This is a genomic window from Neobacillus sp. 204, from assembly GCF_046562815.1.
In the GTDB taxonomy this organism is placed as follows: domain Bacteria; phylum Bacillota; class Bacilli; order Bacillales; family Cytobacillaceae; genus Neobacillus.
Window position 1 is genome coordinate 1 of the sequence record NZ_JBJORY010000022.1, and the last position, 54,633, is coordinate 54,633.

A 54,633-nucleotide genomic window follows, 5' to 3' on the forward strand; every position below is an offset into this window, starting at 1 on the left:
TTTGGATTAGTTGGAACGCCGTATGCGGTGAAAGTCGCACGTACTGGTGTGGACGAGGGGAAAAGGGAGCGATAACTTCAACCCCTTACCTATTCGTATGAAGAATAAAACGTATAAAAGAACGCATATCCTTTTTTATATCAAATTAGAAAATTGAAGAAAATCAGCGAAAGAAAAAGAGGTGTGTAGTGTTACAAATATGTAAGCGCTTTATTGTACTGAAAAAGACTTACACACCTTTTTTTGAGCTATTTTGACCCTTTACAATTTATTTCCTTCGGCGTAATATCATGGACATAGGAATCAATTTCATATTGCCTAGTCCCGTAAGGGAACGGAGGACCCAATTCTTTGGGGTTAATTCTACAGATTTGTAGAAGGGATGTTAACTCTTTCGCCATCCTAACCCGTCAGCTAACTTCGTCGGCTAAAGCGAAGGAGGTCAAAAGACCACCTTATGAAAGGTGCTTTTTTTGTGCTCTTTTTTACAAGAAAAGTTTACTTTCAATTTTGGGGGTCTTTTTTGTTTGGTTAAAAAGGGGAGAGAAAATTAAAATGTTTGGTGGTGTTTGGTATTCACCATTTTAAAGATAGATAATTTGGTATTTGTTGGTCGAAAATAAAAAAACATTTAAAACAGAATTTAATTGTAAAGAACAAACAAATTACCTGTAACTTATTCTGGAGGAAATACTAATGACATTTAAAAGGATATTATTTGGGCGTCCATTAAAATCAAGCGAAGCAGAAGCTGAAAAAATGCCAATGTGGAAAGCATTACCCATATTATCTTCGGATGCTCTTTCTTCTGTAGCATATGGGACTGAAATGATTTTACTGGAACTTGCAACTGTTGGAGCATTTGCATTTGCATTTTCTTTACCCGTTGCTATTGCAATTATTTTATTAATTGCGGTCCTTATTATTAGTTACAGACAAGTTATTGATGCGTATCCTCAAGGCGGAGGAGCCTATATGGTCGCAAAGGAAAACTTGGGAATGGTGTGGGGACGTTTAGCAGGAGTTTCATTACTTATTGATTATACGTTAACTGTTGCAGTATCTATATCGGCAGGTGTACTTGCAATTACATCTGCTTATCATTCTGCTTTGCCATATATCGTTCCAATCGGAATTTTTTTTATCTGGTTTATGGTATGGATGAATCTTAGAGGATTATCAGAATCGGGTAACGTATTTGCATTTCCAACTTACATATTTATATTTTGCATGTTAACCCTGGTAGGAAAAGGTTTATTTGACTGGTTAACTGGTGCAAATGAGGCAACTCACCATGTAACAATTCCTACAGAATTACCAACAAGTCTTACATGGTTTGTTTTGCTAAAAGCGTTCTCTTCAGGATGTTCAGCTGTTACGGGAGTTGAAGCTATTTCCAATGCAGTACCCCACTTTAGGAATCCTGCCCAAAAGAATGCGAAAGGAACCATGGTTACATTAGGAGTGTTATTAGCTGTTATTTTTGGTGGAGTAACCATCATTTCAAGAGCCTACGATATTCATCCAGACCCAACAGGAACCAAAACGGTATTATCTTTGGTGGCAGAGGATGCCTTTGGACGGGGAATATTTTATTATATTATTCAGTTTGCTACCATGGCAATATTAATACTAGCTGCTAATACAGCCTTTAATGGTTTTCCAATTCTAGGATCTCTAATGGCACAGGATAAAAATTTACCCAGAATGTTTGCCAATCGAGGAGACCGTTTAGCTTATAACTATGGAATAATTACACTGGGAATCTTAGCAAGTATTTTACTCATTGTATTTCGAGGAAGAACTGAGTCATTAATTCCTCTTTATGCCATTGGTGTTTTCTTATCATTTACTATGGCACAAATAGGTCTTGTCCTAAAGTGGCGTAAGGATAAATCACAAGGATGGCAACGAAAAGCAATTATAAATGGTATAGGTGCAGTAGTAACGTTCTTTGTTGTAATAATATTCAGTATTACCAAATTTGAAGAAGGGGCTTGGATCGTAGTTGTTATAACGCCTATATTGTTATGGGTAATTACAAAAATTAGTAAACATTACGACAATGTAGGTAAGCAATTAAAATTTGATTTAACTGAGCCCATTCCAAGAACCGACACAATCATAATTATACCTGTTGCGGGTATTCATAAGGTGGTGGTATCAACAATTTCATATGCAAAATCACTTACTCCAAATGTGGTAGCTTTTTATGTTGCTTTTTCTCCTGAAGATGCTAAAAAGATGGAAGCAAGATGGGATGAGTGGAACCCAGGTGTTCGATTAGTCGTTGTTACGTCACGTTACCGTACATTAATTAAGCCATTAATTGAATTTATTGAGCGTATTGACCACCACTATAAACATGAGAAGAAAATAACTGTGCTATTACCGGAATTTATTACACATAAGTGGTGGCACCGCTTATTACACAATCAATCAGGATTACGTATCCGTTCCATATTATTAAATAGAAAAGACGTTGTGGTTTCTACTGTTCCATTTCATTTGAATGATTGATACGTAACTTAATGTAAGTCACAAGTCCAATGATATTTTCATTGGGCTTTTTTATTTTTAAAGATGTAACAATTAAGTAGGGTGAAAAAAGGTGAAGAAGGGAAAAATTATGAATATAAATATATAAAGGAGTGCTGCTAAATGGAACAAGTATGTAACATATGTGGGAATAGCGAAGATGATAGTGTAAATAAGCCAGACATGACAGTATTGCTGATTTGTGAAAATTGTTTAAAAAGTGATATGCTTCCACCTTTATTGGATAAAATGTTCCTTGATTAATATCTTAAACAAATTGATTCAAAAAATATTTAGATTCTTTCTTCTTCAACAACGGGTGCTTTACTTCAATAGGGGTAAAGCCTTTTTTCTTATTCAAGTAACGGGCAGGTTTGTTCATTAAGGAACATAAAAATGTTCAATCTTTTTTATAAAAGAATAATCCAATTAAATAGTATAAGGGCATGTTTTGATTAATCTTTTTCAAAACATGCCCTTATACTATTTATTCATTTATCAAGGTTGCTTGTATTAAAAAAATACCCTCGTGTCGTTTTGAAATAAAGTTGCGACGTTTTAAAAAAATAAAGAAAAGACACCCTAAGGTGCTTTTTTCCCGCTCTAGAAGCCTCAACTTGAAAATAACGAACCGACAACCAAAGACAACGTTTGCTTGTAAACGGCATGGGCGGACTGCACATCACCAAAATGTCCGCACATGTAAAGATGGATAACACCGTGGAGCGACGCCCAGAAGATACGAACGACGGTTTCCGTGTCATACGGACCGGTAATCAGTCCCTGCTCTTGCGCATTACCAATTACCGTCAACAATTGCCGCATAGCTGTTACGGTTCCGTGTATGCTCTCCTCGTCTGGTTTGAAATCCGCGAAGGCTCCTCCGAACATCAGCTTGTAATAACCGGAGTAACGCTGTCCGAATTGCCAGAAGGTTTCGCCTAAATTAAACAGCTGCTGCATCGGATCGTCAGCGCGCTGCGTTCCCTTGAATTCGTTGGCGAGAAGCTTGCAGCCGTCGAGATAAAGCTGCTGAGCCAGTCCATCTTTATTGACAAACAGGTTGTATATGATTTTGGTAGAGCAATTCATCTTCTGCGCAACTTTACGCACCGTCACAGCTTCAGGACCCTCATCGTACAAAATCGTTGCCGCAGCATCGACGACGAGCTTTCGAAGATTTTCAATATTTTTCAAGCGAGCCTCCTGATACGTTTCCAACTTTTGCGTATTTGCATCGAAGGAATTATTTTGGTCTGTCATCGCTATCACCCTCAATTAATACATTTTTGATAAGAAACAATGTTTCCAGCTCTTAACAGGAATTTTAATATAATTGTCGGATCGTTGTCAATGTTGCGAGGGATGCCAAAAACCAACGATTCAAAAAACGATGTTGACTTTCTTAAAAAGCTTAGTTACAATGATTCCAATTAGAAACATTGTTACCGAAACACATCACAATTCTTGACTCTTATGAGAGTCAGGAATTATTTTTAAGGACAAAGTAACACTGTTTCCTAATTATAAAAAAGTAGATAGGAGAGTTGCACAATGAACATAAAAGGAAATTGGGCGCTTGTCACAGGAGCTTCATCCGGCATCGGAGAGCAATTCGCCCGACAATTGGCCAAAGAGGGTGGCGACCTTGTACTCGTAGCCCGATCGAAAAACAAGCTGGAGAACCTGGCATCGGAGCTTAGAAAGAAGCACGGTGTCAAGGTCGAGGTAATTCCTACCGATCTTGGCAAAGAGGGCGCGCCAGGCGAGTTATATCGGCAATGTCAACTTCTGAATTTAGAGATCGAACTGCTGGTCAACAACGCAGGCTTTGCCACGCACGGTTTGTTTGAACAAGTGTCAGGCGTGCGCCAGCATGAGGAAGTCATGCTCAATGTTGCCGCTGTTGTGGATATGACGCACTTGTTCTTGCCGGATATGTTGTGTAGAAACTCCGGGGCCGTTATCAATGTCGCATCGACCGCCGGATTTCAGCCACTTCCCTATATGGCCGTATACGGAGCAACGAAAGCCTTCGTCTTGTCGTTTACCCAAGCCTTGTGGTGGGAAAACCGCAACAGTGGCGTCCAATTTCTCACGCTTTGTCCCGGAGCAACGGACACCGGCTTCTTCAACGTCGTAGGCACGGAAGAAGCCGCCGTCGGTAAGAAAGACACACCGGAGCGAGTCGTGGAAGTTGCGCTTCGGGCATTGAAGGACGGGAAGCTGTATGTCGTTCCGGGTACACAGAATTATATAGGTACGCAGATCGGACGATTCATGACGAGGAAACAGGGACTTCGTCTCGTTGGCGGCATGATTCGTCCACGCGACGGCTCCACCAACAATAAGAAGCCGTCCGGTCCGTCCGATCTTGCAGGATGGATGATCCAGGAGGCGCACTGATGGCTAATTCGGCAAATATTTCAGCTAATGCTTCTGTCCATCAACCCATCCGGTACCGAACAGGTGCTGACCGATCATATGGACGGCCAGCACGCCGGTGAAGCACAGGCTTGTTTCAGAGATCAGCCCGGCCGGGAAAGTCATGGAAAGCTGGCACATTCCATTCGAAAAGGCAGAATAAACTTTAGATACACTGAAATTGATTAAAATTTTTTATAAAAATCAAACTGAAATATTCTGGATAGGAATCTATTTTGATTAATCTTTTTTCAAAATAGATTCTTTTTATTTATCGTAAAATGTGGGTTTGCGAGATATTTTTGATTAAACTTTATTTAAAAGCTACACCTCGAAAGAGGGTGGAGTTTGATTGAATTACTAGTAGGATAAAGAGGCGGAAGTACATGGAGTAACCAATTGTACTACCATGAAAATAAACTTCTGTAACTCAGTAAAAAAGGCAATACTAAAGAAGACGCAGCTCATTAATTTTTTAAAAGGGGAGAGCGCTAATTCATTGATCCATGGAATTCAGTTGAATAGATTAAGATGCTTCGGGTTCTTGTAGAGTAACACTGTATCCTAAACCTTCAAGTCTTTGAAGTGAATGCCGAACAATGGATTGCTGTCTTTGCTTATCAAAGTAGTCTTCGCCTAAGTCTACATACATTTCTTTTCGTGTTAAGAGATAATAAGAGATACGTAACATGGGCATGTGCGACCACTATTTTTTGGTTTTAGCTGATTACCTTTTCCCGGCACTTTCGTTTTGTCCAGGAACCAAACCTGCCCAGGAACACATATGGGCTGCACTTGGGAATTGTTTCTTAATATCAGTTCGATTTGAGCTAAAATTTGCTCAGCCATCCTGGTGGCTATACCAGGAATAGAATCTAATCGTTCAACATCTTCTTGGTAGGTACGTACTCTTTTCGTTACTTCTTGATCGAGCATCTCAATCTCTTCAGTCAAAAAGTCAATATGTCTTAAAATCGTTTTTAACATTAGACGTTGATGGGATTGAATATAACCTTTAAGTGCGAGTTCCAGTTCATCGACCTTCCTCTCCAGCCGTAGAATCAGTATTGACGGTTTGAAAACATTTTCATTCTCTGTGGTGAAGAGCTGGTTTTTAGCGATTCATGGATGGCTAACTGGCAGATTAGTTTAATAAGCAAGTGGATTTTTATGGAAATATTTAAAGAGGAGACTGTTATTTTACGGAGGTGTTTAAATGGAAGATAATAAAGGAACACCTGAACGAACATCGAACTTATATAAATTTTCTAAAATCCTATTGGTAATATTGCTATCCTTCTAATAACTGATTTTCCTTGGATATGGGGAGTGTCAATCACTGCCGTATGTTATTTAGTTTTCTATTGTATCTATGAAAGGATTTTAAAAATTGCAGGTTTAATATTTGCATTATTAACATTTTGTCAGTTATTTTGTACTATGTTGCCACCAACAGACCTTTATTTTAAAAAGGGGGAGCGAACTTAATCGCTCCAATTGTAATAATCAGGATAAAAAAATAGTATATGAGTGCCCAGTCATAATTCGTAAAAATCTAAGACTAATTTCTCTTTAATACGAAATGTTGGGTGTGACTTATTTTATAATGATTTTACTATGTATTTCTTTATACTCAAAATGATAACTAAGATTAATGGAATGATAAGTTGTAATGGTATGTGCAAATAAAGTGGAACGACTTTCAATCCAATAAACAAGTGTTGAATGATGTTTTTAGATAATGTAAATGAAAATAAAAAAGTTAGGATTGTTGTGGCGATAATTTGTCGATTCATCTTTGCCTTTGGAAACAAGTTAGCAAGAATCATTAGCCCACCGTACATAAATATAGAAATTTTAACGAATCCACCTATAAGATTGAGTATTACCGCAAAAGCCTCTAAGTGCGGCAGGAAATCTAAGACGGTGGTTAGCTCCACAGCCTTCACAAAAGGAAATACATACAAGCTGACTGTTTCAGAGCTTAACAAGCCCAGTATCATTTCTCCGGCTACAAGTAGTAACACTCCTGTTGTACATACAGAAATCCAACCGTATTTTCGTAAGGCTTTTCTATCGTTTACATACGGAAATAGCATGGTAAATACGATGAGCTCTCCATACGGGAAGGTTAATCCGGTTGGGAAAACGGAAGAGATTATCTGCTTCCAGCTCGTCCGAAATACGGGAGTTAAATGGCTGAGTTCAAAATAAGGAGATAGGTATCCAAATACCATGAGTACCAAAATAATGACACATGTAAAACCACATAAAATCAGTGAGCTTCTTGCCGTGGCTTCGATGCCAAGAAAACAACTATATGACACCACCAGAAGAAACGTGAAAGATATAATCCAAAAAGGGATATTGTTAAATAGCACTTGACCGATGAAAAAAGAAAAATCTTTCAACACTCTTCCTGCAATGTATAAAAAGTATAGACAATAAATAAATCCAAGTAGTTTGGATATCCACTTTCCAAATCCTAGTTCTAAGAGTTGGATTAAATTTCCCCATTTTCCTAATGAGTGAAGCAGGATATAGAAATAAAAAATCCCCACTCCCAAACCTAACGATAACAAGATCGTGATCCAAACATCTTGTTTCGTTTCGAAGTTCCAACCTACGACAATAGCGCTTCCAAGCAAAAAGTTGATCATTAAGGAGAATAATTCCATTGGAGCTAGTCTGACCATCATCCTATCGAGTCCTTTCCATGCATAGAGTCTATTTTAATGACGATGAAATATCTCCTACATCTAAAAGATCAAACCTCACCTTTGTTCGAATTGGTACGGTTGAATATACTGAATCCCAATTGTTTTTTACCTTGTTCCACCTATCTGGTTGTTTTCGAAACAAAACTTCTCCAAATCCATCTATATCGGTTTTTTTATTTTGCGTTTTCGCTATCAGCTGATTAATCTGCTTTTGAAGTTCATGTTCTGCATCATGTTCCAATGAGGTAACGGCTTGGACAGTAGAAGTGTCCATATTACATGATACATCAGACAACTTTCCTTTTATTTGAAGCTGAAGAAGAAAGGATGGAACTCCCTTTTTATCTTGTAAATGAATAACGGGTTTGCTTTGAACGTCTTTCCATGTCACAAATCCAGACTGTTTTCGGCACTTCGTTACCAATGTGATATCGTGTATTTTGGTTTGAGTTAACGCAAATAGGTTACTTTCCAATGAAGAAAGCCAATACGAAAATCTTTGATGTTTAAAAACGGCAAATCCCTCTATTCCTATTACAGCATCCGGGGTAGCTTTTTCAATATTGTTTTTCGAAATTCCTTTCGAGGAATCACCCTTTATGGTGATATAAGGGATGGTTAATTCCGTTCTATTCTTATTTAACATTTCCTTTATTTTGTTGGAAGTAACATCTGGAAGATTCCCCCAAGACTCTCGTTTGCTATTAAGCATTGCTTCCAATCTGCTTCCTGAAATTTTTTGAACAGGTACAAAGATTTGAAGCAGTTTATCCGGTTTTACTCCCTTACTTATGACAAACCTTATATTTGCAGGTAAATTGGATTCCCGCATAAAGTAATCAGTAAGGGAAGAAATTCCTTCGGATTTTACTAATGATTCCCCTATAACTGCCACTTCCGTACTATCTAAGAAGATAGTTCGCGCTAATTTATTGTGAATAAGGTCGATTGCTTCTGGGATGGTTCTCCCTTTTGCACTGTACGTATACGAACCTAATTCAGCTGCTCCTTCTTTGCTATTGGCGGCTGGATTATATAGTTGTAGGCTAACGATGTATCCGCTCTTGCTTTTATCGATCCCAATCGCGGAAACAACGTTGATTTTATTTAACATACTGTCCTGTACCTGTTTGCTTACCATTAAGGAGATGATTAATCCTATCGCTAGATAGAGGGTTATAGTTGATTTCCTTAGCATACGATTCTCCTTGTCGTTACACTTTATCTGTCTCTTTAATCATTTCTTCTTTCGTGAAATGAGATTCATCGTTTGTCATTTCCTCCAGTGATAGTTGAATTGCACTGTCTTTTAAATCATGAGCAACGAGTGGAGCGAAAGGAGATAAATAAGGTACGCCAAAGCTACGTAAAGAACATAGATGAAGCAATAATACAAGTGACAATAAGGCGATTCCGTAAAAGCCAAGAGCTGCGCCCCCTGCAGTAAAACAAAGAGAGATATTTGCTGCCGATATTCGCAGTGTGAGAATAGGGATAACACTTAGGAAAATATACGTTACACTAACAACAACTAAGCTGGCAGCTTCTACTAATTGCGATTCAATTGCAGACTGCCCCAATATGATTCCTCCAAAAATGGACACCGTAATCGCAATATTTTGAGGTAACCGAGAAGTACTTTCGTTTATTGCAATAAGCACAATTAACAAAATTGTTACTTCTAACGAGGTTGGAAATGGTACCAATTCTCGTTGTGACACAAAGCCCACTAGCAATTTTACAGGTAACAAGTTTGCATGGTAGGTCACAAACGCTACATACATCCCCGGAATATACAAAGCTAAAATAAATAGAGAAAAACGAATCAAGCGAGGATTAACAAAACCTGTCTTATTTTGATAATAGTCCTCCGGTGTTTGGAAAAATTGAATGAGAACCGCAGGAGCAATAAGAACATAAGGCGAACCATCTACAAAGATTGCGACTTTTCCCTCCAGCATTTCGCCTGCTGCTACATCAGGTCTATCCGTATTGAGCATGAGTGGAAAAAAAGACTTGCTCTCCTTCGTCAGAACCATCTCAATGTAATTTGCTTCCAACACTGCATCCAACTGGAGGTTTTCTAGGCGTGCAAAAATTGTGTCTAGCACTTGTTTATCCACTATGTTTTCAATGTACATGACCGATACGTCTGTTTGGGTGTTAGTTCCATACTGTTTGGTGGTTACTCTGACATTCGGATTTTTAATAATCTGACGAACGAGAGAGATGTTTGTACTTCTATTTTCCGAGAAACCCACATCAGGTCCTTTAGCAACTCGTTGTCCTTTCGGGCTTTCTATGCTGCGTCCGTTCCATTTGGTTGTATTGGTTGAGAGAAACGAATTTATTCCTTCCACCATGACAAGGGTTTTGCCTGCTAGCAACTCATTTGAAGCAAGCGTCACATCTTCCACGCGTGTAATATTTATCGATTGAATGACAGCTGCTTCTATAAAAGCTAGCAGTTCCTCATCCGTCTTAGAATGGGGTATGTAGTACGATACTAGGGGTTCTATTACGTGCCGTTGAACAACGTCCGAATCGGCGATCTCATCGATGAATAGAACGGCCGCTTTCTTATCTATACTTGTCAAATAAATTTCTCTTATTTGAAAATCAGAACTCTTACCTAAAATAGTATTTAAAATTTGTATATTGTTTTGCAGAACATTTGAACCCTTGCTATTAACTTTCATTTTTTTCCACCGCATTTTAGTTGAAGTATATAACTTATTCTTTCTTGGGAGGTAATAAGTATGCATGTGGTTGTTGATTAATGACCTAATAAATTAACCTATTAAATAGCTTTCCAGCTTCCATTGAGGTGACTTTTTCTTATTGTCCTAACGAAGCAGGTTAATTTAAGAAAATAGATGCCCAAGGGATTTATTGGCTCTGTGGGTTATAAAGGTTCACAATTTCTAAATCTCATAAAAATTCTATGCCCATCTTGGCTTACTGTATAACTTGAAGTACCCTATGGTGATTCACCCCAATAAAAAAAGCATCCGATTATTCGGATGCATACTTAATTATTCCATGTAAGTAAACTGAGTATTCTCTCTGTACATATTCTCTTAATTTAATTCTTTTTTCTGTTTCTAATACTCTAACCAATTCTTGAATCTTTTTTTCATTTTCTTTTGTAGTAGGAATCTCTAATGAAAACAAATTACCTCGACTACTAGTTAGTAATTTTTTTAATAACTCAACTTTATTCATTGGATAATCCCCTTTATCTACTATATTCAACATAAAGGCAACTTTTTCCTTTGAACATCTTATATTGTTTCATGTTTTACCTACTTTCCACTAAAAAAATCTGATTACAAGTACTATGACAGGAATGGGGTAGCTTTTTTTTATTAGCTTTTTTTATAACTACCTTCTACCAATCTAATCATATCACGCCCTGATATCTTTTCTGTTTCATGATAAACTTCTTCATCACGCAAACTCAAGTACCAGCTGCTATCGTTATCTTCATTTAACCTATATAACTTATTGGTAAAAATATTTGTATAAAAATCTCCATTTCTTAGCCTCATACTATCCCTCCTCTCAAATGTATATAAACTGTATTATGCCCAAGATACTGACCTGGAGCCATTAGACATTAACAGTCCAAAAATCATGGATATACAGGGGAAAGAAGTGAAAATCAGGCGGAAGGGAATCCTGATTAATTGTCCTTATTGGTTATATGTACAATCATAAAAAATTTTTAAACATAAAACTGTATTATTAGTATTAAAGGGTGATTTTCGTGACCGTTATATCAGGGAAAGAATATTTAAATAGGATTAATCGAATGAATACTGAAGTTTGGATAGAAGGAAAACAGGTTGAAGGCAACATATCAGATCATCCATCTTTCACCGGAGTAATGAAAAGTCAATCGAAATTATATGACCTTCAGCTTGAAAAGATGGATGTAATGACCTACGCATCTTCCAAAACAGGGGAGGTAATTGGATTATCCTTTCTTGAACCAAAAACAAAAGAAGATCTTGAAAGACGACGGCTCATGATCCAAGAATGGGCCAAAACCAGTGCGGGAATGTTGGGACGTTCACCGGATTATATGAATACAGCCGTCATGGCGTTTGCGGCGGCAGCCGACATTTTTGCTGGAGAAAATAAGACATTTGCAAATAATCTGTTAAACCTATACGAAAAAGCAAAAGACAATGATTTGTCTTTTACTCATACATTCATAAATCCACAAGTAAATCGTTCATCATTATACCTCGAGAAATCTTCCGAAATCATCTCAGCCCAAACCATACAAAAAAATAATGATGGAATCGTGGTAAAGGGTGCACGTTTGTTAGCAACCCAAGGTGGAATGACGGATGAAATTCTTGTTTTTCCAACATTTTCATCGTCCTTTGATAAAGATTTCGCATATGCGTTTTCTATTCCGAGCAATACGCCAGGATTAAAGTTTATTTGCCGTGAGTCATTCCGATATAAGGAATCTGCCTTTGACCACCCACTTGGTTCACAGTTTGATGAAATCGATACAATCGTTGTCTTTGATAATGTAACTGTTCCATGGGACCGTGTTTTTTGTTATCAAAATCCAGATGCCTCTTATAAAATATTTGTTGAAAGCAGCTTTTATCCCCTAATTGCACACCAAATTACATCTAGGAGAATTGTTAAAACTGAATTTATTCTCGGTGTTGCACAAATGCTTGTTAATACGATCAACGTTGGGGAATTTCAACATATTCATGAAAAGATAACAGAAGTGATTTTGGGACTTGAAACTCTTAAAGCACTATTGTCTACCTCAGAAGTGAATGCTAAATTGGATAAATGGGGGACAATGGTTCCTGATTTTAACCCATTAAGCACGGCCATTTTAATATATACCCGCTTATACCCTCGGTTTTGCGAAATTTTGCAACAAATTGGAGCCAGCGGACTCGTATCGATTCCAAGTGAAGTTGACTTTTCGTCTGAAATAAAAAATGACCTCGAAATCTACTTACAAGGTACTAATGTAAATGCGAAAGAACGAGTAAGACTTATTCGTTTGGCTTGGGACATAAGCATGAGTGCATTTGGCAGCAGGCAATCGTTATACGAACGTTTCTTTTTTGGCGATCCGATTAAAATGGCCAGTAATATCTATCATAGTTATGATAAGAACCAAGGTATCTCACTGGTAAATACGTTCTTAAAAAATTCTAATGGAAACTCGTCGATTGACAAAACGTAAGGTGAACCAAATGATGTTGTTGTTCTAATGGACATGGGACAGTCTCCTAAGGCTGTCCCTGAATTTTTTCTCCGAATCTTTTAAAAACTCTAGTCCATTTTGCTTGAATGATTGATTCAAACTAACAAAGTTTATTTTTGCAATAATTCCTTGTTTTAATAAATTAAAGTGTATTGGCCAAAGGAGTCATTAATATATATAGAATGAGTAAGTTCACTGGTATCCCAATAATCCTAGTTGGAGGAGACTTATGGGAAAAGAAATAAATTTGAATTCTGGAATAGAAATAGGTATCTATACTTTTGGGGAACTACTTTGCGATCCTTATACCGGTCAATTAATAAGCACAAAACAACGTATAAATGAAATTATAGAGGCAGCAAAACTGGCGGATGATGCAGGACTTGACGTGTTTGGGATTGGTGAGCACCATCGTTTGGATTTTGCTGTTTCATCTCCCCACATTATATTAGCGGCTATTGCCCAAAATACTAGCCAAATTAAGCTGATAAGTACAACAACCGTTCTGAGTACAGTGGATCCTGTCCGTTTATTCGAGGACTTCGCAACATTAGATATTGTTTCAAATGGTCGTGCTGAAATAGTAGCAGGGCGAGGGGCGTTTTTGGAATCATTCCCACTGTTCGGATATAATCTGAATGACTATGATCTTTTATTCTCCGAGAATGTTGAACTTTTATTAAAATTAAACGAGAATGAGCGTATTACCTGGAAAGGCCATTTCCGCTCAGAGCTTAAGGGTGTAGATATTGCCCCCCGTCCAATTCAACAGAGAATCCCTATTTGGATAGGTGTTGGAGGTTCACAAGAAAGTGCAGAACGTGCTGGTAGGCTGGGGGAAGGGTTGATGTTAGCGGTGCTTGGAGGCGACCCTATCCAATTTAAGCCACTAGTCGAGGCCTATCGGTATGCAGGGTTAAAGGCTGGCCACAATTCAAAAAAACTTAAGGTGGCGATTGGTGCACATGGTTATATTAGTAAAACATCTCAAAAGGCTAAGGAAGAATTCTACGCTTATTATACAAACTATTTCAAATCTTTTATGAAAAACGGAGCGCTATTGAAGATCTCTCAAACAGATTTTGAGCAAATGGCTGGTCCGAATAACAGCTTATTTGTCGGGAGCCCGCAGGAAATTATTGAAAAAATTCTACGCCAACATGAATTGTTTGGGCATCAACGTTTCCTTGCTCAAATTGACATAGGTGGTTTACCTTTTAATAAAGTTGCTAAAAACATAGAGCTATTAGCAACTAAGGTAGCTCCGGTGGTCCGCAGGGAAACTAAAAAAGGTTGCTAAAAAAAAACATTAAAGAAGTGAATGAGAAAGAACCTCTATTTGAATAGTTTAAGATAAATCGATCATAATATGATTATAGGTTCCTAAACCTTTGTTACGTCATAAAAATCCACCCTGGAGTCATAATCAGGGTGGATTTTTTTGTCCATCTTATAGAATGGCGATAAAATATTTTGATTTGTTACGACTTTAGATTACTAAAATCATTGAGGCTATAAGATGGGTAACACTCGATCCATTTCATACCAACTGCATTTTTCGATGCCACATAGGCAGGCATCGCATGATAAAAGACTTCTTGATAAGGATGTACGCCAATTTTAGCAGGCATTTCGTATTCTTTTTTACCATGAGCAACTAAAGCATCTTTTGTCAGATTAAGAATTTCTTCCTCATTAATTCCAATTCCAATAACCTCTTTTTGGGTTAAATATAACATTTCTTTTCCAATCTCCAGTGTTTCTGAAACCCAGTTGCGGTCTGAAATTACATCCATATTGTCTCCTCTTAACTTGTTTTTGCTCTTTGTGTTTTCCAATTTTATGTCCCCTCTCAACTTGTATTTCTCCTTTACATTTACTAGGCAATCAAATGTAAAGAGCTTCAATTTATATAATGCAATTTACGTGCCAACTTATGAACACATGGATAGGAGGAATGTTATCTTCAATTGTTAAGAGGGTTGTAAATCTTGTATTTACAGGGGGTATAAGAGATTTCATAAAAACAGAAATAATACTTTTTTAAATTTAAGAGGGGTATCAATTATGTGTTTTTCCCTTACTCATAGATTTGACATTTTATACATTTTGTACTTTTTATACATTTTAGACGATCGTACAAGGTTTACCGGAACCCATGGCGATAGCACATGCCCATCAAATGAAATATAACTCTGAAAAGCGTAACCTAATTATGGGTTCGCTTTTTTCTATTAAGGGAAAGATTATTTTAGTTTCGCACTTTGCCTTTCTAAAATTGTCCTGCCTATTTTTGTAAAATACACTTGACTTTATGTATGGTTTACTTTACATTAAGTATAACATAGTTTACTTATTGTAAAATTAATCATACAAGGAGGTGTGAAAGTGACTTATCAAGAAAAGAAAAGTATCGTATCGATAATTAGTGCTATTCTCATTTTCGTCTCTTATTGTTTGTACATGTACCCGCGGTATCCAGGCGGGGGTGTGGAGTCAAGTGAAGCTTTTCGTTATTGGGGTTCCTTCATCCTTTTCCTGACTTTGTTTTCAATAGTCGCGCATATTATTATCAGCATTATTTTCAACATTGTATTTAGAATTACGACCAATGAAAAAGAACCAACATTTGCAGATGAATTAGATAAGTTAATTGACTTGAAAGCAAACCGAATTTCATTTTTTGTGTTTATTGTCGGCTTTCTTTTTGCAATGGGATCGCTGGTCATCGATCAACCGTCACAGGTTATGTTCATTATTTTGATCGCTTCAGGTTTCATTTCAGATGTGACCGGCTCAGTTACAAAACTTTATCACTATCGGAGAGGAGTGTAAAAATGGGTAAAAATCTTGTCGGCAATCACATCCGTAAATTACGATTCAACCATGATGAAATGACGCAGCAGCAGTTGGCTGACAAGGTAGGAGTCACAAGGCAAACCATCGTGGCTCTCGAAAAGGGAAACTACTCCCCATCTCTAGAACTAGCTTTTCGCATTGCTCATGCCTTTAACTTACCGTTGGAAGAGGTATTCTTTTATGGGGATAACACAAAGCAGTAAGAACGATAATTTGCTTTACCGTTTTTGAATTTATAAAGTGGGGGGATAAAAGATGAATTCAAACAAAAAAGCTGCAAAAATTGTGGGGGTACTGTTTATACTTGCTGCTGTTACAGCGGTGATAGGTCTAAATTTATACGATCCTATCTTAAAAGGTGCCGATTACCTAATTAAAGGTTCCGAACACGCCAACCAAGTGATATTAGGAGCGCTGATGGAATTAATTCTTGTCGTTTCAGCGATTGGAACTGCCACTACCATGTTTCCATTGTTAAGACAGTATAATGAAACGATCGCCCTTTGGCATGTTTGTTTCAGATTTCTTGAAGCGATTATTATTACTGTTGGTATAATCAGTGTGTTGTCCCTCTTAACCTTAAGCCAGGAATTTGTAGCAGCCGGAGCCCCGGATTCCGCATCTTTTCACTCTTCAGGTATCGTCTTAAAAGCAATCCATGACTGGACATTTATGCTTGGTCCCCTTTTCATGCTGGGTATAAATACGATGATGTATAGTTATATATTTTATAAAACCAAGCTTGTACCCAGATTTATATCGATCCTGGGTATGACAGGAGCAACTCTTGTTTTCGTTTGTTCCTTGTTCGTAATGTTTGGTGTATTTCCTCAAATTTCTTTTTGGGGTGGTATTTTGGCTGTGCCGGTAGCAGCTAATGAAATGATATTAGCAGTATGGCTCATCGTTAAAGGATTTAATGAAAATGCGATTGCTTCCATCTCTGCAAAAAGGAAAGTTACAAAACATGATTGTACTTCTATGTAAGGCAAGTACTATGTAATATATTAAATTCGGGAAAAAGTGGCTAAAGAGTATGTAGCTATTGAGGGAGCTAACCAGACCCTTAATCACCTTGAAGAACAGCTGAATAAAGATCATTTTGGTAAGTTGGAATATATAAGAGTTGCAGATCTTTAATGGGTCGGCAGCTCTTTTTTCTTTTGCGTGCCAATGGGAAGGTTTAATAAGGTTTTAATTTGTCGAACGATTCCACGTCCCATAAAAAGGTAATTGTTAGGATTTATAGAATTCATTATCTTGGTTTTATTTTTCAAAAAGGGGATGAGAGAATGGGATTAAAGGTTGAAAAGTTCGATTTAAATAAGGTTGATATTTCTGAATCGAAATGGCAAGAAGTCAATGCTACGGGGCTCGATATTGATAATGTATGTTTAGCTAAAACAAAAATTAATAACGTAAATATGAGTAAAATGGTTTTAAATGATATTAATATGGCAGAAACTAAAATATCAAATGCCAATTTATCTAGTGTGGGAATTCAGCATGCTAATTTTAGTCATGCCGTTATTGACCATGTTCATTTATTTGGAACTGAATTTCACAATGTAGTTTTTCCGGTGGAAGGTGACGGGAATTTTAATTCAGAAGGACAATATAAACCAATCAGTTTTCAAAATTGTGACCTTACAAAAGCACAATTAACAAATTGTAATTTATCAAATATGGAGATTATTGATTGTGATATTTCAGGATTAAAGATCAATGGTATATTGATTGAGGATTTAATGAGGGACAAAGAAAATAATTAATTAATTATTAAACTATGTTATTACAGAAGTGATTTTTAACGGATTTAAAATGAGAACAGAAAGTTTAGTTTTTTTATGTATCAGACTGTAGCTCATGCAAAATTGGAGATAATTCATTCTGGAAATTACTTGTAATTTTAAGTGCTACTTAACAACAAATTAAGAAATTTGAAATTCATTAAATATGTCCCAACGTGTTAAGATACTTTCTGGAAATAGAATTGTGAAAAAATTTACAGATATGAGGGACAAAAGTTTAATGAATAAGTCTTTTAAGTTTGGTTGGCTTGGTTTTATTGCACTATTGGTTCTTATCATTATAGCAGCAGTTGCTCGTAGTGGAGGTAACAGTAGTGAAACACCTAAAGAAGTATTATCAAGGAATTCAACATCAAGTTTAACTAAAACAAAAGCACCAAAGGAGTTTCAAGTTGGTGAAACATTTCAATTAGATGAATACAAAGTATCTGTGAATAAAGTTGAAAAATCAACTGGGAACAAATTCGACAAACCTAAAAGTGGAAATGAGTTTGTTATTGTTACTGTTACCATTGAAAATGGTGGTACAGCCACTATAGACTATAATCAGTTTGATTTTAATATAAAAAATAGTCAAGGAAATATGATCGAAGCAACTATCACAACTATTGACGATGATACACGTTTTAACGCTGGACTATTACCAAGTGGTGGTAAAGTATCTGGTACAGTAGTTTTTGAAGCACCAAAAGATGATACAAAACTTCAATTGATATTTACCCCGTCTTTCTGGTCAGACAAAACCATTACAATTAATTTATAGTAATATTTTAATGCCGTCCTATTTGGAGCAGCTTTTTGATTATAAAAAATTGATGTAAAAAATGACAGCTATGATCTAACGAAATAGATCACACCTGTCATTTTTTTATTACAAAAAGTTATTTTAAGAATAACCCTAAATCACATATGATTCATATGATTTAAGCAGATAACGATCTATAAACTCAGCTAATCCATCATTTTCGTGGTGTCCTGTAACAAAATCAGCAGCTGCTTTAACCTCTTCGCTTGCGTTCCCCATTGCCACACCAGTACCGACATGACGAAGCATCTCCATATCATTGGGTCCGTCCCCAATGGCTACGACTTCATTGGGACTGATTCGATATGCGCGAAGTAAGCTTTTTATAGCAGACCATTTGGAAACATTAGGTGCAACCAGTTCAAACCCGTCATTCCAATTGATGATATCTGCTTCCTGTTTAAACAAAGCGGATAATTCATAACTTGGTGTACCGGTTCGAACACTATATTTAAGAACATCTTGATAATTTGCTTGTCTTAAATCTCCAATATACCGGGGAGGAATTTGCCCAACTTTTGTCCAATAATCTATTTCTTCATTTGTTTCCCTACAATAAAGCCCATTTGCTGTATGGATAATAATATTACAAGGATTTTCAGCGGTCAGATGGTGGAATCGTTCATCGTTCAGTTGGACTGTTTTCATTTGTATAGCTCTTCCTGTCTCTGCATCGTGAATAGCGGCACCATTCAAACAGATCATAGGAGTTCGTAATCCAATTTCTTTATGGTAAGGAGCGGTTACTTCATAGTGTCGACCAGTAGCTAGAAAAACCTTGACTCCCTGATTAATGAGACTATAAATGGCTTCCATATTTCGGCTTGAAATGTTGTTTGAGGCTTTTAATAGTGTACCATCCATATCAATAAACATTGCACGCACATTCATCTATATTGCCTCCTCATTCGTTGATAAACCAATCATATCATCCGAATATTAAGGCCTTGTAAACTCAGTGTACAGATTTAATAAAGTTTATTATGTAGAAATGTTCTCAAAATTAGGGAACCTTTTTGGGCGGAAATTAATTACTTAAATGAAACATATAAAGGGCTTTCTTGACAAACGGAGAGGTCTCCGTTTAATTTTAATCTTAAAAGGAGGAGTTTAGAGCGTATGCAAAATCAAAATAAGAACACCGCATTGTTAGTAATGGATCTACAAAATGGTATTGTATCCCGTTTCGCAGGAAATGCAGAAGTTCTGCATCCATTTCAAAAGGCTGTTGAAGCTGCTCGTCAAAATAATATTCCAGTAATTTTTGTTCGAGTAGGATTTAGCGAAGGGTATCTGGAGGTAAGCCCACAAAATAAGGCATTCTTAGCCATTTCTAAAAATGGTGGGATGACACTTTCTGATTCATCAACACAAATCCACGAATCTGTTCAGCCCAAAGCCAATGAACCAGTTATAACGAAGTATCGATTTAGCGCATTTGCTGGCAGTAATCTTGAAGTCATCCTTCGTTCCCAACAAATTAACACACTTGTTCTCAGCGGTATTGCTACAAGTGGAGTCGTATTATCAACATTGAGGGAAGCGGCGGATAAAGACTTTTCCATTACAGTGCTTTCGGATGCATGTCTCGATGCTGATTCTGAGGTTCACCGCGTTCTAATGGAAAAGGTATTTCCACGCCAAGCAGATGTGCAGACGGTTGACACTTGGATTGGAACTTTACATTGATATCGATTGTCTTAATCGATGCAAAGAAAAAATATCGTGTTAAAACCAACAAGCGCCTCTTAACCCCAAGAGGTGCTTGTTGGTTTTAATTACGAAGTCAGTCTGAACAACAAAAGGAAGGGAGAACTTAATCGTAAAGAAAATACAGCATACCAAACATTAAAATTAAAAAAAATCTACTTTATATTAGTTGACTAAATCAACTAAATTCCTTATGATGTTATTAGTTTTAAATTTTCTAAATATTAAGGAGATAATAGATGGAAACGATTCAATATGTAGAAAAGATTAGGAAGTTCAATCGATATTATGCAAATGTTCTTGGTAAGATCGATCAAGAAATCTATAATCGACCTTTTCCTTTAACAGAAGCACGGGTTATAACCGAAATTAGTATTAGAAATGGTTGTACTGCAACGGACGTTAGAGAAAATCTCGGAATCGACCGTGGACATATGAGCAGAATCGTGCAAAGATTTGAGGAAGAAAAAATCATTTTTAAAGAGCAATCATCAGACGATAAACGTCAATACTTACTCTATCTTACTGACTATGGTATAGAAATTTTAAATCAATTGGTTGAAAACGCCAATATTGAAGTAGATAAAATGATACATTCAATGTCTAAAAGTGATTTGACTAAATTAACAAGTTCCATGGAGGCCATTGAATCCATATTCGCGAAAGAATATTCTTCTAGGTCAGAAGTATCCATTCGAACGTTTCAGCCAGGTGATGTTGGTTTCGTTGCACACCTTCATGGAAGGATGTACGACAAAACATACAATTTTGGGAGGATGTTCGAATACTACGTCATGAAGGGATTAACGGAATTTTTGATTCATAATGATGGAGGAGAATTATGGATTGCTGAAGTAGATGGTAAAATGGTTGGTTCAATTGCGATTACTAAATTCAACAATAACGTTGCCCAACTAAGATGGTTTGTATTGGATGAAAATTATCATGGTATGGGTATAGGCAAGAAACTTATGGAGACTGCTATCGAATTCTGTAAAGAACAAGGCTACAAACATGTTTTTCTATGGACAGTAAGTATTTTAGTCACGGCTCGTTATCTTTATCAAAAGTATAATTTTAGATTAACAGAAGAACAACCAAACCATGAATGGTCAGGATCGGAATTAATTGAAGAACGATGGGACTTAGATCTTTCAGATGAAAAGTAAACTCTATAAATTAAAGTTCCTAAGAATTATAAGGGTGCTGCAGAAGGTAATAGAAGAAAAGCTGTACAATTAACAGCTTTTTTTTGTGCTAGTATAGGATATTATACATTAAGTTTTTGCACTACCTTGTATACTACTACTACAGAAATCATTCCTACGTCCGAATATGCCACTTTAATATCAACATAATTCAACATATCCAGCGACTTTAAAAAATTGTTAACCTGTTCCTCTACTACACTTAGCGGACCTGTAAACATCTTTGTGCTTAGCTTACGGATTGTGTAGTCCATAGTAGCTCCTCCTCTGTACTATTAAAATCATTCGCTACATAAGAAACAACGTTCCACTACTGCAACAACCTATTCAAGTATCCTTCTTAGACCTTTCCTTACAGACAACAGCAGGGGAAAACCATTAGGAATTGCCCCTGCACCGTCCAGTTAAAAATCGACTAGGATTTATTGCTGCTATCTTTGTTCGCGCCTGCCCAAATTGCAAGGATTAAGGTGATGATTCCAAAAATAATACTATTCCAGAGTGCACCTGCATTATTGGAGAAATCGTACACCCATGGCGAAATGATGAGCCAGATGCCAATCAAACCAGTGAGCCAAAGTTGCCACATAATTAACACTCCCTTCAAAATTTGACGTTAACGTCAATATTAACGTCTAATAAAATATATGACTTTCTATTCCTGGATATGAACATGATTCATATTAAGTCAAATCCTTCATTCAAAATTTTATCCAATAGAATAGCGTGTTTAATGAAGAAAATAGTCCGTGCTTACAAAATATATTCGACTACACTCGGTTGTGGGTTTCGTTCGCATGGCTGGAGCAATTATCAATGCATTCAGTACTACATTTAAACGTTCGGCAGAGTTATGAAAAACCATTTATAAATTTAACGTTGACGTTAAATTTGAATGTACATATAATTTGAGAAGGAGGTCGGTTTTGATGGATGAGTTATTGAAAATTGATGATGTAGCACAACAAAGCGGCTTGAGTAAACGGACAATTAGATACTACGAAGAGATTGGTATTTTACCTTCCCCTGATCGCAGTGAAGGAGGGACTAGACTATACAGACAGGAACATGTTGAATTTTTAAACAGAATTATAACCGCCAAAGAAATATTAGGGTTTACGTTGCAAGAACTACGGCAGTTCATTTCACTCACGGACATGTTAGAAATTCAGAAAGTGGAATATAAAAAGGTATCTAATCCAAAAGAACGAAGGGGGAAAATAACTGAAAGCTTAGTAATCCTCGATAGCCAAATTGAGATAATTGATCAAAAGATAAGAAAAATACTTAAGGTCCAAACAGAGCTAGTGACTCTTAGAGAACGAGCACGAGCAGAGATCGGAAGAATCGACGAGGAGATATCGAGAACCCAAAAATCTTTGGATTAAATAGAAACAACGGTTTAATCCTTTATATCCTTAGAATAATTTTTTAAATGAACTAAAGACGACTGTTGAATACAGTGTCGGAGCGGAATCGGGGGAAGGCCCCTTTATGAAGACTAATTTATGGAGACAAATCCCTGCGGTCCAAAAAAATAACGTTATTCAATTTGAATCCGAGTCCTTCTGGTTTAATGATGCCATATCCCTTGAAAATCAGCTGGAATTCATAGTTGATGCATTTACGAAGGGAAAATAATTGATTCACCAGGCACATTCCTATCCAAAGAAATGTGTTTTTTTGGGGTTTGGTTTTTTCGTAAACAATGTTTCTTTTTTTAGGCTCTTTTCTAAAGGATCGTTGCTTTTTGGATTCGCTGATAAAATGCTATTTTCCGCTGATAAATGTATAAAATTCGCTGATAAAATGCTATTTTCCGCTGATAAATGTATAAAATTCGCTGATAAAATGCTATTTTCCGCTGATAAAACTATAAAATCCGCTGATAAATCATTCTAATTCCCTGATAGGGTGTAATTTTACACCAAATTGAGCCGTTTTGGAGTTTAAACTTTATAGAAAACAACAATGTTTGCGAAAAAGCCTTTTTTTAAGTTTATAAATGGAGTTTAATTCATAAAGGGTTAACGCTTTTTTTACCATTGCCAGGAAAGTTACAAGAAAGCACCGTGTATACGGTGCTTCATTACCTTTTGAAGGGTTAGGAATGATACCGCTGCCCTGGATAAAATGCCTCGTTGATTTCCCAAGACTCAACCATCATGCGGGCTACGACAGGTTCATATCCCATACCCATAAGGTACGTAATCGCTGCAACCTCTCGTAAGGCATGAACCAAAGAAGTGTGTTTTGCTTCTTGTAATCCATATTGAACAAGAGGTTCAACGTTTCTTAATACAGTGTGTTTATAATGGTCTGGCCTATAATGCTGATTTTGATTATGATGATAAGGATTGTATTGGTAAGGGTTATACAAAATACAGTCATCTCCCTAGATAAATAATTAGTAAAGTCATCATTAGTTTATGTGTGTTTTGTCATGGGTGAAACGGATACTGAAAAATTATCCTGCCAGTGACGGCATCATTTTTTAGAGTAAGGGCAGCCTTGATTAGACCTACAATGATTAATGGAGTAAAAATTAAATTAAACAGATGGGACTATATTCCTGTAAATACTTTTAAGAAAAATACTGATTTAGACTAGTTATGTATTAAAATAGCTATAAATCATATTATTTTTCAAGTTGGGTGGCACTTAAAAATGAAAGTAGTTTGTACAGGATATGGGATTATAGCCCCAAATACGAAAAACATTGAACAATTTTTATATAACTTAAAAAATGGAATTTGTTGTTTAGAAGTTAGTGAAAATTCAGGACCTAATCTTGAGACAAATATTATTGGATTAGTTAAAGATGAAATGGAAGAATTAGAATTAAATAAAGAACTAAAAAGACTGCCAAAAGTTTCTAAGCTTGGTATACTTGCTGCCCAAAATGCAATTAAATGTGCTAATTTAGATATAGATCAAAATAAAAAAATCGGCCTTTTTTTTGGAATATCCTTAGGAGCTGGTGGAGAGTCATCTTTTCAAGAGTCCATTATGTACGCAAATGAAAACAATTACAGAAAGATTCCTATTACATTTGCACATTATGCTAATTATCATAGTATCACTGCTTCAATCGGTCATTTTATTGGTACAAAGGGAATAACAAAAACGATTACAACTGGGTGTACTTCAAGTCTAGAGGCAATCCAGGAAGCGATGATTTATTTAAAAAGTGGTTTAATTGATGTGGCCATTGTTGGAGGGACGGATAGCCCAATAAGTAAAGCAACTACCTATGCATTTGCAAAAACAAAAGTTCTCCCATTAAACCAAAGTCTTGAAGCAGGTGCTGTACCTTTTCAAGAGGGCAGTAATGGATTTGCTATGTCTGAGGCTGCTGGAGTAATTGTGTTGGAGCGAGAATGTGATGCACAAGAAAGAGGAGCGGATATTAAAGGGGAAATTGTAAACATTATTTCTAATAATGATGGGGTATCTATTTTTTCATTAGATTCAAATGGCGATCAGATGATACAAGCACTTAAAGAATTAACGAGCGATAGTCAACCAAATTATATTAATAGTAATGCGCTTGGAATTCAATTAACTGATCGAATTGAGGAGAGATGTTCTGAGGAACTATTTAACCATACAGTTCCATACTCTTCGATAAAAAGTATGATTGGTAATCCTTTTGGAGCAATTGGTATAATACAAGTTATTTCATCTATTTTAAGTATACAATATTCTTTTATACCTCCTACCATTCGAACCTCTAAAACAGGTTACGAGAAAATGAATATTGTTACTTCTACTCTATATCAAAAAATAGATGAAGTGGTTGTAACGAATCATGGATATGGGGGTAATAACGCTTGTGCATTGATTAGGAAATCGAAATAAAGAGGTTCATCTTTTTGAACATAATAATTGGGGCACTGAATATCACGTTAGGAGAAACATCTTATGATTATAGGATTACTAGTTTTGACCATTGGGATTATTCCTATTGTTTTAGCACTCTCTGTTAGGAGACTCTTTAAGGGTTCCGAATTATCTTTCGGGTTATTGATTTATATGATTTTAATAAGTATTTGGCAGGCAGACATTGGCATACTTTATTTTAATAATCTATTCAGCGAAAGAGTTATTCTTTTGTTGTTCCGATTGTTCCGTATTGCTCCAACTTTCGCCATTCCTGTTACTTTTTATGTTGCATATACGATTATTAAAAAATATACCCCGACTTTTAAAGATGGACACTTTAATAAGCTTATAGGAATTGTTTTTACAAGAAAAACTCTAGTTGTTCTCTTGATTTGGAGTACAATCATATTTATTGTTAATTGGACGTCTTTGGGGATAAAAGGGTTAAAAGTAGAACACTTTTACCATTCTTCCACAACATTTTATTTTCCAGAATACGGACCGTTATTCTTTTTATATATTTTTCATATGAGTAGCTTTTTATTGTTCCTCTTTTTGATTTTTCTTTTATCTAAAAAAATCCTTAATAAAAACATGAAAGATTTTTTAAGGACGTTTTCTCTTTGCTCCCTTTTATTATTTATTACAGGTTTTATTAATTTTTCTCCAGGAACAGGAGCGATTGCAAGTAGTATAGGAGTTATTATATTTTCGGTGCTTATCTTGCTGGCATTTATTAAACTAAATACGATCATGACCATTCAATATAATAATTTAATTGAAAGACAAAAAAAGATGGATTATACGGGAAACTTAGTAGGAAGTTTAATACACGAAATGAAAAATACCGTAGTAGTGATTAAGGGGTTTTCGAAATTGCTGAACCAAGGCAACTTCCCTAGAAATGATTTTGAAAAGAGCTCATTAGAAATGATAGAGAATGCAGCGCAGCAATTAGAAAATCTAGCGAATGAATATCGGGAATATATAAAACACTCAAAAATGGATTTTAAAATGGAAGATATCAACAAGATTATAGAATTATCTATTCAATTCTCAAATGAAATCATAAAGGAACGGCAGATTGAAATTGAATTCGTAAAAAATTATCGGAATTTAATGGCCTATGTTAATGGAACATACCTTAAACAAGTATTTATCAATTTAATAAAAAATAGTTCAGAAGCTATGGCAGAACAATGCACTAACAGGAAAATTAGAATTGAAACTGACTTTATTGAAGAAAACATTATTATTAATTTATATGACACCGGAACAGGAATACCTCCACAAAACTGGGAAAGTATTTTCGATCCGTTTATTTCCTCTAAAAATGAAGGAATGGGATTCGGCCTTCCCTTTGTTAAAAAAATAATTTTTGAACACAGGGGAGATATTCAAATTATGGATAGTACTCCTGCAGGAACACATTTTCAGGTAAGGATCCCTCAATTTGAATTTAGTAATATGAGCTGAAATGTAAATTAATGTAATTTAAGGGAAGCGTTGATCCAAGAAGGATTCACGCTTCTTTTTTCCATTTGTAAAAAATATCTTCTGTTATAACTTTCTTTGGTAAACACAAAAAAGCACTCTAAGAGAAATGACAGGTTTGCTAGGATTCTTCCTAATAAACTCATGTGCATCTCAAATAGAGTGCTTAACTTCACATTCAGGCTCATAAGAGCAAATAAAAAAACTATGTATTTATCATAGTATAAAAAAACAATTCTACCATATATACTTTGTAAATAAAATACTTCAATTTCGAGGACAATCGTAACTAAAACGACTGTCCTTAACATTTATTCAAATTTGCCATACCACTCTATTATAAATAGTATCTAACATGATAAAATTCAAGATCTATAACTATGGTTTTATCCTTCTAGCACTACAACTATTACAATTGACAGAAATAGACTTAAAAGGAACGATATTATCCAATTAGTTTTGCTGGTCATTTTAAGGATAATATTTAAAACAGCACTAATTAAAAAGCATACAAAAAAAACAAATATAATCATATATATACCCATAAAATTGCGGCACCTCTTTCATTAGTGATTAAACTATAGTTTCAGTTTAGGAAAACTCTTATTTATTTATACTTATTAAATTAAGACCGATTGCTTTGGATAGAGCTTCTAAACGAGAATTTACGTTCAATTTTTTAAATGTCTTAGTTAAATGGTATTCAACAGAACGCAAACTCATAAATAATTCTTCAGAGATTTTTCTGTTGTTTTTACCTGCTGCAATACATTGTAGTATTTCCATTTCTCTTTTTGATAAGATGCTATCCAGGTTGTGATCATCATGGCAAGGATTATTTTGAGAAGCAATTAGTTGTTTCAGTATGGGTAAGGGATATAAAGCATGGCCATGTTTTACAAGTTGTAAAGTTAGTATAAGTTCAGTAATAGATGTTGATTTTTTTATAAATCCACTTATACCCAAGCCAGCAAACTGCTTAAGGTGATATGTATATATATCATAAAACATGACTATTTTAGCCTTATCATTTGTTCTCAAAATTCGATTTACAAACTCTAAGGAAGTAGTCTCTAATAAGTAAATATCATAATTGGAAAGGACCTTCGTATTTTGACAGTCTAAGGAAAACAATTGCAAAAAAGTAACTTTAAAATCTGATTCGTTTTCCAGAATCTGTTTTATTCCTTTTCCAAAGAGTTCGTTTTCATTAATAATTAACACCCTCGTCATATTCCACATCCCCCTGAAAGAATATGTTAACTCCTCCTTCACTAATTAATATATTAATAGAATATTTGAATTTAGTGAAATCCGTAAAATGGTCAGTTCAGCGATATATTTACAAATATAGACAGAATATATCTGTTTTTCTCCCGATGTTTTAGTTAGATATAAATATATTTATATTTGTAGTACCCTACAAAATTGTATAAATCCACAAGGAAATCTTGCGGAGTTCCTTGAAGAGATTGCGGTGACAATTAATAGAATAACCCAGATAATGGTAATGAGCTCATAACCTAATAAAGGTATACCTTTTCCATTCCTAGCTAGGATCAAATTAAGGAGGAAATATTAGTGAAGAAGATTGTGTGTCTATTAACTTTTGGATTGATGTTACTTTTGTCTGTAAATGGAGCAAGCGCTGCTAAAAACGACAATTATCCTACAGCCAAGGAGATTGAAGTATTAAATCAAGAACTCCAAGGACTAGTAGATAAAGCTAATAAAAAACTAGCTGATGGTGAAAAAAACTTCGAAGTAAAAGGAAAAAACCTAACAGTAGGATTTAAGGAAAAGGAGATAATCGATTCAGCTAGTTTGAAAGAAAGTCAATTACAATCTTCTTTAATATCAATAGCCGCAATTGGTTCCAAAGAGTATCAGGCATATGTAGCAAATACCAGCGGGTTTAATTTTTCTCATGCAGTCAGTGGAGTCTTCTCTTGGAATGGTGATTATTTAACTGGTCTGACAGCTAAAGCAGATTTAACTGGTGTTATGTATGAAAAATCTCACTCTACAACAAAAGAAGGATTAGATGGAATTATCAATGGAAGTTCAGCCAAAGTGGGCAGAGTGACTAGCGAGGGTAGATTTAAAGCGCTTAAATACTTTGCTAACTATTACACAACGTTAATAGTTGATGTTTATGCCCCCACTCAAAGCTATAGGATTGTAACAGCAAAAATCACTTATTAATTCACAAAAAGGGGTTGGAAAAGTTGGCAAAAAATATGTCTTTTAAACTGTCTTCACTATTTCTAGCATTATTAATAATGTTTGGGTTTAGTGTAAGTCCTGCATCCGCTGAGGTGCTTATTACGAATTTTAGTGGTACTACCACACCAAGTACTACTTCTGTACCTTCCAATTATCATCACTTTTACTCCACTAAGGACTCAGTCAGTGTGAAATTTAAGGTTGATGAATTTATTCAAACTGCGGGCAAGCCGGGAGTAGAAGTAAAATTACAAAGAAGTAATGGATTTTGGTGGTCTACTGTAACGAGTAAGATTGTAACTTCCACCTCAGCGGTGACATTAACTGGTAGTACAGGAAGTGGAGATTGGAGAATTGTTGTAACGGAAGTTCCAGTGCCGACAGGGTACGATAAACCACCTCTATACAAAGCTAAATCAACAAGATACTCAGGTTCGGTGACTGGTTATTAAAAATTTGTGATACTGTAATCCAAGGGACAGCAAGTCATTTGCTGTCGTTTTCTTTTTAAAGGATAAATAATCAAAATAACAGCATCGGGTTATTTGTCATTTTTCATAATATTTTTTATTTGGAATATTTTTTCTTTTGTAACTTCAAAGAAACTTTCTTTTTTGGACAAATAAAATAATTCTTTAGCGCGCGAATAATGATCTAAGGATTTAAAGTAATTATTTAAAGCCTGATAATTCTGACCAGATTCATAATGAAGTTCGCCTAATAAATAAAGCAACTCTTCCTTCAAGCAGAGCTTAATCCCTTTGTCACAATAAGAAATGGATTCTTCGAAGATTTTTAATTTAAATAGGGATTTAGCAATTCCATAATAAAGACGAATGACGACTCTCTTATCTGGTATTTCCGGCATGTTTTTTAAATGATTTAACGCAGTCTTATATATTTTAAAAGACTGATTGTAATCCGAAATTTCATTAAAAATGATAGCTTGGCTGTTTAAGATTTCAATGTCCTGTATGGAAGTAGGAAGAGTATTATTCTTTCCTTTTCCAATCATAAAAGCTGTTTCTAGGAGGGTGAATGATTTATTAACATCTTTTCTTAAATAATACTCTATTATTCCCTTATGCCAGAGGATAAATTGATGATTAGACGGCATCTTAAACGCTAGGTGTCCTTCCTCTGTTTGAATCAGGTGCTCAACTTCTTTATAATTTCGTTCTCGAATCGCTTTCCTAATTTGATATTTTATTTCAGTTACATAATCATATCTTGGATAATATGCTTGATTATAGAAATAGTTAACGTCTACTCCCAATTTATAAGCAATCTCATATAGTGTGGTGCATAAAGGTATTACATCACCGCTCTCTATCCTGCTTATCTGAGCTTGCGTACCGATGCCATCTGCTAACTCACTTTGAGTAATCTGTGCTTGATTACGAAGGTACTTTATTTGCTTTCCAATTATATCTGCCTTGTTCAATAACTATCCCTCCATGTTTTATAACTATGATTATATAATATCAAAAAATTTACAAATTTCGGTACTTCACCAATAATATTCCATTTAAATCCAGTAAAATGGAAAATTAGTGATACTATTAGATGATATATTATAGTGTTATAAATTATCAGGGAGAGATGACTTTGAAAAAGATGGTAAGTATTATTCTAGCAATTGGTCTATTGGCCGCTATAACAACTAACGGGAATGTAATTATAAAAAATCATATTACGGACACTCTATACGATCTTCCAAACCAGCATTGATATAAAATATAGGAAAACACCCAATTTACGTTACGCCATACATATGCTGCACATATAGCCATGAAGGGTATGCCGTTGGAATGCATTCAGGTTCTATTAGGACATAGGAAAGGGATTTATACATCTATTACAAGAAAACTTCATTTGAAGTAGTCATTAAGATTTAGTAATCTGTTATAAGGATTGACTAAATTGGAGATGACTCATTTGGAACAAGGAAAAAATAAATATACAAAGTGGTCAAATAAAGTAATTTTTATCCTAATTGGTTTACTGTTAATAAAAGTATCTGAGTTTAATATTTTATATAGATTTATCCATTGGTTTTGGAAAATACCTTTGGTTGGGAAGGAAGAGTTCATCGGCACCATTATTACTACAGTAATTTTTACGCCATTTCTCTTTATTGTAATGAAACAAAGGATTAGATTAGAGGCGGCAGAAGAAAAGTTCAAAACCTTATCCTATTATGACCCGTTGACTGGACTGTCAAATCGGAGATATTTTGAAGAAAAATTAACTGATTCACTGAAAGGATTAGGAAATGAAAGAAAACCAGGTGTAGTCATTTTTCTAGACTTTGATGAATTTAAACAGGTCAATGACAATTATGGTCATGGAGTTGGTGATCTCTTATTACAGGAAATGGGAAATCGACTTTTAGATTGCTTAGGTAAAGAGGATACCATTTCACGTTATGCTGGAGATGAATTTGTGATTTTTTTACCCAACACTGATAAATCATCGGTTTTAAAAATTGTTAAGAGAATCATAGAAGAGATAAATAAACCCTTTACCATTAATAATATTCGAATTAATACTTCCACAAGTATTGGGTTAGCTTTTTATCCGGAACATGGAACAGAGGCAATTACATTAATTAGAAATGCTGATATAGCTATGTATAAAGCTAAATTGCAAGGAAAAAACACTTATGGCGTGTTTGATTGGGGCGATATTGAAGAAAAAGTTTAAAATAAATTAAGCTTAGGTTCCTTTTAAAAGAGGCATAGTTGGAAGACAGTGTCGACATTCTTTTCAGGCTTTTGAAGGGAAAATTCAGGATCGGTGCTTGCTGAGGAGACTTTTAATCAAACGTTTGATTGGAAGGGAAAATTGATGAAATTTAGGGAAGTTTGTCATTCATGGATGATTTCAGTGCCTATCACCACCAGATGAAAGCGATAAAACAAAACCTTTTAATTTTGGCTCTTTTCTAAAGGTCGTTGTTTTTTGGATTCGCTGATAAATCTCTTAAATCCGCTGATAAAAGTATAAAATTCGCTGATAAAATGCTATTTTCCGCTGATAAAACTATAAAATCCGCTGATAAAACTATAAAATCCGCTGATAGATCATTCTAATCCACTGAAAGTGTGTAATTTTACACCAAATTGAACCGTTTTGGAGTTTAAACTTAATAGAAAACAACAATGTTTGCCAAAAAAGCCTTAATTTTTAAAGGTTTTTTTTTGTATTTGTTGAATCTATAAAAAATACTAACGGTAAAGGTGGAAAGAAGTTTATGAATTCAGCAGTTTCTCCAATTTCCTGTAAAGTGAACAATGTTTTTATCCATGTAAGTAACTTAGAAAAATCGGTAAAATGGTACAGTCATCTACTTGGAGTACCATTCAATAAAGATAATATAGTCTCTCCTGTTTATAACATACCTGTTACAACCGAGACTGGCCTTACATTAGATGATCATACATTCGAGGAAGGGTTTAAATTAAAACCCTCGGATCACGTTTTATTTAATTTCTTCGTTACAGATATTGATGAGGCTTACAATTTCATTAAAAGTAACGAAATAACAATTGTTAAAGAAATAGAGCGTATTGGTGATTTTGCCTATTTTAATTTTAAAGATTTAGATGGTAACGTTTTAATGGTTTGTAACTGCTAAGAGGGGTGATCTGATGGCTTGAGTGCCTAATATCTATGTGGTCATCTATAAATCTAAGTCCATTTTGTCCGTGTGATACGATAGGTTCATTTGCCACACGCAGATCTACTCCGCCATATCACCTTCGGAAACTGGTTTTGATGTGTTCATATGAGCAAATGAATAGTTTGCCATGGTTTGTATATCGCGGTATTTTGACCTTTTATTGCTCATCATGACTACAGAGATGACTTCTTTATTGTCCTTTATTAAATATTCCACTAGCGTATGCCCGGCAGCATTAGTAAACCCTGGTTTTCCAGCAATGACATTTGGTTGGCTATGAATATTAATTAGATTTCTAATATTTTTTTCTTGCCGACTTGTTTTAATTTTAATCGTTTGGGTAGACATGGCCTCTAAAACGGCGGGATGTTTAATGGCTTCTTTTGTAATAAGAGCCATCTCGTAAGGAGTTGTATAATGGTTTGGATTATGAAGACCATTGGGTGTAACGAAATGAGTGTTTTTGAGGCCCCATTGTTTGACCCTCTGATTCATCAGTTCGGCGAATCCTTCTTCGCTGCCAGCCACGTTTTCCGCAATTGTTACGGCAATATCATTCGCACTTAATAGTATTAAAGCTTTCATCGCATCTTGTTTAGAAATCTTCTCTCCTGCTTTAAGACCGAAACAGATACATTCTTGATTGGCCGCATGGGGGCTGACCGTTAACATTTCGCCGGCTGACATCCGTTCATCTAAAATAGTGGCCGTTAACACTTTCGTCATACTCGCAGGATAAGCTTTTGAATGGCTATTTTTATTGTAAAGAATCTCGCCAGTAACGGCATTAATGGCGACTCCAAACTCACCCACAATTTGCGGTGCTTGTATCTCCGCCGTACTGACCTCTTTTGTTGACATGCCACTCCATATTAAAAGGACTACCAATGTAGTTGCAACGATTTTCCCGATGTTTGACATGATGTACCCCCAGTTGAACGATCCTTAATTTTCTCTTTTATTGTGTTCAATTTTTGCAGGAATTACTTCAAAAGATGGTTGCTGTTTGGATTCGCTGATAAAATGCTATTTTTCGCTGATAAATGCTATTTACCGCTGATAAAATGGCATTTCTCGCTGATAAAACTATAATCTCCGCTGATAAATGATACGAATCTGTGGTTCTAACGGGGCTTTTAGTTGAACAACACATAAATTAAAGGGAATTGTAAAAAATATCAAATAAAATAGTCTTTTTGGAGGAATCTTGGACATGTTCGAAAAGATAAGCAAAGAAACTCCACATCACGCAAGGTTGACTGCTCCTGAAATCGCAAATCTTTGGTCACAGTATCAGAATGACTCGATGGCGATATGTGTTTTTAAATACATGATCAAATATGTCGAAGATGTATCTATTCGCCCCATATTGGAATCTGCTTTGAAATTAGCTGGGGCACACATTACAAAAATTAAGGATTTTTTTTACAAAGAAAAATTTCCTATTCCTCACGGATTTACTGATGATGATGTAGATTTATCGGCTCCGCGCTTGTATTCAGACGAATTCTTTTTAAGTTATACCTACATAATGAGTGTCAACGGTTTGACTGGATATGCTGCTGCATTATCAACCAATATGCGAAGGGACGTACGGAATTATTTTGCCCAATGCCAGATTGAAACAATGGAGCTTTTCAACAATTCCTTAGACATACTATTGGAAAAAGGAATTGTATCTAGACCACCATTCATTAATCCTGCCGATCAAGTTGAGTTTATTGAAAAGTATAATTTTATTGAAGGGATATTTGGAGGAAAAAGACCATTAGATTGTATTGAGATAAGTAATTTGTATTGGGATTTAAAAAAGATCCAATTAAGTAAATCACTTACCATGGGATTCTCTCAAGTGGCTAAAACTCAAGAAGCGAAACTTCATCTTTGGCGTGGTGTCGAAATTTATAATAAACACATTGAAATATTAGAATCAATCTTGGCCCAGGACCATCTTCCAAAACCAAAATCGGAGGAAGCGGAAGTAACCCAATCAACAACAGCACCTTTTTCTGACTGTCTTATGATGTATCATAAATCCGTCTTAGGTTCAACAACGATAGGTTCGTACGGTACAGGTATTGGTACATGCCAACGTATAGACTTGGGAATCCATTTTTCAAGGCTCTTGACTGAAATGGCACAGTACATGGAAGATGGCATGAATATTATGATTAAATACAAATGGGCTGAACAGCCGCCATTGACAGATGATAGAAAAAAACTTTCAACGGAGAGACAGTAATGAATGCCATCCTTGATGTACTACCGATTCTTTATTTTAGGTGCATCAGTGATTAAAAGGGGAAGGCTTATTTCACTTCCCTTAAGCCCTTCCCTTCAATAATCTCTTGAATTCCTTCCTCACAAACTCCATATGACCTCCAGGAACACGATTTACACACAATTTGAATATCGGAGGGGATGACAGACTTTCGGATGCTCGACTCAATGTCTTCCCAATTCAGAATTTGTCCGATTTTAAGCCCTAATTTCTCTAAAATAACGGCATCTCGTTCATAAATATTGATGTCTTGGCAGTGGTACACACCTGAGTTTGGGTACTTTTCACACAACTGGTCAGGACCCTTAACAAGTTGAATCCTCATCTTTGGGTTATCTCTCAAGGTTTGGTGCAGTCTTGTCATATTTTCCACGTATTCTTGGGAATACCCCATTCCCCGATAGCCCAAAAGGCAAAAAAGATGATGACCTCGCAGCTTATACATAATTTCTCCCCCTTCGATAGGTTCGATTAAATACAAATGTTAACCGAAATGATTAACTGGTTAACGAATCGTAATTATCATATCATACAGAGATATATTTAAGGGGGGATCGAATTATGAGTAAGTATGCAGGGCTGAAGGAATTGGCACTTATAGAAACCTGTTTACTCCGTGTCTTTTACTACCTTTAATAAATAATTCTTTAGGATTAAACACAAATGAAACTCCTAATACTAACCTTATGCTTATATGGGCGATGATTAAAATGTAATAAATTTTAGGAGAGATGAAAATTTGGAAACCGTTTATCGCGCATTTATCGTTTTTATTGCAGGGTATTTGTTTTTAAGGGTGACAGGAAAAAAAGCGGTATCCCAAATGCATACTTTTGATTTATTGTATATTTTTGTCCTTACTAATATTATTAGTACGCCCGTTGAAGACAGTAATCTAGGAAAGGCTATAATCTATGCTGGAATCACAGTAATTTTATATAAAATTTTTATACGCGTGTCCTTACATAATAAATTACGATGGATTTTATATGAAAGTCCTACGGTATTAATTCAAAACGGTGATATTGATAGAAAAGGACTGAAAAAGGTGCGTATGACTGTTAATGAATTATTGTCACATTTAAGAGTTAAAGGGTTCACAGATGTCCAAAGTATTGCCATTGCAGTGATGGAGCAAACAGGAAGTATTAGTGTGATCCCTAAGTCGGAATACCGACCAGTCCAACCCAATGATTTAAATTTACAAGTGAAGAAAGAATATCTTCCTATTCCACTGATAATGGACGGTCAGATTGTTTACCATAATTTAAAATATTTGCATTTGGACCAAGATTGGCTAATGGAAGAGCTTGAAAAAATGGGTGAAAAAATAGGGAATATTATATTAGCAACTTTTTTGGAAGATGGAAAGTTATTTATAGATAATAATGATATTAAGGATCATAAAGGCGATCCATATTACTACAAGCCTGGGAGAGATAATTGACTTACATTTGTTTATCAAGTATAAAGATTGAAAAAGGTCAATCAAGAACATCAAGCAAACTTATTAGTAATAGCGGTGGTTTTGGGGAAAAGAGGGAATTATTGATAATAAAAAGAAGGAGCTAATCCAAGCGTCGGACTAGCTCCTTCTCTTTAATTGATATGATTTGCGTTCATTCGTTAATGAAATAATTCAATTAAGATTTCCATTTATTAAATGTTTTGCAATTGTATAGCCAATTAGGAATGCAGCGGCTGATGTGTTGCCATCAACAGTAAAGGGAATAATCTGTGCATCCGCAACAATTAGATTATTGACCCCATGTACTCTTCCAAAACGATCAACGACTCCACCCATATTAAATGGTGCCATTCGCAGTGAACTTTGTTGATGGTGATTATGGCCGAAGTTTTCTTTAATGAAGCTTTCAAGTTGTTCATCATTATCAATGGTTTCAAGTGTTGGATTCACCAGCTGGTATGTTGGATCAATTTTAGAAAGTTTTTCTGCAATATTTTTAATAAAAGTCCTATAAATCGCTTTAATAGATTTTAGGTCATCATCGTCTTCAAGAAATCCTTCATCAGCAAGGACGATTTTCAAAGGATCATTATTTTGAACTTTAATAGTTCCTCGACTTTTTGGTTGTAAAAAAAGAATCGCAATAGTTAAATTTCCCTCTGCTACAATTCCGATGAGTTGTACAGCTCTGCGGCGATTGCCTTTTCCGGAAAGAGGGTGAGGCAAAAAGGCTCCACCTGTGTAAAGGGCAAACGGGTCCTTTTGAAGCTCAGGAATATCCTTTTGATTCATCGTAAAAGTAGCGGTGTTTAAGGTATGATTCGTTAAAAATTCTCCTACATTTGGATTATCAAAAACGACCGGTATGTCAGCCTGCTGTAATTCTTTTGAAGGCCCAATTCCAGATAACATTAGAAGCTGGGCACTGTTTATCCCTGCTGAAATAATGACTTTTTTGCTGGCTAATGCTTGTACCTTTTGACCTTCTTTGAGAAATTCAATTCCAATTGCCTTTTTTCCCTCGAATAGAATACGGAGAGCGGTAGATTTATAAAAAACCCTTAATTTTCGACCATTTACTCCAATTCCATCGGGAGTCATAATATCTGAAGATAAAAATGCAGTTGAAGAACTTTCACGCTCTCCATCTGGTTTTTGATATAATTGCCAGCGCTTAAAAGGACCAAGCGGAGTTCTAGGATCATTATAATCGAGAATTTTAACAAAGCCTGTTGCTTGTTCTATTGCTGAAACCAATTTTTTCGTCACACTTGGTGGGTTAGCAGGAGCTTGTCTGATATTTAGACGACCATTAAAGCCATGAATTTCTGGATTATTCGTTTTGCCATGATAATTTTCTAACTGTTTAAAGTTTTGAATTGCTTGTTCAGGTGACCACAATGAACCTAAAAGTCTTTCCCATTCTCTTAAAACAGAAGGTGTTGGTCTGACATACTGTTCCCCATTGATGGAAGATCCCCCGCCAGAAAGACGACCTGTTGTCCATTCAAATGTTCTTTCATCCACCTCTTCTTGCGGTACGCCTTCTCCTTGCCAAAAATACTGTGGAAAAAATCTCTCTTCTAGTTCAAGAGCAAACCTAGAATCTCTAATTGGTTTATCCCGATCATTATTTTCTCCAGCTTCTAAAACTAAAACTGAAGTTTTTTTATCATCCGTAAGTGTCTTAGCTATAACTGCACCAGCAGGTCCAGTCCCTACAACAATATAATCAAAAAATATCTTTGACTGGTCTAAATCCATTTTTCATTCCCCTTTTTTCCATTTATTTATCATATGAATAATCAATGGGGAAGGAGTAGGTAAAGATGGCCACATTTGACAAAATATTTGAAATTTGGAATTGCCACAACTAGTGGAATGATTTTTAAAGAAGAGGATAACTTTATTGAAATCTTTTTTGATTAGTCTAGACAAGCCTTTCCTCTCCTGCATAAATTATAGAGATAAAATATGAAAGGAGGGATGAAAATGTCAACCTGTCAAAGACTTGCAGATATTATTGGAGGCGAAGTTATTGTTGCAGCTCCTGTTTGTGTCGTTCAGCGTCTTCGTAATATCAGAGCTACTATCTTAGGTCGTCGTACTCGTTCCCCATTAGCCCTTCCATTCGCTCTTTCCTTTGAAAATAACCAAAATGGTAGAACCCTTAATTTAGGTGAATCTGTTGTTCTTCAAGAAGAAATTAACCCGTTCATGTCTGCCTTAAGAGCACGAGGAATTATCGTTACAGCGGTTCATAACCATTGGCTATTTGATGATCCTCGTTTAATGTATATGCACTGGGAAAATGTAGGGAATCCGTTTGAGTTTGCTAGAAATAGTATCGAAGCAGCCAGAGAAGCTGGTCTTTTCTAATGGCAAGCTATTTGTTCTAATTTGGCCTTCATTTGAAGGTCCTTTTTTTTTAAATTGTGCATATCTTTATTCAAACCTTTTTAACGAAGCGGGTTGAAGAAAGAAATGAAAAGTAATGTAATTAGGACAATAATTTCTTTTTGTTACATTTTTTTACAATTAATGTGGAATGATATTATTTAGGAGGTGTAAAAATGCCTAATCCTTTTGAAGCGATTTTTAATATGCTTAAAATATCGATTGATTCAACAAACGAACCCAAATCTCCATTACATATCATTGAAGCAGGAGACTGTTGGACTTATTTAACTTTGATGGAAGAATTCATACGTTATGAGGAATCAGGATTAAACACAACGACTGATGATGAAGTAACAGAAATGTTAAAGGACGTAGTTCAATTATGTGAATCACAAGTAAAAAAAATAAGTGAATTTATGAAAAAAGAAGGAATTCCTTTACCGGATGTAACATCCCCAAAACCAAACTCTGATCCAAATGATATTCCTTTAGGGGTAAAGTTAACGGACAATGAAATAGCCAATGGTGTGGCATTCAAGGTAGTTACATGTTTGCAGGCTTGTTCTAAAGGGCAAGCAGATGCTGTAAGAAATGATGTCGGGATCATGTGGTTACAATTCTATCTTGCATGGGCAACATACGGAACAACATTAAAAACCCTTATGCGTAAACGTGGGTGGCTGAAGGTTCCGCCATATTATTATCCACCTGGTTCCCCAAAACAATAGGCGTAAATAAGTGCCTGGCACTGCTCGGATTATGTCGAAGATTGAAAGAGAATTATATAAAGTGATACTCCCAGAAGCTTTATATTAAAAAAAGGGACAACACATCCGCGTTGTCCCTGTAAGGTTACACTGTTTTTCTTTGTTCTTAATCAACAGGTAATTTATCAGGATTCATGGTTATATACATTTCGATTATTTTTTCATGATGGATATAAAAACTAAGGATACTTTGAATCTTACCATTCATGTATACCACAATGGCTGGTTGATAGTTGACATTTTTCACTTCAAAATAAGAGTCTTTCGAGGCCTTTTTGATGACTCCGTATAACAAGGCTAAAACATTGGATACGGATACTACAGGACGTACCGCCGCCTTAACTTTTCCGCCGCCATCAGAATATAGTGTGACATTTTCTGAGATAAGTTCTAATAAAGCATCCCTATTTTGCGTTTGAAACGCTTCTATAAAGCGATTAACTAGTGACTTATTCTTCTCGTAGTGTAAGCTTTCATCTTCCACAAGTGTGAGCTTTTGCTTAGCCCTGCTAAAAATCTTTCTACAGTTTTCTTCTTTCTTTTCAATGATGTTAGCAATCTCTGAGTATGGGAAATCAAATACTTCTCTTAATAGGAGGACGGCTCGTTCGTCTGGTACCAGATGCTCCATCATTCGCAAATAGGCCATACTCAAGCCTTCTTTTTGAATCACAATTTCAGATGGGTCAAAGGCGTGTAATTTCTCTACTAATAATGGCTCAGGATTCCATGGCCCCACATATTTTTCTCGTCTATACCGTGCAGACTTTAACACATCAAGACAATGGTTTGTCATTATTTTGCAGAGATAGGCTTTCTTATTATTTATGTTTTCACCATCCATTTGATAAGCTTTTAGAAACGTTTCTTGGACCAAGTCTTCTGCTTCCGCTACTGAGCCTAACAGCCGATAACCTAAGGAAAACAATAATGGTTTAAAGAGTTGGTAATCTTCTTTCGTAATTTGCACTATTTTTCCTCGCTTCGTTTAAAATGATTTCTTCCGCTGCTTGTTTCGCACTGCTGAAGGCTCCATCTGCCAAAATAGCGTCGGGGGAAGCCCAGTCTCCTGCTATATATAATCCTGGAATTTCTGTTTTAGAACGCTGCAGCTTCTGCTCATCTCCAATTTGGGGTAAGCGCTGATTCACTGTAATGTTAGGGATAAAACGTTTTGTAATCACATATTGCTGCCAACCTGGCTGGAGCTTATCTAAGAATTGTTCAAGCTCGTTTTTAACACTTGTTCCATCTATTTGATCATCTGGATGGTGATATTTAAATACATGAAGAACCGCACTATTTGTGTCATCAGAGAGGCGGGCATAGGTTGAATGCACGGAATAATAGAGTGGATCCGTGATGCTCAGGGCGAACAATCGCTTTGGATTGGGTAGCTTGGTTAACGCAACATCTAACGTTGCCCCTCGTATAGGTGTTATTTGGGCAAAAAAGTTGTTTTTAGAATTAACTTTTTCCGTTAACATTTCATTCAGTTCATGAGGGCCGGTTGTACAAATTACATACTTTGCGAGAATTTCTTCTTCATTGGACAGAACTAACTTAAAGTGATCCAGTTGGGCCGGGTCAATTTGTTTAACAAGGGTATGGGGTTGAACCTGAACGCCTGACAGGATTGCTCGATTGTGAAGCTGATCGATAATCGTTTGCCAGCCGCCATCTAGATAAAGTGCACCGCCCATCGCATTTTTCATATTCGATACCATTACTTTTGCGCTCACCCTTTCAGGGGCATGACAATAGGTGGAAAGTCGGCCAAGTACATATAGCAATGACTCCACTATTTTCGAGTGAGTTACTTGCTTCACCCATTGTTGGAAGGTTTGCGCTGCTAACTTATCAGGATCTGTATTCATCAGTTTCAACAAAGCTGCCATCCATTCAATCCGCTCTTTTCCATTCAATAGTCTTGTTGTAAAAAGTTCAAAAGGAGAAAGCGGTGCAGCATATTCGATATTGTTCTCAATTAAGATACCGTTTAGTTTGGGTGATTTTCCAGGAAGATGAATACCTAATTCTTCGAGAATAGATACCGCTTTTCCTTTTTTATATAGGGCATGCGGGCCAAGATTTAAATACTGCTGTTTCAGCTTGTTTGTTCTAGCCCTTCCACCTACATGCTTTCCTTTTTCTACTATTAATATGGATAAGTTGGTTTTAGATAAATAATTAGCTGCCACATAACCCGCTAATCCACCACCAACAATAACAACATCCCATTTTTGAGTCATAAGATAACCTCCTAAAAGTTATTTCATCACTCAAGACGAGATAGGGGGGATGGATGTGACAGCAGTTTAAATAGATATTTTGGAAACTTGTTGATAAGAGAAAACTTTATGAAAGCAAAGCAACTTTCCGTCACATGACCATCTTATATTTAGGATGTTTTTTTTATGAGGAGACTTCTCTAGTTTTTTCCTAATACCATAAGAGCAAGAATGAGGACGAAATGAAGGTCAAAAACTTGTTAAAATGGGTCCAACACACATTAGGAGGAAACAAAATGAAGGTAAGTGCGCCTTTAAACGTATTATCTTTACCTGGACTAACGAATTGTAATAAGCTTAAAGAGGTAGGAGTGAAACGTTTTAGCTTTGGAAATGCTCTATCGGATAAAGTGATTGCCTTTTTAGAGAACAACGCGGCTCAATTAGTAGCGTTAAACGATACAGCGCATTTATATGAGGACTAGTTTAGCAATGACAGGAGGTTCAGTGATGGATACGATTGATCTTACTTTTGAAGAAATGTGGGAGAAAATCATTTCTTGTGATCGTAAATATGATGGGTTATTTTTTACGGCGGTGAGAACCACTAAAATATACTGCCGTCCTTCTTGCCGATCTAGAAAACCGAAAAAAATAAATGTGGATTTCTATCAGGATATCAATGAAGTGGAGAAAGCTGGTTATCGTGCGTGCAAAAGATGTCAACCAGAGGTAGAGCATTCCCCGCATATCGGACTTGTCCGAAATGTCATTGCTTTCTTAGTCAATCACTATAAACAAAACCTCGTATTACAGGATATTGCCAATCATGTCGGAGTAAGTTCGTATTATCTTGAACGACTTTTCAAAAAGGAAACCGAAGAGACTCCACGACAATATCTGGAAAAAATAAGAGTCGATAAAGCAGCGCATCTTCTAATCAGCACAGATCTAAGGGGCCTTGAGATTTGCTATGAGGTTGGATTCCGTAGTCCATCCAATTTCTATAAGGTGTTTCGAAGTTTAAAACAATGTTCCCCTAGTGAATATAGAAGTATGAATTCACAGGCGGGGGAAATGAAATAGATTCAGGTGGAGGGTTTTCTATGAGTAAAGAGTATAAATTAGATTACAAATCTCCGGTTGGAGTATTAGAAATAGTGAGTACAGAGGAGGCTATTTGTTCCATCCTGTTTACTGAACAGGACAGTATTGTTAACCATTTAGATGAAGAGACTCCAAAGGTCCTCCAGGATTGTTTTGAGCAATTGGATGAATATTTTAAAGGAAAGCGCCATACCTTTACCTTTCCTTATATCTTTAAAGGTACCGATTTTCAAAAAACTGTGTGGAGCGCTTTAACAAGAATTCCCTTTGCTGAAACCTGTTCTTACAAAGATATCGCAGTGATGATTGAAAATGAAAAGGCCATTCGAGCAGTAGGAAGTGCAAATGGCAAAAATCAGTTAAGCATCGTCGTTCCGTGTCATCGAATTATCGGTTCAAATGGCAAATTGACAGGTTATGCTGGTGGCTTGTGGAGAAAGGAATGGCTGCTCCAGCATGAAAAGTCTTTCAAATAGGCAGGGGATAAGTCAACACTCCATTTTCATGCTGCCAAACTTGGTTCCTTATTCAAGTAGGCAACTCTACTAGTAATATTATTGAACTACTTAACTATGTTATAATATATTTAACTCGAAAATAAATTTTGACCCAAAGCCTGACTAGCAGATCCTAATCAGGTTTTTTGTCGTCTAAATAATTAGGGGGTTGTCTATTGGAACAGTTACCGTGTAAAGGGTGCAAGGGATTATGCTGCGGTCCTGTTCTTGTCACTGCAAGCGAGCTAAAGAAAATAAAAAAGAAAATTAAATCAATGCCTACTAAAATACGATTAGAGCTAGAGAATCAAAACAGATATTATGGAACCTGTATTTTCTATGATATACATAATGATCGATGTGGAATCCATTCGGTAAGACCTGAAATTTGTCGTATGTTTGGATTCTATAAAGAACTGACTTGCTTTCGAAAACCAGAATTGGCAACTAAAAAGATGAACCAACCTGCTAAAGAAAAACATGTAGGAGTTTTAACGGTTGATTTTACATGGAAAGATTTTAAGTAGGAATCCTAACAACATCATTCTATCAAAAGAAACAAAGCACCTTTATGAGGTGTATTTTTTATGTGCAATTAACAATCTTGTCGATTGAAGTCGATTTGTTTACCTTCCAAAAATATTCCAACAGTGCTACTATTTAATCATAGTTATACTATATCTGATAAAGGCAAACCTATTGAAAAGTAGGGACGCAAAGCCACAGATCTAAGGTGAAACTATGATGGCTGGGCTGCCGGATTTAATCATTCAAAAGGGGTGTTCTAATTGAAGTTTAAATCCATCCTGTGTTTCTTTCGCAGGCGACATAAGTACAGTTATTACACTAGTAAATGCATCAGATGTGGAAAGCAGAGTAATAATAATTATTAATATGGAGCCCGAGGGTTCTTTTTTTTGGTTCTTTTTCTAAAGGATTGGTGCATTTTTTTGAATCGCTGATAAAATGGTTGGATTCGCTGATAAAATTGCAGAATCGCTGATAAAATTGCAGAATCGCTGATAAAATTGCAGAATCGCTGATAAACTTATGAAATCCGCTGATATATCGGATTGATTCACTGAAAAGGTGGGTTTTCCCCTTTATTAATTGATGTTTTGTGTAAAATTACACTTCATTATATAGACTTTTATGATTAATTTAATGATATACCCAATCAATAGGCGAATTTTTAAGTTTTATGGGCGAATCTTAGGTATTTATGAGAGAATTTCAGTCTTTCATGAGCGAATCTCAGTTTTTATGGGCGAATTCTAAAAAGCAGTAAATTTTTAGAAAAAGGCGAAAATAAAAGAGGACTAGAGCATCAGTCCTCTTGGGTATTTTCCGATTAACGCTCGCAGGCAATCAAGTCCTTATCACGGTCACTTTTCTTATTAGCGTCATAAAGGGCCTTTGATACATATGGCTTGTACTTCGTTTTGCCGCCTTTGTTTTTAACTTTAGACGTACGTGCCACGCCACCTTTAAAGTCTTTGTTCAAAGCCGTACAGTTTTTGTAAGTTTTGATTTTTACTTTTGCCTCAGCAGTATCAGTCACACCGAGGGATAACCCCAAAAGTAATCCTAAAGATAGTAAAATAGTAACGAACTTTTTCATATTTTCCCCACTTCCTATTATGATCATGCAACTTCCATAATAGGATATTTTCCGTAGGTTATCAATATGACAATGGTAGAAAGGAGTTATTTTTTAAAACCGTAAAAAACTGTCCTGATATGTCCCTTTTAAACTATCAATCAATCATTAGATTATTTACCCATTTAAATGCTTCATGATAATAATTCAGGGTAATATGATCCTGGATTTGCAACTTTTTACACCATAAACTAACCTCTTCCCAAGCTCCTCTTTCAATTGAAATGATTAAATCCAATGTGTCTTTCATCTGATTAGATATGCCTAGTAGGGCTTCACAAATGTCCTCTTGGAGTGGCATTAAATTTAAGATTTCATCCATCTCCATCCCTAGCAATGCATCCATAAGTGAAAACAATCCGGTTAAGAAATAGGACGATGATTCCTTTCGTTTACTTTTATGTAAAGAAATAAACTCACACACTTTTGCACGAATGAGGCTATTGTTAAACAATTCTCTAGACCATTCATTTTTACCAGTGATTGTACCCCTGAGTGATAGAATATAGAGCCACTTTTTGAGTTCTTTTAAGCCAAGGCGAACGATGGCTTGTCTAATCGAATTTATTTTATGAATGGAACCGTAAGCAGGGGAATTGCTCAATTTAAGCAGCTTATAAGATAGTGATAAATCTTGTTCAATTAACCGGGTAATCAAATCGAGATCCGGTTCACTCTGAGATAAATGATTGATAATGACAAAATAATTTTGGAAATACTCCGGTACATCACGTGTAGATAGAATGACAGGTTTAGAAAAAAAGTACCCTTGAAAATATTCATACCCACATTTTACTGCTGATTCGAATTCCTCTAAAGTTTCAATTTTTTCCGCTAGCAAGGTATAGTTGTATTTTTGGGAAAGCCTCTCAATGATCCTTCTCATATGAGGTTTAGTATCTCTAAAATCAACCTTTACGATATTGGCGAGTTCCAATAAGGGAAAGTAAAAGGGATTATCTTTTTTTAATACAAAATCATCAAGCGCGATTTGATAACCCTTAGATTTTAGTTCCTTGCATATATCTAATATTTCCGGAGTTATTTCCACTGTTTCTAATATTTCCACTACCACTTCATTTGGGTGGAGATAGGTCGGAAGTCTTAATTTTAGGAGATTTTCAGTAAAGTTAATGAAACAAATTTTGCCATTAGAAAGTTCATCTATTCCTATATTAATAAAACTATTAATGATCACATCAGTCGTAGCTATATCTCCGTTAATGTCTGGAAAACGGTTGTCTGGATTGTTCCGATAAAGCAATTCATAAGCAAATATGTCTTTTGCCTTTGTGAATATTGGCTGTCTGGCGACAAAAACCTCCATAATACACACTCCAATATCTAGCATCTACATTCATTGTATTCACGAAATTTGAATTGTTAAGATCTTATTATCTTAAAATATATGACAATTTTCTTAATATAAAATAAATATATAGCAAAAGTGGATGTCACTCAATAGATTTGTAAAAATATTGAAAAGTTTTGGCTGAATATCACTAGTAAACTGAAAGAAATTAAATATATTGTCGGAATTTAATGTAAAAATAAAGGTAAAAAGAATAGGTCCGTAGAACTACTAAAGATATACGATTTTTTAAATTAAGGAGATGACAAATATGGGAAATAATTTAAGCGTTCTAATTTGTGATGATTCTTTATTGATACGAAAAAAATTAAGAGAAGTCTTGGAAAAATGTAAATGTGCTGAAATTTTCGAGGCGGAAAATGGAAATGTAGCGGTCGAATTAGTAAAAGCACATACCCCTGATTTAATCTTTATGGATATTGTTATGCCAGAAAAAGATGGGATTGAAGCATTAAAAGAGATCAAAGCGACTAATCCTGAGGCTAAAGTTGTCATGGCCTCATCTGTAGGGACAAATGATCAACTTAAACGAGCACTAGAAAACGGAGCTTATGATTTTATTCAAAAGCCTATTAATCTTGAATCGGTCTTGAATCTCATTGAAAAGGTCTTAAAGGAGGGAAGTGTGAATGTTTAGTCAATATTTTGGCCATTATTTATTAAATCGTGGCTTAATTACTAGAGAACAACTAGCAGATGCATTAGAGTTTCAGAAGTCTGTTCATGTGAAGTTTGGGGTCATTGCTGTTGATGAGGGATATATGACGCCCTTACAAGTAGAAGAAGTTCATTTGAAGCAAAAGCAGGTAGATAAACGTTTTGGCGAGATTGCGATTGAATTTGGCTTCCTAACGGATGATCAGGTGGAAGCGCTTGTTTCCAAGCAAAAGCAGAATCACTTATTCCTAGCTCAAGCCCTCGTGGACCGTGAATATATGACGATTGATCAATTCGGGACAGCCTTAAACGATTATAAAAAAGAGTATAGCCTGTCGGATGATCAATTTGAAGCCATTAAGAGCGGCAGCATGGAAGCATTAATTGAAAACCTTCTTGAAACAAATGATTCTAAGAAAAAAGCTACCTATGGAAAGTATCTCTCACTGTTTGCCAAAAACTTAATCCGGTTTATTGATGATCAAGTGTATTTAGAGGTAGCCGAGCAAGAGGTTGAGCAGAAAGGAAATTGGATCGTTCATCAAGAAATTATCGGGGAATCCCCACTTTTTACTGCGATTGCTGCTAATGAAGAGGCATTTCTTCATATTGCTTCCCAACATGCTGAGGAAGAATTAACAGAGGTGGACGAACTTGCGAAAGCATCGGTTTGTGAGTTCTTGAATCTAAATAACGGAATTTATTTGGTGAATATGTCGAATTGGGGCATGGAGCTAAATATGAAGCCTCAAGAGATTAGTGAGAATGCCGCAGTGGCAGGAGATTCATTCCTTGTGACGGTCACTACTTCCAAGGGTTCTTTCCAATTAATTCTCGCCGACCAGCCTGAGATGATTTCGGTACAGCGACAAACGAAAAATAAACAGACCGTCTAAGTAATAAATGGAGTCAAAAAAATACCGAGGAAGTTTCCCTTGGTATTTTTTCTTTCTGGAAGATGATTTATGAATAGATAGAGTATCTCAACTAGGTGCTCTTACATCAGGAATTGTTTATGATACGAAATCTTTCTTTCTAGTTTACTTTTTAATTCTAAATCCAAACAGCCTTCAAGTAATAATTCATTGTAACGCATACGTAAAAAATGCCATTCCGTTTTGAATCTGGAAAAGGACAGACTGGTGCTCATAATTTCACTCCTTTAATTGAATCACAAATCGTAGGAGCCTGTATTCGGAAGCTGGCGAGCATAATCAATGGGATCTTAGCCCCTATAGCTTTGCGTCACCATTTTTCAATGGTTTTGCCATTATCGTACGATTTATGTAATATACTAATTTTATAGGATAATTCACCCATTTTTCAAGTACTATTTTCATGTTTAATATAGTTGAATATCCTACTTTCATCCCAGTTCCTGTCACAGCCCCATCATTTTTTTGTGGCAAAAATAAATTGGATCGTGTTTAAAAGAAAAAATGAAAATATCTTGTGATTAATGTCATTTTAGTTTAATATCAATTACAGACATCAAAGATCTCTAATGTATTTTATGGGGGAGAGAGTTTTAGAGCCACAAACTATGCTTTACACAAAATGATTTATTTTTTGTCTTAATTATAGATATTAAGTATCTATAATATATTTAATATAAAGGAGATCAATCATATGGAAAAAAGAGAGTGTAACTCTAAAGAAATGGATCGTTTAGCAAAGAAAATTGAATTCCTTGATAATCCTGAAAGAAGAGGAGATATCCCGCCCGAACAGCTATTGAATATGCTTCCTATTCATAAAACTGCTAATATCTTAGATTTAGGTGCTGGGACAGGGTATATAACAATCCCAGCAGCTAAAATCGTGGAGGGACAGGTTTATGCATTGGATATCGATCCTAAAATGTTAGAGGTTGTAGACTCTAAGGCAAAAAAAGAAAATATTTCAAATATCAAAACTTTGAAAGGTAGTATTGATGATATTCCGCTGCCTGACCATTCAGTGGACCTTGCATTAGCTTCATTAGTTCTTCATGAGGTTAAGAACTTAGCTCATTCACTGGAGCAAATTAAACAAGTGCTTAAATCTGATGGATATTTCGTATGTATTGAATTAGAAAAGAAAGATAACCCTACCGATCACCATCCTAGAATTTCCTCAGTAACGATGGAACAGGAAATTACCAATGCAGGACTTAGAGTAATACAGACGTTAAATCCGACAGATGTTATTTACATTATTATTGCAAAGAAGTAGCCTATGTGGACAGTTGGTTTGGGATACGTATAAACACAAAATCTTAAACCTCTTGATACATAACTCATAAATAACTCATGAAAAGGAGGATATTTTTTTCATATCCTCTTTTTCATGAGCAGGTTAGTCCCAAATCATTGGTCTTTCAATATGTAGCATTCTTAAGTATTGTAACAATTGGCCCGTATGAACTGCATCATGGAATGACTTTCTTTCCAAGGTATCTCCCAGTGTCCGTCTAATTGGTTTATGTGGCCATTCAATATAAATTGTATTAAAATCGCTTGGTTTTAAAGTAGAAACATAATTAATAAATTCATTGTAGTATTCTTTAGACCTATTTAATTCATTTTCTAGATTTGTATATGGCTCAGCCCATAAATGTGCCTGCTCTTCATCCGTAGGTAATCGCTTCTCTTTGAGAATCTTTAGCCAAGATAAATCATGCAATAACACATGTCTTATTGTCTCTCCAACAGTTAATGCATCTTTATCAGGCCTCCAGTTTAAAAGGTGATTTGGAAATGCAGCTGCGGTCATGAGGAAACGTCGTCGGCATTCTTGAAAGTCTAGTAAAAATAATTCTAATGAATTCAATATGAATTCCTCCTTTTTATATTTTTCTACTTAATTGTAATTAATGAATAGTAAGATTATCATCGAAGTATGGATTACATTAATATTTTGGAGGAATGAAATTGAACTTTGATCCGTTAGTTTCAGAGGTTGCTTCAATTATAAGTGAACACTCACGATCCACAATGTTATTAACTTTATTAGATGGTAGAAAATATACGGTTTCTGAATTGGCAATTGCTTCAAAAATAACTCCTCAGACGGCCAGTTTTCATTTATCAAAAATGATCGATAAAGGTATTATAAAATCTGAAAAACTAGGCAGACATAAATACCTTTCTTTAGCCAATTCTGAAGTGGCTAGGGTCTTAGAATCATTTTTATCGCTCACAGAAGAAAGAAAACCTAATTCCTTTAGAGAGGTTTCCAGATCGAGAGAAATACATTTTGCTCGAACATGTTACGATCATTTAGCAGGAAGGCTGGGAGTGGAAGTAACCCATTCCTTATTAGATAACAAATACATTCACGATAATGGAGAAAACTTCGAACTTACTTCGCAGGGAGAGAATTATATAAACTCCATAGGGATTGATTTAATTCAATTAAGAAAGAAGAGGCGTGCGTTTACTTGTAAATGCCTAGATTGGAGCGAAAGAAGATTTCATTTATCAGGGGCATTAGGTAATTCTATATTATTGCATTCACTAGAAAATAATTGGATAGAAAGAATACCTTCCACTAGGGCACTTAAAGTAACCAATAGTGGTATAAAAGGCTTTAGAGAAGTATTTGGAGTAACTCTGAAAATATGATGTAAATGAAGAAGAAAGCTCAAAGTGGCTACGGATTGAATATGCAAAAGGAAAGCAAGGATGGGTCAGTGCAAAGTATACAACTTATTAATCTTTTGCAAATTTAATTTTCACTATTATAGTTTGATACTCTTCTTTAACCAACGTGTGGAAGAGCTGAAGACCCAGCTGCCGATTTTGGTAGCTTTTTTCTTTTTTGCTAACAGGGCAGGTTACTTGAATAAGTAAAATATCTTCGAAATGTGCAGCAAGCTAATAGCTTTTTTAAATATTAAGAATATGTAAAGTATGTAAATTTTTGTTCTTGTCCAATTCGATATTTAATGTTCGGACATACAATGTTCTATCTTTTAATTAAGGTGGTGATATATTATTTCACATGGTTATGGCATTAATTTTGCTTTAATCGGTGCTTTTCATCCTTTTAATTTTGTCAGTATATCTTCGTTAAATACTAGTTTTAAATAAACGGAACAATTAGCCGAATTTCTATAATTGTTCGAAGCTATAGGCTCTCAAGGAGGAATGAGTAAAAACATGGAAATTGAAGTTACAATCATCATGCCTTCATATAACCGCTATCCCCTTAATCTGCTTAGCCTTTATGCATTGGAGAAACAGAGCTTTGATTTATCCAAAATGGAAGTGATATTGATTGATGACGCCTCTACCGACCAGACCCCCAAAATTAAGGAATACCGTCCTCCCTACCATTTTCAATATATTCGCAATAGAACCAATGTTGGGGTTGCTGCTTCAAGAAATATTGGACTTAGGCATGCGAGGGGAGAGATTATTATCATTTTGGATGCAGAAACCATCGTTCCCCCTAGCTATGTTACCATTAACCGCCAGCATCATCTAACTCACGAGAACTCAGTTGTTATTGCAGGAAGCAAGCGGGGTCGCATTTATACTTTTTTATCCCCGGATTTTACTAATAATCAAATCAACGAGATTTATAAGTGGAGCGAAAAAAATTCTCTCTTCAACCAACGCCTTAAAGAGGTGGTATCGCAAGAACAGACACTTAGTAACTTAACGACTCATATCAGGCTTTTACAAGAACCCCAACAAGTGGTTAAGAAAGAGGATATTGACGATATAAAAAATTTATCCTCAATTGTAAAATACAAAAGTTATGCTCATCATTTATTAAAATACCTTAGGGAACATTTTTATAGCAGCCCATTGCGTTGGATGGCTTGCTTAGGTTTTCTTTCTATTAAAAAAAGTTTTATGGAGCAAGTCGGCGGCTATGAGGAGAATTTCAAAGGATGGGGACCCGAGGATGCTGAGTTTGCTTATAGATTATATAAGGCAAATGCTAATTTTATTATCGAAGATGAATTAGAAACGTATCATCAAGAACATCCGCCGTCGAATACGAAAGAGGAGGATATGAACTTAAATCGTCTGTTGTTTCAACAAAAGCACCCGGTACTTGATGTATCCATTAGAGCTCTACACTCTATTCATCCGACGAATTATGGACTCGTGGAAAAGATTATATTAGAACATCAATCCCTTTATGCAAGCTTTCCCAATGAGTTTCATGAATTTAACCATGCAATCATAACATTACTTCTTCAAATTCGTATAAATATTGCAGAAAACCGTCCCCTTGTTAACCTCATTCAAAATACCGAGTTCAGTGACGACTCGATTGCAATGGAACGTATCCTGATCGAAAGAGATCATATACAATCCTATGGTAAATACAATCATCTTGTATGGTTGTTCGATAAACTGAGTACGATCTAAAAGATGAGTGGAGCATGTCTTCAAGCTAGGGGAAGAGGCAACCAGAAAAGTCTTCCAGTGATAGAGGCAAAGAAGAGAACATTATAATCATGTTGTTATTTAATTTGCCCATTGTTTCAGAACCTGTTCTTTGGCTATTAGGTAAACTTCTTCTTCTGATTGGTTTTTGTTAGCTATTACATTGGTTTGATAAATTTTCCCCTTGAATTTTACGTAGATTGTATACTTATACATTTTGTTCTTTCTCCATCCTTTGCAGTAATGACTTAACAGTTATTATAAAAGCAATTTTTTAAGCTCTGATGGATTTTATGTAAAGGTTTATTAAGTTTTACCCCCACTGTGAAGTAAAGAAACCCATTGAAGGATAAGGGGATGATGGGGCTTTTTCATGACCGTATAAGTGGTGGTCATTTTTTTAAGAAAGTGTTAGTTTAACCAGTAATAAGTTAAGGATTAAATTGAAATTTAGTGGAAAAAAGATGATGGAGGAGAGGGCTGAAGAAGCTTTTATAATCAAACTCAAGTATTAAGTAAACACTTCATGGGGAAGTATACAAATTGGGCAGAAAGGTTAGTAGAGAAGCACTTTTACAAGTGCTTCTCTACTAAAACCTCATCCAGAGAAATGATTCTATGTGTTAACTCTTTATTCGAATCTAAAACACCAATAACAATTTGATTATCTTCTGTTATTGTCGCATACCTGAAATGTTCATCCCCATTAATGAGGAAAGTAGTTACCTGTTTTGCCTCCATCTTCGCAAAGACACTTTCTGTATACTCAAGTGGTAGAAAATCATCCAATCCTTCTGTTGGTCCACCAACCCATTTAAACAGGATATCTTTGATTGTAAATTGCTCAATCATTGATAATCTTTTCTTGAATAGTAGCTTATCCACGGTTATTGTTTTCAGTTTAATCACTCCTCAAATAGTAAGTAAAGTTTATACTTTCAAACTTCTAACATCAACTGTATTCCGGTGACAGAATATTTACATTTTGATTTCGGGTTAATGTTAAATTTTTTAAATGTATTTTAGGCACTATTTAAAATAGAAATCATTTTTTAACATTGCTCCTTTCCTTGTTCCACTAACGAAGCAGTTTAGTGGAAGAAGAAAAATGTTCAAATCGTGGTTTATTGACTCCTTCAAATTTGTTACAATTACTTTTTGAAAAGTTATTAACATATTAAGATAAACAGTAGAATGAGGTAATGCAATGACAAATTTTATGTACATATTTTGCTTAATGGTATGGGGGCTAAATTTTATTGCGGTGAAAATTCAAGGAACACCCGTCAGTTTGGAATTATCATTATCATATCGTTTAGTTATGACAGCTTTTTTATTTTTAGTTCTTGTGTGGTTCCTTAAACCAAAGGGGAGACCACGTACAAAAGATTTCCCGTTTATTATAGTTTTTGGTGTATGTAACTTTGCATTAAGTTATCTGTGCCTTTATTACGCCACAATTTTGAGCTCTGCTGCCATTGTAACTTTAATCTTTTCGTTAAAAGTGATATTGACTCCGATTGCTCTCCGTGTTTTTTTAAAAGAGAAATTATATTCTCGCGTGTTAATTGGGGGAATTCTAGGGGTATTTGGAGTATGTGTCCTAATCTATCCGAACTTAAAAGATTTTCAAGGACTTACTGATTTAAAAGGAATTATGATTGCTTTGTTAGGTACGATTCTAACAGCTGTTGGTGATGCAAGTTCTGCAAGAAATGCTAATAGAAAGATTAGCCCTATCTATGCAAATGCTATTGGTTTTACAATTGCTGGTGTTTTAATGGGGGTAATTGTACTGTTCCAAGGAAATAAAATTATACTTCCAACAACAGTTACATATTTATCTGCTTTGCTATATTTAACTTTGATTGCTTCTTTTATGGCTTGGCTATTTTATTTAAAACTTGTAGAAAAAATTGGAGGGGCAAAAAGCGGGTATATGGTAGCTCTATTCCCAGTAATTGGAGGGGTTGCTTCTGTTTTAATTGGTGAATCAACTCCATCAATTTATTTGGTAGTAGGGTGCCTTTCTAGCTGTATTGGAGCTGCAATTGCTTTAGGGGTTAGAATTCGAAGTCAGAATAATAATCTGCCTGTAAATACTAATTAAGAATAGACTTCCTTATTAAGCTAACGGGTGCTTTACTTCAATAAGGAGTAAGGCTTTTTTCTTGTTCAACTAACGAA

Annotated in this window: 59 protein-coding genes, 1 pseudogene and 3 riboswitches; of the genes and pseudogenes, 35 read left to right on the plus strand and 25 right to left on the minus strand. The window is 35.6% G+C overall.

The features are described from left to right. Positions 1 to 305: 305 nt before the first annotated feature. Positions 306 to 444: riboswitch (cyclic di-AMP (ydaO/yuaA leader) on the plus strand. Positions 445 to 696: 252 nt separating this feature from the next. Both ACJ004_RS27510 and ACJ004_RS27515 read left to right on the plus strand, forming a co-directional pair. Then, positions 697 to 2,520 carry an APC family permease gene (locus ACJ004_RS27510; RefSeq protein WP_410896269.1) on the plus strand — a complete coding sequence of 608 codons (1,824 nt, stop codon included), beginning with the start codon at positions 697 to 699 and terminating at the stop codon, positions 2,518 to 2,520. Between the two features lie 141 nt (positions 2,521 to 2,661). Then, positions 2,662 to 2,802 carry a hypothetical protein gene (locus ACJ004_RS27515; protein ID WP_410896270.1) on the plus strand — a complete coding sequence of 47 codons (141 nt, stop codon included), beginning with the start codon at positions 2,662 to 2,664 and terminating at the stop codon, positions 2,800 to 2,802. Between the two features lie 348 nt (positions 2,803 to 3,150). Here the strand turns inward: ACJ004_RS27515 and ACJ004_RS27520 are convergent, their stop codons facing one another. Beyond that, positions 3,151 to 3,801, minus strand: coding sequence for a TetR/AcrR family transcriptional regulator (locus ACJ004_RS27520; RefSeq protein WP_410896271.1), 651 nt, complete (start codon positions 3,799 to 3,801; stop codon positions 3,151 to 3,153). Positions 3,802 to 4,092: 291 nt separating this feature from the next. Between ACJ004_RS27520 and ACJ004_RS27525 the strand changes: the two genes are divergently transcribed. Continuing rightward, positions 4,093 to 4,944, plus strand: a complete 852-nt coding sequence (locus tag ACJ004_RS27525) for an SDR family NAD(P)-dependent oxidoreductase (protein ID WP_410896272.1) — start codon at positions 4,093 to 4,095, stop codon at positions 4,942 to 4,944. A 544-nt stretch (positions 4,945 to 5,488) separates the two neighbouring features. Here the strand turns inward: ACJ004_RS27525 and ACJ004_RS27530 are convergent. From ACJ004_RS27530 to ACJ004_RS27560, 7 genes are all read right to left on the minus strand, one after another. Continuing rightward, positions 5,489 to 5,659 (minus strand): hypothetical protein, encoded by a 171-nt coding sequence (locus tag ACJ004_RS27530; RefSeq protein ID WP_410896273.1) that lies wholly within the window; start codon positions 5,657 to 5,659, stop codon positions 5,489 to 5,491. A 30-nt stretch (positions 5,660 to 5,689) separates the two neighbouring features. Further along, positions 5,690 to 5,746, minus strand: a complete 57-nt coding sequence (locus ACJ004_RS27535; protein ID WP_410896326.1) for a hypothetical protein — start codon at positions 5,744 to 5,746, stop codon at positions 5,690 to 5,692. A gap of 817 nt (positions 5,747 to 6,563) precedes the next feature. Next, the gene (locus ACJ004_RS27540; protein WP_410896274.1) at positions 6,564 to 7,661 is read right to left on the minus strand and encodes a GerAB/ArcD/ProY family transporter; all 1,098 of its coding nucleotides are present in this window, start codon (positions 7,659 to 7,661) and stop codon (positions 6,564 to 6,566) included. Between the two features lie 28 nt (positions 7,662 to 7,689). Further along, positions 7,690 to 8,880, minus strand: coding sequence for a Ger(x)C family spore germination protein (locus ACJ004_RS27545; RefSeq protein WP_410896275.1), 1,191 nt, complete (start codon positions 8,878 to 8,880; stop codon positions 7,690 to 7,692). Between the two features lie 16 nt (positions 8,881 to 8,896). Continuing rightward, positions 8,897 to 10,381: a spore germination protein gene (locus ACJ004_RS27550; RefSeq protein ID WP_410896276.1), complete on the minus strand. Its 1,485-nt coding sequence runs from the start codon at positions 10,379 to 10,381 to the stop codon at positions 8,897 to 8,899. 316 nt (positions 10,382 to 10,697) lie between these two features. Beyond that, on the minus strand, positions 10,698 to 10,907 hold the full coding sequence (locus tag ACJ004_RS27555) for a hypothetical protein (protein ID WP_410896277.1): 210 nt from the start codon (positions 10,905 to 10,907) through the stop codon (positions 10,698 to 10,700). A 143-nt stretch (positions 10,908 to 11,050) separates the two neighbouring features. Continuing rightward, the gene (locus tag ACJ004_RS27560; RefSeq protein WP_410896278.1) at positions 11,051 to 11,233 is read right to left on the minus strand and encodes a hypothetical protein; all 183 of its coding nucleotides are present in this window, start codon (positions 11,231 to 11,233) and stop codon (positions 11,051 to 11,053) included. 218 nt (positions 11,234 to 11,451) lie between these two features. Between ACJ004_RS27560 and hpaB the strand changes: the two genes are divergently transcribed. Then, complete coding sequence (gene hpaB / locus ACJ004_RS27565) at positions 11,452 to 12,915, plus strand: 4-hydroxyphenylacetate 3-monooxygenase, oxygenase component (RefSeq protein ID WP_410896279.1); 1,464 nt, start codon at positions 11,452 to 11,454, stop codon at positions 12,913 to 12,915. A gap of 250 nt (positions 12,916 to 13,165) precedes the next feature. Beyond that, entirely contained in the window at positions 13,166 to 14,236 is a 1,071-nt protein-coding gene (locus ACJ004_RS27570; protein ID WP_410896280.1) for an LLM class flavin-dependent oxidoreductase, read from the plus strand. Between the two features lie 181 nt (positions 14,237 to 14,417). Here ACJ004_RS27570 and ACJ004_RS27575 read toward each other — a convergent pair whose 3' ends face one another. Beyond that, on the minus strand, positions 14,418 to 14,774 hold the full coding sequence (locus ACJ004_RS27575) for a hypothetical protein (RefSeq protein ID WP_410896281.1): 357 nt from the start codon (positions 14,772 to 14,774) through the stop codon (positions 14,418 to 14,420). Positions 14,775 to 15,324: 550 nt separating this feature from the next. Here ACJ004_RS27575 and ACJ004_RS27580 point away from each other — a divergent pair. The 5 genes from ACJ004_RS27580 to ACJ004_RS27600 all read left to right on the plus strand — a co-directional run bounded on the left by ACJ004_RS27580 (position 15,325) and on the right by ACJ004_RS27600 (position 18,369). Continuing rightward, a complete protein-coding gene (locus ACJ004_RS27580; protein WP_410896282.1) occupies positions 15,325 to 15,771 on the plus strand; it encodes a hypothetical protein in 447 nt (148 codons plus the stop codon). Positions 15,772 to 15,773: 2 nt separating this feature from the next. After that, entirely contained in the window at positions 15,774 to 15,998 is a 225-nt protein-coding gene (locus tag ACJ004_RS27585; protein ID WP_289339458.1) for a helix-turn-helix transcriptional regulator, read from the plus strand. A gap of 52 nt (positions 15,999 to 16,050) precedes the next feature. Further along, a complete protein-coding gene (locus ACJ004_RS27590; protein ID WP_410896283.1) occupies positions 16,051 to 16,782 on the plus strand; it encodes a DUF4386 domain-containing protein in 732 nt (243 codons plus the stop codon). 305 nt (positions 16,783 to 17,087) lie between these two features. Next, a complete protein-coding gene (locus ACJ004_RS27595; RefSeq protein ID WP_410896284.1) occupies positions 17,088 to 17,567 on the plus strand; it encodes a pentapeptide repeat-containing protein in 480 nt (159 codons plus the stop codon). A gap of 223 nt (positions 17,568 to 17,790) precedes the next feature. Continuing rightward, positions 17,791 to 18,369 (plus strand): DUF4352 domain-containing protein, encoded by a 579-nt coding sequence (locus tag ACJ004_RS27600; RefSeq protein ID WP_410896285.1) that lies wholly within the window; start codon positions 17,791 to 17,793, stop codon positions 18,367 to 18,369. A 135-nt stretch (positions 18,370 to 18,504) separates the two neighbouring features. Here the strand turns inward: ACJ004_RS27600 and ACJ004_RS27605 are convergent, their stop codons facing one another. Then, complete coding sequence (locus ACJ004_RS27605; RefSeq protein WP_410896286.1) at positions 18,505 to 19,302, minus strand: HAD family hydrolase; 798 nt, start codon at positions 19,300 to 19,302, stop codon at positions 18,505 to 18,507. A 228-nt stretch (positions 19,303 to 19,530) separates the two neighbouring features. Here ACJ004_RS27605 and ACJ004_RS27610 point away from each other — a divergent pair, with 228 nt between their 5' ends. Both ACJ004_RS27610 and ACJ004_RS27615 read left to right on the plus strand, forming a co-directional pair. Continuing rightward, on the plus strand, positions 19,531 to 20,100 hold the full coding sequence (locus ACJ004_RS27610; RefSeq protein ID WP_410896287.1) for a cysteine hydrolase family protein: 570 nt from the start codon (positions 19,531 to 19,533) through the stop codon (positions 20,098 to 20,100). A 260-nt stretch (positions 20,101 to 20,360) separates the two neighbouring features. After that, entirely contained in the window at positions 20,361 to 21,290 is a 930-nt protein-coding gene (locus ACJ004_RS27615; protein WP_410896288.1) for a bifunctional helix-turn-helix transcriptional regulator/GNAT family N-acetyltransferase, read from the plus strand. A gap of 101 nt (positions 21,291 to 21,391) precedes the next feature. Here ACJ004_RS27615 and ACJ004_RS27620 read toward each other — a convergent pair whose 3' ends face one another. Both ACJ004_RS27620 and ACJ004_RS27625 read right to left on the minus strand, forming a co-directional pair. After that, a complete protein-coding gene (locus ACJ004_RS27620) occupies positions 21,392 to 21,583 on the minus strand; it encodes a hypothetical protein (protein WP_410896289.1) in 192 nt (63 codons plus the stop codon). 161 nt (positions 21,584 to 21,744) lie between these two features. Further along, a complete protein-coding gene (locus ACJ004_RS27625) occupies positions 21,745 to 21,918 on the minus strand; it encodes an SPW repeat protein (RefSeq protein WP_410896290.1) in 174 nt (57 codons plus the stop codon). Positions 21,919 to 22,258: 340 nt separating this feature from the next. Between ACJ004_RS27625 and ACJ004_RS27630 the strand changes: the two genes are divergently transcribed. Beyond that, on the plus strand, positions 22,259 to 22,717 hold the full coding sequence (locus tag ACJ004_RS27630) for a MerR family transcriptional regulator (protein ID WP_410896291.1): 459 nt from the start codon (positions 22,259 to 22,261) through the stop codon (positions 22,715 to 22,717). A 106-nt stretch (positions 22,718 to 22,823) separates the two neighbouring features. After that, a complete protein-coding gene (locus ACJ004_RS27635) occupies positions 22,824 to 22,970 on the plus strand; it encodes a hypothetical protein (protein ID WP_410896292.1) in 147 nt (48 codons plus the stop codon). 463 nt (positions 22,971 to 23,433) lie between these two features. On the opposite strand, the gene ACJ004_RS27640 is transcribed toward ACJ004_RS27635, so the two are convergent. Next, positions 23,434 to 23,709, minus strand: a complete 276-nt coding sequence (locus ACJ004_RS27640; RefSeq protein WP_410896293.1) for a hypothetical protein — start codon at positions 23,707 to 23,709, stop codon at positions 23,434 to 23,436. Positions 23,710 to 23,996: 287 nt separating this feature from the next. On the opposite strand from ACJ004_RS27640, the gene ACJ004_RS27645 reads away from it, so the two are divergent. Both ACJ004_RS27645 and ACJ004_RS27650 read left to right on the plus strand, forming a co-directional pair. Continuing rightward, positions 23,997 to 25,190, plus strand: a complete 1,194-nt coding sequence (locus ACJ004_RS27645) for a beta-ketoacyl synthase N-terminal-like domain-containing protein (protein WP_410896294.1) — start codon at positions 23,997 to 23,999, stop codon at positions 25,188 to 25,190. A gap of 63 nt (positions 25,191 to 25,253) precedes the next feature. Continuing rightward, positions 25,254 to 26,690 (plus strand): sensor histidine kinase, encoded by a 1,437-nt coding sequence (locus ACJ004_RS27650; protein ID WP_410896295.1) that lies wholly within the window; start codon positions 25,254 to 25,256, stop codon positions 26,688 to 26,690. A gap of 621 nt (positions 26,691 to 27,311) precedes the next feature. On the opposite strand, the gene ACJ004_RS27655 is transcribed toward ACJ004_RS27650, so the two are convergent. Then, positions 27,312 to 27,941: a response regulator transcription factor gene (locus ACJ004_RS27655; protein WP_410896296.1), complete on the minus strand. Its 630-nt coding sequence runs from the start codon at positions 27,939 to 27,941 to the stop codon at positions 27,312 to 27,314. A gap of 348 nt (positions 27,942 to 28,289) precedes the next feature. Between ACJ004_RS27655 and ACJ004_RS27660 the strand changes: the two genes are divergently transcribed. Both ACJ004_RS27660 and ACJ004_RS27665 read left to right on the plus strand, forming a co-directional pair. Next, complete coding sequence (locus ACJ004_RS27660) at positions 28,290 to 28,913, plus strand: hypothetical protein (RefSeq protein ID WP_410896297.1); 624 nt, start codon at positions 28,290 to 28,292, stop codon at positions 28,911 to 28,913. Positions 28,914 to 28,936: 23 nt separating this feature from the next. Beyond that, positions 28,937 to 29,386 carry a hypothetical protein gene (locus ACJ004_RS27665; RefSeq protein WP_410896298.1) on the plus strand — a complete coding sequence of 150 codons (450 nt, stop codon included), beginning with the start codon at positions 28,937 to 28,939 and terminating at the stop codon, positions 29,384 to 29,386. 89 nt (positions 29,387 to 29,475) lie between these two features. On the opposite strand, the gene ACJ004_RS27670 is transcribed toward ACJ004_RS27665, so the two are convergent. Continuing rightward, positions 29,476 to 30,378: a helix-turn-helix domain-containing protein gene (locus ACJ004_RS27670; protein WP_410896299.1), complete on the minus strand. Its 903-nt coding sequence runs from the start codon at positions 30,376 to 30,378 to the stop codon at positions 29,476 to 29,478. Positions 30,379 to 30,542: 164 nt separating this feature from the next. Here ACJ004_RS27670 and ACJ004_RS27675 point away from each other — a divergent pair, with 164 nt between their 5' ends. The 3 genes from ACJ004_RS27675 (at position 30,543) to ACJ004_RS27685 (ending at position 32,574) form a co-directional block, all read left to right on the plus strand. Continuing rightward, on the plus strand, positions 30,543 to 30,665 hold the full coding sequence (locus ACJ004_RS27675) for a hypothetical protein (protein WP_410896300.1): 123 nt from the start codon (positions 30,543 to 30,545) through the stop codon (positions 30,663 to 30,665). Positions 30,666 to 30,872: 207 nt separating this feature from the next. After that, positions 30,873 to 31,640: a diguanylate cyclase domain-containing protein gene (locus tag ACJ004_RS27680; RefSeq protein WP_410896301.1), complete on the plus strand. Its 768-nt coding sequence runs from the start codon at positions 30,873 to 30,875 to the stop codon at positions 31,638 to 31,640. Positions 31,641 to 32,190: 550 nt separating this feature from the next. Continuing rightward, positions 32,191 to 32,574, plus strand: coding sequence for a VOC family protein (locus ACJ004_RS27685; protein ID WP_410896302.1), 384 nt, complete (start codon positions 32,191 to 32,193; stop codon positions 32,572 to 32,574). Positions 32,575 to 32,679: 105 nt separating this feature from the next. On the opposite strand, the gene ACJ004_RS27690 is transcribed toward ACJ004_RS27685, so the two are convergent. Continuing rightward, entirely contained in the window at positions 32,680 to 33,540 is an 861-nt protein-coding gene (locus tag ACJ004_RS27690; RefSeq protein WP_410896303.1) for a D-alanyl-D-alanine carboxypeptidase family protein, read from the minus strand. A 292-nt stretch (positions 33,541 to 33,832) separates the two neighbouring features. On the opposite strand from ACJ004_RS27690, the gene ACJ004_RS27695 reads away from it, so the two are divergent. After that, positions 33,833 to 34,861, plus strand: a complete 1,029-nt coding sequence (locus ACJ004_RS27695) for a DUF3231 family protein (RefSeq protein ID WP_410896304.1) — start codon at positions 33,833 to 33,835, stop codon at positions 34,859 to 34,861. A 67-nt stretch (positions 34,862 to 34,928) separates the two neighbouring features. On the opposite strand, the gene ACJ004_RS27700 is transcribed toward ACJ004_RS27695, so the two are convergent. Beyond that, on the minus strand, positions 34,929 to 35,345 hold the full coding sequence (locus tag ACJ004_RS27700; RefSeq protein WP_410896305.1) for a DUF1284 domain-containing protein: 417 nt from the start codon (positions 35,343 to 35,345) through the stop codon (positions 34,929 to 34,931). Positions 35,346 to 35,639: 294 nt separating this feature from the next. Between ACJ004_RS27700 and ACJ004_RS27705 the strand changes: the two genes are divergently transcribed. Continuing rightward, positions 35,640 to 36,347: a DUF421 domain-containing protein gene (locus tag ACJ004_RS27705; protein ID WP_410896306.1), complete on the plus strand. Its 708-nt coding sequence runs from the start codon at positions 35,640 to 35,642 to the stop codon at positions 36,345 to 36,347. Positions 36,348 to 36,539: 192 nt separating this feature from the next. On the opposite strand, the gene ACJ004_RS27710 is transcribed toward ACJ004_RS27705, so the two are convergent. After that, positions 36,540 to 38,132, minus strand: coding sequence for a GMC family oxidoreductase (locus tag ACJ004_RS27710; RefSeq protein WP_410896307.1), 1,593 nt, complete (start codon positions 38,130 to 38,132; stop codon positions 36,540 to 36,542). 228 nt (positions 38,133 to 38,360) lie between these two features. Here ACJ004_RS27710 and ACJ004_RS27715 point away from each other — a divergent pair, with 228 nt between their 5' ends. Together ACJ004_RS27715 and ACJ004_RS27720 are read left to right on the plus strand one after the other, a co-directional pair. Beyond that, on the plus strand, positions 38,361 to 38,747 hold the full coding sequence (locus ACJ004_RS27715; RefSeq protein WP_410896308.1) for a DUF1259 domain-containing protein: 387 nt from the start codon (positions 38,361 to 38,363) through the stop codon (positions 38,745 to 38,747). Positions 38,748 to 38,941: 194 nt separating this feature from the next. Next, the gene (locus ACJ004_RS27720; RefSeq protein WP_410896309.1) at positions 38,942 to 39,496 is read left to right on the plus strand and encodes a DUF3231 family protein; all 555 of its coding nucleotides are present in this window, start codon (positions 38,942 to 38,944) and stop codon (positions 39,494 to 39,496) included. A 145-nt stretch (positions 39,497 to 39,641) separates the two neighbouring features. Here ACJ004_RS27720 and ACJ004_RS27725 read toward each other — a convergent pair whose 3' ends face one another. Next, entirely contained in the window at positions 39,642 to 40,505 is an 864-nt protein-coding gene (locus ACJ004_RS27725; protein WP_410896310.1) for an RNA polymerase sigma-70 factor, read from the minus strand. After that, the gene (locus ACJ004_RS27730; RefSeq protein ID WP_410896311.1) at positions 40,471 to 41,787 is read right to left on the minus strand and encodes a phytoene desaturase family protein; all 1,317 of its coding nucleotides are present in this window, start codon (positions 41,785 to 41,787) and stop codon (positions 40,471 to 40,473) included. Before ACJ004_RS27730 ends, ACJ004_RS27725 begins: the two co-directional genes overlap by 35 nt. A gap of 281 nt (positions 41,788 to 42,068) precedes the next feature. Here ACJ004_RS27730 and ACJ004_RS27735 point away from each other — a divergent pair. From ACJ004_RS27735 to ACJ004_RS27750, 4 genes and pseudogenes are all read left to right on the plus strand, one after another. Then, positions 42,069 to 42,251: pseudogene (locus ACJ004_RS27735) on the plus strand (isocitrate lyase/PEP mutase family protein); the annotation flags it as partial. A 25-nt stretch (positions 42,252 to 42,276) separates the two neighbouring features. Then, a complete protein-coding gene (locus tag ACJ004_RS27740; protein ID WP_410896312.1) occupies positions 42,277 to 42,852 on the plus strand; it encodes a bifunctional transcriptional activator/DNA repair enzyme AdaA in 576 nt (191 codons plus the stop codon). 20 nt (positions 42,853 to 42,872) lie between these two features. Next, complete coding sequence (locus ACJ004_RS27745; RefSeq protein ID WP_410896313.1) at positions 42,873 to 43,349, plus strand: methylated-DNA--[protein]-cysteine S-methyltransferase; 477 nt, start codon at positions 42,873 to 42,875, stop codon at positions 43,347 to 43,349. A 197-nt stretch (positions 43,350 to 43,546) separates the two neighbouring features. Continuing rightward, positions 43,547 to 43,897, plus strand: coding sequence for a YkgJ family cysteine cluster protein (locus ACJ004_RS27750; protein WP_410896314.1), 351 nt, complete (start codon positions 43,547 to 43,549; stop codon positions 43,895 to 43,897). Positions 43,898 to 44,049: 152 nt separating this feature from the next. Beyond that, a riboswitch (cyclic di-GMP riboswitch) is annotated at positions 44,050 to 44,131 on the plus strand. Between the two features lie 590 nt (positions 44,132 to 44,721). Here ACJ004_RS27750 and ACJ004_RS27755 read toward each other — a convergent pair. After that, entirely contained in the window at positions 44,722 to 44,991 is a 270-nt protein-coding gene (locus tag ACJ004_RS27755) for an excalibur calcium-binding domain-containing protein (protein WP_410896315.1), read from the minus strand. A 136-nt stretch (positions 44,992 to 45,127) separates the two neighbouring features. Then, a complete protein-coding gene (locus ACJ004_RS27760) occupies positions 45,128 to 46,357 on the minus strand; it encodes an EAL and HDOD domain-containing protein (RefSeq protein WP_410896316.1) in 1,230 nt (409 codons plus the stop codon). A gap of 295 nt (positions 46,358 to 46,652) precedes the next feature. On the opposite strand from ACJ004_RS27760, the gene ACJ004_RS27765 reads away from it, so the two are divergent. The 3 genes from ACJ004_RS27765 (at position 46,653) to ACJ004_RS27775 (ending at position 49,273) form a co-directional block, all read left to right on the plus strand. Further along, on the plus strand, positions 46,653 to 47,039 hold the full coding sequence (locus ACJ004_RS27765) for a response regulator (protein WP_410896317.1): 387 nt from the start codon (positions 46,653 to 46,655) through the stop codon (positions 47,037 to 47,039). After that, complete coding sequence (locus ACJ004_RS27770) at positions 47,032 to 47,955, plus strand: cyclic di-GMP-binding domain-containing protein, MshE-related (protein WP_410896318.1); 924 nt, start codon at positions 47,032 to 47,034, stop codon at positions 47,953 to 47,955. Before ACJ004_RS27765 ends, ACJ004_RS27770 begins: the two co-directional genes overlap by 8 nt. A gap of 297 nt (positions 47,956 to 48,252) precedes the next feature. Further along, positions 48,253 to 48,338: riboswitch (cyclic di-GMP riboswitch) on the minus strand. Positions 48,339 to 48,688: 350 nt separating this feature from the next. After that, positions 48,689 to 49,273, plus strand: coding sequence for a class I SAM-dependent methyltransferase (locus ACJ004_RS27775; RefSeq protein ID WP_410896319.1), 585 nt, complete (start codon positions 48,689 to 48,691; stop codon positions 49,271 to 49,273). Positions 49,274 to 49,396: 123 nt separating this feature from the next. Here ACJ004_RS27775 and ACJ004_RS27780 read toward each other — a convergent pair whose 3' ends face one another. Then, positions 49,397 to 49,870, minus strand: a complete 474-nt coding sequence (locus tag ACJ004_RS27780) for a DinB family protein (RefSeq protein ID WP_410896320.1) — start codon at positions 49,868 to 49,870, stop codon at positions 49,397 to 49,399. A gap of 101 nt (positions 49,871 to 49,971) precedes the next feature. Between ACJ004_RS27780 and ACJ004_RS27785 the strand changes: the two genes are divergently transcribed. Both ACJ004_RS27785 and ACJ004_RS27790 read left to right on the plus strand, forming a co-directional pair. Further along, positions 49,972 to 50,664, plus strand: coding sequence for an ArsR/SmtB family transcription factor (locus ACJ004_RS27785; protein WP_410896321.1), 693 nt, complete (start codon positions 49,972 to 49,974; stop codon positions 50,662 to 50,664). Positions 50,665 to 51,189: 525 nt separating this feature from the next. After that, on the plus strand, positions 51,190 to 52,428 hold the full coding sequence (locus tag ACJ004_RS27790; protein ID WP_410896322.1) for a glycosyltransferase family 2 protein: 1,239 nt from the start codon (positions 51,190 to 51,192) through the stop codon (positions 52,426 to 52,428). Positions 52,429 to 52,527: 99 nt separating this feature from the next. On the opposite strand, the gene ACJ004_RS27795 is transcribed toward ACJ004_RS27790, so the two are convergent. Together ACJ004_RS27795 and ACJ004_RS27800 are read right to left on the minus strand one after the other, a co-directional pair. Next, a complete protein-coding gene (locus ACJ004_RS27795; RefSeq protein ID WP_410896323.1) occupies positions 52,528 to 52,662 on the minus strand; it encodes a BA3454 family stress response protein in 135 nt (44 codons plus the stop codon). Positions 52,663 to 53,019: 357 nt separating this feature from the next. Then, positions 53,020 to 53,355, minus strand: coding sequence for a hypothetical protein (locus ACJ004_RS27800; RefSeq protein ID WP_410896324.1), 336 nt, complete (start codon positions 53,353 to 53,355; stop codon positions 53,020 to 53,022). Between the two features lie 298 nt (positions 53,356 to 53,653). Here ACJ004_RS27800 and ACJ004_RS27805 point away from each other — a divergent pair, with 298 nt between their 5' ends. Next, positions 53,654 to 54,556 (plus strand): DMT family transporter, encoded by a 903-nt coding sequence (locus ACJ004_RS27805; protein ID WP_410896325.1) that lies wholly within the window; start codon positions 53,654 to 53,656, stop codon positions 54,554 to 54,556. Positions 54,557 to 54,633 lie beyond the last annotated feature (77 nt).

Bases quoted from the DNA above. Each gene is read 5' to 3' on its own strand.
- ACJ004_RS27510 (WP_410896269.1), top strand. From the start codon at position 697: ATGACATTTAAAAGGATATTATTTGGGCGTCCATTAAAATCAAGCGAA.
- ACJ004_RS27515 (WP_410896270.1), top strand. From the start codon at position 2,662: ATGGAACAAGTATGTAACATATGTGGGAATAGCGAAGATGATAGTGTA.
- ACJ004_RS27520 (WP_410896271.1), bottom strand. From the start codon at position 3,801: ATGACAGACCAAAATAATTCCTTCGATGCAAATACGCAAAAGTTGGAA.
- ACJ004_RS27525 (WP_410896272.1), top strand. From the start codon at position 4,093: ATGAACATAAAAGGAAATTGGGCGCTTGTCACAGGAGCTTCATCCGGC.
- ACJ004_RS27530 (WP_410896273.1), bottom strand. From the start codon at position 5,659: ATGCCCATGTTACGTATCTCTTATTATCTCTTAACACGAAAAGAAATG.
- ACJ004_RS27540 (WP_410896274.1), bottom strand. From the start codon at position 7,661: ATGATGGTCAGACTAGCTCCAATGGAATTATTCTCCTTAATGATCAAC.
- ACJ004_RS27545 (WP_410896275.1), bottom strand. From the start codon at position 8,880: ATGCTAAGGAAATCAACTATAACCCTCTATCTAGCGATAGGATTAATC.
- ACJ004_RS27550 (WP_410896276.1), bottom strand. From the start codon at position 10,381: ATGAAAGTTAATAGCAAGGGTTCAAATGTTCTGCAAAACAATATACAA.
- ACJ004_RS27555 (WP_410896277.1), bottom strand. From the start codon at position 10,907: ATGAATAAAGTTGAGTTATTAAAAAAATTACTAACTAGTAGTCGAGGT.
- ACJ004_RS27560 (WP_410896278.1), bottom strand. From the start codon at position 11,233: ATGAGGCTAAGAAATGGAGATTTTTATACAAATATTTTTACCAATAAG.
- ACJ004_RS27570 (WP_410896280.1), top strand. From the start codon at position 13,166: ATGGGAAAAGAAATAAATTTGAATTCTGGAATAGAAATAGGTATCTAT.
- ACJ004_RS27585 (WP_289339458.1), top strand. From the start codon at position 15,774: ATGGGTAAAAATCTTGTCGGCAATCACATCCGTAAATTACGATTCAAC.
- ACJ004_RS27590 (WP_410896283.1), top strand. From the start codon at position 16,051: ATGAATTCAAACAAAAAAGCTGCAAAAATTGTGGGGGTACTGTTTATA.
- ACJ004_RS27595 (WP_410896284.1), top strand. From the start codon at position 17,088: ATGGGATTAAAGGTTGAAAAGTTCGATTTAAATAAGGTTGATATTTCT.
- ACJ004_RS27605 (WP_410896286.1), bottom strand. From the start codon at position 19,302: ATGAATGTGCGTGCAATGTTTATTGATATGGATGGTACACTATTAAAA.
- ACJ004_RS27610 (WP_410896287.1), top strand. From the start codon at position 19,531: ATGCAAAATCAAAATAAGAACACCGCATTGTTAGTAATGGATCTACAA.
- ACJ004_RS27615 (WP_410896288.1), top strand. From the start codon at position 20,361: ATGGAAACGATTCAATATGTAGAAAAGATTAGGAAGTTCAATCGATAT.
- ACJ004_RS27620 (WP_410896289.1), bottom strand. From the start codon at position 21,583: ATGGACTACACAATCCGTAAGCTAAGCACAAAGATGTTTACAGGTCCG.
- ACJ004_RS27625 (WP_410896290.1), bottom strand. From the start codon at position 21,918: ATGTGGCAACTTTGGCTCACTGGTTTGATTGGCATCTGGCTCATCATT.
- ACJ004_RS27630 (WP_410896291.1), top strand. From the start codon at position 22,259: ATGGATGAGTTATTGAAAATTGATGATGTAGCACAACAAAGCGGCTTG.
- ACJ004_RS27635 (WP_410896292.1), top strand. From the start codon at position 22,824: ATGAAGACTAATTTATGGAGACAAATCCCTGCGGTCCAAAAAAATAAC.
- ACJ004_RS27645 (WP_410896294.1), top strand. From the start codon at position 23,997: ATGAAAGTAGTTTGTACAGGATATGGGATTATAGCCCCAAATACGAAA.
- ACJ004_RS27650 (WP_410896295.1), top strand. From the start codon at position 25,254: ATGATTATAGGATTACTAGTTTTGACCATTGGGATTATTCCTATTGTT.
- ACJ004_RS27655 (WP_410896296.1), bottom strand. From the start codon at position 27,941: ATGACGAGGGTGTTAATTATTAATGAAAACGAACTCTTTGGAAAAGGA.
- ACJ004_RS27685 (WP_410896302.1), top strand. From the start codon at position 32,191: ATGAATTCAGCAGTTTCTCCAATTTCCTGTAAAGTGAACAATGTTTTT.
- ACJ004_RS27690 (WP_410896303.1), bottom strand. From the start codon at position 33,540: ATGTCAAACATCGGGAAAATCGTTGCAACTACATTGGTAGTCCTTTTA.
- ACJ004_RS27695 (WP_410896304.1), top strand. From the start codon at position 33,833: ATGTTCGAAAAGATAAGCAAAGAAACTCCACATCACGCAAGGTTGACT.
- ACJ004_RS27700 (WP_410896305.1), bottom strand. From the start codon at position 35,345: ATGTATAAGCTGCGAGGTCATCATCTTTTTTGCCTTTTGGGCTATCGG.
- ACJ004_RS27710 (WP_410896307.1), bottom strand. From the start codon at position 38,132: ATGGATTTAGACCAGTCAAAGATATTTTTTGATTATATTGTTGTAGGG.
- ACJ004_RS27715 (WP_410896308.1), top strand. From the start codon at position 38,361: ATGTCAACCTGTCAAAGACTTGCAGATATTATTGGAGGCGAAGTTATT.
- ACJ004_RS27720 (WP_410896309.1), top strand. From the start codon at position 38,942: ATGCCTAATCCTTTTGAAGCGATTTTTAATATGCTTAAAATATCGATT.
- ACJ004_RS27730 (WP_410896311.1), bottom strand. From the start codon at position 41,787: ATGACTCAAAAATGGGATGTTGTTATTGTTGGTGGTGGATTAGCGGGT.
- ACJ004_RS27740 (WP_410896312.1), top strand. From the start codon at position 42,277: ATGGATACGATTGATCTTACTTTTGAAGAAATGTGGGAGAAAATCATT.
- ACJ004_RS27745 (WP_410896313.1), top strand. From the start codon at position 42,873: ATGAGTAAAGAGTATAAATTAGATTACAAATCTCCGGTTGGAGTATTA.
- ACJ004_RS27755 (WP_410896315.1), bottom strand. From the start codon at position 44,991: ATGAAAAAGTTCGTTACTATTTTACTATCTTTAGGATTACTTTTGGGG.
- ACJ004_RS27760 (WP_410896316.1), bottom strand. From the start codon at position 46,357: ATGGAGGTTTTTGTCGCCAGACAGCCAATATTCACAAAGGCAAAAGAC.
- ACJ004_RS27765 (WP_410896317.1), top strand. From the start codon at position 46,653: ATGGGAAATAATTTAAGCGTTCTAATTTGTGATGATTCTTTATTGATA.
- ACJ004_RS27770 (WP_410896318.1), top strand. From the start codon at position 47,032: ATGTTTAGTCAATATTTTGGCCATTATTTATTAAATCGTGGCTTAATT.
- ACJ004_RS27775 (WP_410896319.1), top strand. From the start codon at position 48,689: ATGGAAAAAAGAGAGTGTAACTCTAAAGAAATGGATCGTTTAGCAAAG.
- ACJ004_RS27790 (WP_410896322.1), top strand. From the start codon at position 51,190: ATGAGTAAAAACATGGAAATTGAAGTTACAATCATCATGCCTTCATAT.
- ACJ004_RS27795 (WP_410896323.1), bottom strand. From the start codon at position 52,662: ATGTATAAGTATACAATCTACGTAAAATTCAAGGGGAAAATTTATCAA.
- ACJ004_RS27805 (WP_410896325.1), top strand. From the start codon at position 53,654: ATGACAAATTTTATGTACATATTTTGCTTAATGGTATGGGGGCTAAAT.